The organism is Acutalibacter sp. 1XD8-36, assembly GCF_009917525.1.
Classification (GTDB): Bacteria; Bacillota; Clostridia; order Oscillospirales; family Acutalibacteraceae; genus Acutalibacter.
This window is the reverse complement of record NZ_QZDU01000009.1, coordinates 56401-113792: the sequence shown is the minus strand read 5'-3', so window position 1 is coordinate 113792 and position 57392 is coordinate 56401. Positions and strand designations below refer to the sequence as shown.

Annotated in this window: 52 protein-coding genes, 1 tRNA gene and 1 other RNA gene (2 of these 54 only partly in view); 16 read left to right on the top strand and 38 right to left on the bottom strand. The window is 59.0% G+C overall.

Translation table 11 applies throughout. The features are described 5' to 3' along the window. From alaS to D5270_RS13340, 5 genes are all read left to right on the top strand, one after another. A protein-coding gene (alaS, locus tag D5270_RS13360; protein ID WP_166544570.1) for an alanine--tRNA ligase crosses the window boundary here: on the top strand, positions 1-2425 show its 3' portion. 209 nt of this gene lie to the left of the window's left edge; 2425 of the gene's 2634 nt are visible here — the last part of the coding sequence; its start codon lies off the left edge, out of view; the stop codon is at positions 2423-2425. A gap of 3 nt (positions 2426-2428) precedes the next feature. Continuing rightward, positions 2429-2776 carry a histidine triad nucleotide-binding protein gene (locus D5270_RS13355; RefSeq protein ID WP_166544569.1) on the top strand — a complete coding sequence of 116 codons (348 nt, stop codon included), beginning with the start codon at positions 2429-2431 and terminating at the stop codon, positions 2774-2776. A gap of 278 nt (positions 2777-3054) precedes the next feature. Further along, entirely contained in the window at positions 3055-3591 is a 537-nt protein-coding gene (locus tag D5270_RS13350) for a phosphoribosyltransferase family protein (protein WP_166544568.1), read from the top strand. After that, a complete protein-coding gene (locus D5270_RS13345; RefSeq protein WP_166544567.1) occupies positions 3592-5784 on the top strand; it encodes a ComEC/Rec2 family competence protein in 2193 nt (730 codons plus the stop codon). It begins immediately after the preceding gene. A gap of 80 nt (positions 5785-5864) precedes the next feature. After that, a tRNA-Val gene (locus D5270_RS13340) sits at positions 5865-5941 on the top strand. 97 nt (positions 5942-6038) lie between these two features. Here D5270_RS13340 and D5270_RS13335 read toward each other — a convergent pair. The 3 genes from D5270_RS13335 to D5270_RS13325 form a co-directional block, all read right to left on the bottom strand. Further along, positions 6039-6854, bottom strand: a complete 816-nt coding sequence (locus tag D5270_RS13335) for a hypothetical protein (RefSeq protein ID WP_330587532.1) — start codon at positions 6852-6854, stop codon at positions 6039-6041. Positions 6855-7200: 346 nt separating this feature from the next. Further along, entirely contained in the window at positions 7201-7761 is a 561-nt protein-coding gene (locus D5270_RS13330) for a hypothetical protein (protein ID WP_166544565.1), read from the bottom strand. Positions 7762-7822: 61 nt separating this feature from the next. Beyond that, positions 7823-8455, bottom strand: a complete 633-nt coding sequence (locus tag D5270_RS13325) for a helix-turn-helix domain-containing protein (RefSeq protein WP_166544564.1) — start codon at positions 8453-8455, stop codon at positions 7823-7825. Between the two features lie 162 nt (positions 8456-8617). Here D5270_RS13325 and D5270_RS13320 point away from each other — a divergent pair, with 162 nt between their 5' ends. Then, positions 8618-9376, top strand: coding sequence for a hypothetical protein (locus D5270_RS13320; protein WP_166544563.1), 759 nt, complete (start codon positions 8618-8620; stop codon positions 9374-9376). After that, a complete protein-coding gene (locus D5270_RS13315; protein WP_166544562.1) occupies positions 9373-10200 on the top strand; it encodes an ATP-binding protein in 828 nt (275 codons plus the stop codon). Before D5270_RS13320 ends, D5270_RS13315 begins: the two co-directional genes overlap by 4 nt. A gap of 134 nt (positions 10201-10334) precedes the next feature. Here D5270_RS13315 and ssrA read toward each other — a convergent pair. Beyond that, positions 10335-10685, bottom strand: a transfer-messenger RNA (tmRNA) gene (ssrA, locus tag D5270_RS13310). Between the two features lie 97 nt (positions 10686-10782). Beyond that, a complete protein-coding gene (locus tag D5270_RS13305; RefSeq protein WP_166544561.1) occupies positions 10783-11793 on the bottom strand; it encodes a lactonase family protein in 1011 nt (336 codons plus the stop codon). A 170-nt stretch (positions 11794-11963) separates the two neighbouring features. On the opposite strand from D5270_RS13305, the gene D5270_RS13300 reads away from it, so the two are divergent. Then, positions 11964-12695, top strand: a complete 732-nt coding sequence (locus D5270_RS13300; RefSeq protein ID WP_166544560.1) for a MerR family transcriptional regulator — start codon at positions 11964-11966, stop codon at positions 12693-12695. Between the two features lie 37 nt (positions 12696-12732). On the opposite strand, the gene D5270_RS13295 is transcribed toward D5270_RS13300, so the two are convergent. The 7 genes from D5270_RS13295 to D5270_RS13265 form a co-directional block, all read right to left on the bottom strand. Then, positions 12733-13575, bottom strand: coding sequence for an SDR family oxidoreductase (locus D5270_RS13295; protein WP_166544559.1), 843 nt, complete (start codon positions 13573-13575; stop codon positions 12733-12735). 14 nt (positions 13576-13589) lie between these two features. Then, a complete protein-coding gene (uxaC, locus tag D5270_RS13290) occupies positions 13590-14984 on the bottom strand; it encodes a glucuronate isomerase (protein WP_166544558.1) in 1395 nt (464 codons plus the stop codon). Positions 14985-14986: 2 nt separating this feature from the next. Continuing rightward, positions 14987-16036 (bottom strand): mannonate dehydratase, encoded by a 1050-nt coding sequence (gene uxuA / locus D5270_RS13285; protein ID WP_161475001.1) that lies wholly within the window; start codon positions 16034-16036, stop codon positions 14987-14989. A gap of 232 nt (positions 16037-16268) precedes the next feature. Next, positions 16269-16517, bottom strand: a complete 249-nt coding sequence (gene rpsR / locus D5270_RS13280) for a 30S ribosomal protein S18 (RefSeq protein WP_161475002.1) — start codon at positions 16515-16517, stop codon at positions 16269-16271. A 47-nt stretch (positions 16518-16564) separates the two neighbouring features. Beyond that, a complete protein-coding gene (locus D5270_RS13275; RefSeq protein WP_166544557.1) occupies positions 16565-17068 on the bottom strand; it encodes a single-stranded DNA-binding protein in 504 nt (167 codons plus the stop codon). 34 nt (positions 17069-17102) lie between these two features. Then, positions 17103-17498 carry a 30S ribosomal protein S6 gene (rpsF, locus tag D5270_RS13270; RefSeq protein ID WP_166544556.1) on the bottom strand — a complete coding sequence of 132 codons (396 nt, stop codon included), beginning with the start codon at positions 17496-17498 and terminating at the stop codon, positions 17103-17105. A gap of 139 nt (positions 17499-17637) precedes the next feature. Then, on the bottom strand, positions 17638-18264 hold the full coding sequence (locus D5270_RS13265) for a hypothetical protein (RefSeq protein WP_166544555.1): 627 nt from the start codon (positions 18262-18264) through the stop codon (positions 17638-17640). A 106-nt stretch (positions 18265-18370) separates the two neighbouring features. On the opposite strand from D5270_RS13265, the gene D5270_RS13260 reads away from it, so the two are divergent. After that, on the top strand, positions 18371-19723 hold the full coding sequence (locus D5270_RS13260) for an MATE family efflux transporter (RefSeq protein WP_166544554.1): 1353 nt from the start codon (positions 18371-18373) through the stop codon (positions 19721-19723). A gap of 73 nt (positions 19724-19796) precedes the next feature. Here D5270_RS13260 and D5270_RS13255 read toward each other — a convergent pair whose 3' ends face one another. Then, entirely contained in the window at positions 19797-20786 is a 990-nt protein-coding gene (locus tag D5270_RS13255) for a DUF362 domain-containing protein (protein WP_166544553.1), read from the bottom strand. A 169-nt stretch (positions 20787-20955) separates the two neighbouring features. Here D5270_RS13255 and D5270_RS13250 point away from each other — a divergent pair, with 169 nt between their 5' ends. After that, positions 20956-22533, top strand: coding sequence for a carboxylesterase/lipase family protein (locus tag D5270_RS13250; protein WP_166544552.1), 1578 nt, complete (start codon positions 20956-20958; stop codon positions 22531-22533). 117 nt (positions 22534-22650) lie between these two features. Here D5270_RS13250 and D5270_RS16610 read toward each other — a convergent pair whose 3' ends face one another. The 9 genes from D5270_RS16610 to D5270_RS13205 form a co-directional block, all read right to left on the bottom strand. Continuing rightward, positions 22651-23127, bottom strand: coding sequence for a hypothetical protein (locus D5270_RS16610; RefSeq protein WP_207709382.1), 477 nt, complete (start codon positions 23125-23127; stop codon positions 22651-22653). Between the two features lie 145 nt (positions 23128-23272). Continuing rightward, entirely contained in the window at positions 23273-24232 is a 960-nt protein-coding gene (locus D5270_RS13240; RefSeq protein WP_166544551.1) for a uridine kinase family protein, read from the bottom strand. Then, positions 24204-25673, bottom strand: coding sequence for a coproporphyrinogen dehydrogenase HemZ (hemZ, locus tag D5270_RS13235; RefSeq protein WP_166544550.1), 1470 nt, complete (start codon positions 25671-25673; stop codon positions 24204-24206). The genes D5270_RS13240 and hemZ overlap by 29 nt, the downstream gene beginning before the upstream one ends. A 36-nt stretch (positions 25674-25709) precedes the next feature. After that, complete coding sequence (locus D5270_RS13230) at positions 25710-27911, bottom strand: RelA/SpoT family protein (protein WP_330587531.1); 2202 nt, start codon at positions 27909-27911, stop codon at positions 25710-25712. A gap of 6 nt (positions 27912-27917) precedes the next feature. Continuing rightward, a complete protein-coding gene (gene recJ, locus D5270_RS13225) occupies positions 27918-29966 on the bottom strand; it encodes a single-stranded-DNA-specific exonuclease RecJ (protein ID WP_166544549.1) in 2049 nt (682 codons plus the stop codon). 77 nt (positions 29967-30043) lie between these two features. Beyond that, complete coding sequence (locus D5270_RS13220) at positions 30044-31633, bottom strand: NAD(P)/FAD-dependent oxidoreductase (protein ID WP_166544548.1); 1590 nt, start codon at positions 31631-31633, stop codon at positions 30044-30046. Between the two features lie 24 nt (positions 31634-31657). Then, positions 31658-32851 carry an NAD(P)/FAD-dependent oxidoreductase gene (locus D5270_RS13215; RefSeq protein WP_166544547.1) on the bottom strand — a complete coding sequence of 398 codons (1194 nt, stop codon included), beginning with the start codon at positions 32849-32851 and terminating at the stop codon, positions 31658-31660. Further along, positions 32851-33345, bottom strand: a complete 495-nt coding sequence (locus tag D5270_RS13210; protein ID WP_166544546.1) for a COG2426 family protein — start codon at positions 33343-33345, stop codon at positions 32851-32853. The genes D5270_RS13215 and D5270_RS13210 overlap by 1 nt, the downstream gene beginning before the upstream one ends. 70 nt (positions 33346-33415) lie before the next feature. After that, entirely contained in the window at positions 33416-34219 is an 804-nt protein-coding gene (locus D5270_RS13205) for a polysaccharide deacetylase family protein (protein ID WP_166544545.1), read from the bottom strand. Positions 34220-34409: 190 nt separating this feature from the next. Between D5270_RS13205 and D5270_RS13200 the strand changes: the two genes are divergently transcribed. Together D5270_RS13200 and D5270_RS13195 are read left to right on the top strand one after the other, a co-directional pair. Continuing rightward, positions 34410-35114, top strand: a complete 705-nt coding sequence (locus D5270_RS13200) for a response regulator transcription factor (protein ID WP_161474423.1) — start codon at positions 34410-34412, stop codon at positions 35112-35114. Continuing rightward, a complete protein-coding gene (locus D5270_RS13195) occupies positions 35089-36768 on the top strand; it encodes a sensor histidine kinase (RefSeq protein ID WP_166544544.1) in 1680 nt (559 codons plus the stop codon). Before D5270_RS13200 ends, D5270_RS13195 begins: the two co-directional genes overlap by 26 nt. Before the next feature lie 19 nt (positions 36769-36787). On the opposite strand, the gene D5270_RS13190 is transcribed toward D5270_RS13195, so the two are convergent. The 8 genes from D5270_RS13190 to D5270_RS13155 all read right to left on the bottom strand — a co-directional run bounded on the left by D5270_RS13190 (position 36788) and on the right by D5270_RS13155 (position 45047). Further along, complete coding sequence (locus D5270_RS13190; RefSeq protein ID WP_166544543.1) at positions 36788-36931, bottom strand: hypothetical protein; 144 nt, start codon at positions 36929-36931, stop codon at positions 36788-36790. 66 nt (positions 36932-36997) lie between these two features. Further along, positions 36998-37741: an ATP-dependent sacrificial sulfur transferase LarE gene (gene larE, locus D5270_RS13185; protein ID WP_166544542.1), complete on the bottom strand. Its 744-nt coding sequence runs from the start codon at positions 37739-37741 to the stop codon at positions 36998-37000. An 11-nt stretch (positions 37742-37752) separates the two neighbouring features. Continuing rightward, positions 37753-38241 carry an NUDIX domain-containing protein gene (locus D5270_RS13180; protein WP_166544541.1) on the bottom strand — a complete coding sequence of 163 codons (489 nt, stop codon included), beginning with the start codon at positions 38239-38241 and terminating at the stop codon, positions 37753-37755. Further along, positions 38238-39632 carry an NADPH-dependent glutamate synthase gene (gene gltA / locus D5270_RS13175; RefSeq protein ID WP_166544540.1) on the bottom strand — a complete coding sequence of 465 codons (1395 nt, stop codon included), beginning with the start codon at positions 39630-39632 and terminating at the stop codon, positions 38238-38240. Before gltA ends, D5270_RS13180 begins: the two co-directional genes overlap by 4 nt. Continuing rightward, complete coding sequence (locus D5270_RS13170) at positions 39625-40485, bottom strand: sulfide/dihydroorotate dehydrogenase-like FAD/NAD-binding protein (RefSeq protein ID WP_166544539.1); 861 nt, start codon at positions 40483-40485, stop codon at positions 39625-39627. Before D5270_RS13170 ends, gltA begins: the two co-directional genes overlap by 8 nt. Before the next feature lie 107 nt (positions 40486-40592). Further along, complete coding sequence (gene sigE / locus D5270_RS13165) at positions 40593-41300, bottom strand: RNA polymerase sporulation sigma factor SigE (RefSeq protein ID WP_166544538.1); 708 nt, start codon at positions 41298-41300, stop codon at positions 40593-40595. 19 nt (positions 41301-41319) lie between these two features. After that, positions 41320-42111 carry a sigma-E processing peptidase SpoIIGA gene (locus tag D5270_RS13160; RefSeq protein ID WP_166544537.1) on the bottom strand — a complete coding sequence of 264 codons (792 nt, stop codon included), beginning with the start codon at positions 42109-42111 and terminating at the stop codon, positions 41320-41322. 209 nt (positions 42112-42320) lie between these two features. After that, positions 42321-45047: an alpha-L-rhamnosidase gene (locus D5270_RS13155; protein ID WP_166544536.1), complete on the bottom strand. Its 2727-nt coding sequence runs from the start codon at positions 45045-45047 to the stop codon at positions 42321-42323. A 99-nt stretch (positions 45048-45146) separates the two neighbouring features. Between D5270_RS13155 and D5270_RS13150 the strand changes: the two genes are divergently transcribed. From D5270_RS13150 to D5270_RS13135, 4 genes are all read left to right on the top strand, one after another. Then, a complete protein-coding gene (locus D5270_RS13150) occupies positions 45147-45509 on the top strand; it encodes an MmcQ/YjbR family DNA-binding protein (RefSeq protein WP_161474432.1) in 363 nt (120 codons plus the stop codon). 132 nt (positions 45510-45641) lie between these two features. Further along, on the top strand, positions 45642-46736 hold the full coding sequence (gene ychF, locus D5270_RS13145; protein ID WP_166544535.1) for a redox-regulated ATPase YchF: 1095 nt from the start codon (positions 45642-45644) through the stop codon (positions 46734-46736). A gap of 34 nt (positions 46737-46770) precedes the next feature. After that, a complete protein-coding gene (locus D5270_RS13140; protein ID WP_166544534.1) occupies positions 46771-47976 on the top strand; it encodes a GNAT family N-acetyltransferase in 1206 nt (401 codons plus the stop codon). 70 nt (positions 47977-48046) lie between these two features. Continuing rightward, complete coding sequence (locus tag D5270_RS13135; protein ID WP_166544533.1) at positions 48047-48964, top strand: alpha/beta hydrolase; 918 nt, start codon at positions 48047-48049, stop codon at positions 48962-48964. A 99-nt stretch (positions 48965-49063) separates the two neighbouring features. Here the strand turns inward: D5270_RS13135 and D5270_RS13130 are convergent, their stop codons facing one another. From D5270_RS13130 to D5270_RS13095, 8 genes are all read right to left on the bottom strand, one after another. Continuing rightward, positions 49064-49297, bottom strand: a complete 234-nt coding sequence (locus tag D5270_RS13130; RefSeq protein WP_166544532.1) for a DUF378 domain-containing protein — start codon at positions 49295-49297, stop codon at positions 49064-49066. A 195-nt stretch (positions 49298-49492) separates the two neighbouring features. Continuing rightward, complete coding sequence (gene secF, locus D5270_RS13125) at positions 49493-51838, bottom strand: protein translocase subunit SecF (protein WP_166544531.1); 2346 nt, start codon at positions 51836-51838, stop codon at positions 49493-49495. A gap of 146 nt (positions 51839-51984) precedes the next feature. Next, the gene (locus D5270_RS13120) at positions 51985-53988 is read right to left on the bottom strand and encodes a bifunctional 4-hydroxy-3-methylbut-2-enyl diphosphate reductase/30S ribosomal protein S1 (RefSeq protein ID WP_166544530.1); all 2004 of its coding nucleotides are present in this window, start codon (positions 53986-53988) and stop codon (positions 51985-51987) included. Next, positions 53985-54668: a lysophospholipid acyltransferase family protein gene (locus tag D5270_RS13115; RefSeq protein ID WP_166544529.1), complete on the bottom strand. Its 684-nt coding sequence runs from the start codon at positions 54666-54668 to the stop codon at positions 53985-53987. Before D5270_RS13115 ends, D5270_RS13120 begins: the two co-directional genes overlap by 4 nt. After that, on the bottom strand, positions 54669-55349 hold the full coding sequence (cmk, locus tag D5270_RS13110) for a (d)CMP kinase (RefSeq protein WP_166544528.1): 681 nt from the start codon (positions 55347-55349) through the stop codon (positions 54669-54671). Positions 55350-55372: 23 nt separating this feature from the next. Beyond that, entirely contained in the window at positions 55373-55933 is a 561-nt protein-coding gene (locus tag D5270_RS13105) for a GNAT family N-acetyltransferase (RefSeq protein ID WP_166544527.1), read from the bottom strand. Further along, positions 55930-56340: a hypothetical protein gene (locus D5270_RS13100; RefSeq protein ID WP_166544526.1), complete on the bottom strand. Its 411-nt coding sequence runs from the start codon at positions 56338-56340 to the stop codon at positions 55930-55932. Before D5270_RS13100 ends, D5270_RS13105 begins: the two co-directional genes overlap by 4 nt. Further along, positions 56333-57392, bottom strand: partial view of an NAD(P)/FAD-dependent oxidoreductase gene (locus D5270_RS13095; RefSeq protein WP_330587533.1) — the 3' portion only. The gene runs 164 nt beyond the window's last position; 1060 of the gene's 1224 nt are visible here — the last part of the coding sequence; its start codon lies beyond the right edge, outside the window; its stop codon occupies positions 56333-56335. The genes D5270_RS13100 and D5270_RS13095 overlap by 8 nt, the downstream gene beginning before the upstream one ends.

Below are 57392 nucleotides of genomic sequence, written 5' to 3'. Positions count from 1 at the left end.
ACGCACCCCGGACATAGAAAGCGTGGGCATCGACGACCGGCACGGCACCTTCTTCGAGATGCTGGGGAACTTCAGCTTTAACGACTACTTCAAGAAAGAGGCCATTCCCTGGGCCTGGGAGTTCTTTACCAAGGTACTGGAGATACCCGAGGAAAAGCTCTTTGTTACCGTATACCAGGAGGACGACGTCGCCTGGGATATCTGGACCAAGGATGTGGGCGTGCCTGAGAGCCATATGCGCCGCATGGGCAAGGAGGACAACTTCTGGGAGCACGGCAGCGGCCCCTGCGGCCCCTGCTCAGAGATATACTTTGACCGGGGCCCCGAGCACAGCTGCGGCAAACCCGACTGCGACGTGGGCTGCGAGTGCGACAGGTACGTGGAGGTGTGGAACCTGGTGTTCACCCAGTTCAACAACGACGGCAAGGGCAACTACACACCCCTTGGCCGGGAGAATATAGACACCGGCCTGGGTATGGAGCGCCTGGCCTGCGTTATGCAGGGGGTGGACAACCTGTTTTTGGTGGACACCATTCAGAACATCATGAGGAAGATAAGCGAGCTCACCGGTGTAGAGTATGGCGCGGACAAGAAGACGGACATCTCCCTGCGGATAATCACCGACCATATCCGTTCCACCGTGTTTATGATAGGCGACGGCGTGCTGCCCTCTAACGAGGGCCGGGGCTATGTGCTCAGAAGGCTCCTTCGCCGGGCCGCAAGGCACGGGCGGCTCCTGGGGGCCCGGGGGGCCTTCCTCTGTGAGCTCGTCGACACCGTGGTGCAGGAGAACGGCGGGGCCTATCCCGAGCTTCGGGAGAAGCAGGGCACCATTAAGAAGGTGATTGCCCACGAGGAGGAGAGCTTCAACCGCACCATCGACCAGGGCATGGCAATGCTCAGCGAGTTTATAGACAAGGCGGACTCGAAGGTATTCTCCGGGGAGAGCGCCTTCACCCTCAACGACACCTTCGGCTTCCCCCTGGACCTGACAAAGGAGATACTTGCCGAGCGGGGCATGGAGGTGGACGAGGCCCGCTTCCTGGAGCTTATGCGCCAGCAGAAGGAGCGCGCCCGCTCCGCCAGGAAGGACGCCGGGGCCGACGCCTGGAAGGGCGAGGGCGGCGCTGTGTCCGGCCTGCCCCAGACGGAGTTTCTGGGGTATAGGGAGCTCACCTCTACCGCGAAGGTGCTGGCTATAATCGAGAACGGCAGTCGGGTGGAGAGCGCCGGGAGCGGCGCCGAGGTGTCGGTGGTGCTGGACCGCACCCCCTTCTACGGGGAGAGCGGCGGGCAGGCCGCGGACGCGGGCACCCTTGAGGCCGAGGGCGTCACCGTGGACGTGGTGGACGTGACCCGGCACGAGGGGGTCTTCCTCCACAGGGCTGTGGTGGGCGAGGGGACCCTGAATGTTGGGGACAGCGTCAGCGCCGTGATAGACCCGGGGCTGAGGGCCGACATAATGCGCAACCACACCGCCGCCCACCTTTTACAGGCGGCCTTAAGAAAGGTCCTTGGGGAGCACGTGGAGCAGGCGGGACAGCTGGTAAACGGCGACAGGGTGCGCTTTGACTTCACCCACTTCTCAGCCGTGACCCCCGAGGAGCTCACAAAGGTGGAGCGCCTTGTAAACCTTGAGGTGCTGAAGGCCGTGCCCGTGGAGACCAGGGAAATGCCCATTGAGGAGGCCAGGAAGCTGGGGGCAATGGCCCTGTTCGGGGAGAAGTACGGGGACGTGGTAAGGGTGGTCTCCGTCACCGACGGCTTCTCAATGGAGCTCTGCGGCGGCACCCATATGGACAATACCGCAAAGCTGGGGCTCTTCAAGATAGTCTCCGAGTCCTCAGTCGCCGCGGGGGTGCGCCGTATTGAGGCCGTCACCGGCAGGAACGTGCTGGCTGAGCTCACTAAGGCCATAGACGCCATGAACGAGGCCTCAAGGCTTATGAAGGTGATGAACCCGGCAGAGCTCCCCGGGCGCGCCAGGCAGGTGATGGCTGAGCTCAAGGAGAAGGACAGGCAGATAGAGAGCCTCAACGCCAGGATAGCCTCCATGAACCTGGAGGGTGTGTTCCGGGACGCCCAGGACGTGGAGGGGATAAAGGTGGTCTTCGCCCTCCTCTCCGGCACCGGGCCGGACGCTTTGAGGGCCCTCTGTGACAAGGCAAAGGAGGCCAATGAGCCTGTGGCGGCGGTGTTCGCCGGGGTAAGCGGGGGCAAGGCCACCTTAGCCGCGGCCTGCAATAAGCCCGCCCAGGAGAAGGGCCTGAAGGCCGGGCTCCTGGTAAAGTCCGTGGCCCAGCTCACCGGCGGCAACGGCGGCGGCAAGCCGGACTTTGCAATGGCGGGGGCAAAGGACCAGACAAAGCTGGACGAGGCGCTGGCGGCAGTGCCGGGCCTTGTCCGTGAGCAGATAGGAGGATGAGCTATGGACTGCATATTCTGTAAGATAGCCGCCGGGGAGATACCCAGCACGAAGGTATACGAGGACGGCACCGTGCTGGCCTTCAGGGACCTGGACCCCCAGGCCCCCACCCATGTGCTGATAATACCGAAGGAGCATATCCCCTCGGCAGCCGACATCACCACTGAAAACAGCGCCGTTATCGCCCATATATTTGAGGTAGCCGCAAAGCTCTCAGTTGAGCTGGGCCTTGAGAAGGGCTTCCGCATAGTCAATAACTGCGGCGAGGACGGGATGCAGAGCGTACAGCACCTGCACTTCCACCTGCTTGGCGGGAAGAAGATGGGGTGGCCCCCTTATGCGGGGGAGTAAAAGAGGCTCTTGATATTTTTAAAAAAGTATGCTATAATTACCTCGTGAATTCGAGGTTCATACTAAGCTCGTCGAAAGCAGGGCCGGGGAAGAGGGCAACTTCCCCGGCCCCTTTCATTTTTCGGCTCACTTACCCCTTTTTCTGAGTGTTGAGCCGCCAAAATATATAGCCGGTAGCTATATCTGCCGGAAAAATTCTCTGTGAATGAAAAATCCTGTTGCACTCGCGCTGCTTTTATGGTATAATTTTTCCATAGCCAGGAAGGGATGTGTTTCCAGTGAGCGTATATAAAATGACCATTGCCGGGTGCCCCCGGGAGCTTCCCATCTGCCCTATAAACGAGCATATGGACATAGCAGGGTTTGTCATGTTCGGCGATGTGGAGGTGACGGAGGCCTCGGCCCGGGCGCTTATGGAGAAGTGCCCCGAGCACGATGTTATTGTCACAGCTGAGAGCAAGGGCATACCCCTTGCCTATGAGATGGCACGCATTGGCTGCAGGAGCTATGTTGTGGCCCGCAAGGGTATCAAGGCCTATATGGAGGACCCAATACACGTGGAGGTGAAGTCCATCACCACCGACCATGTGCAGAAGCTCTACCTTTCAAAGGCCGACTGCGAGAGCCTTCGGGGCAAGCGCATACTCATAGTGGACGACGTTATCTCCACCGGGGAGTCCCTTGCCGCCATAGAGGAGCTGCTGCACTCCATCGGCGGACAGGTGGTGGGCAGGGCCTGCGTGCTTGCCGAGGGGGACGCCAGGGACCGGGAGGACATAATCTATCTGGAGCCCCTGCCGCTTTTCTTCAAATAAATGTCATATCTGCCCTTTGCATGGATAGGCGCGGCTGTATTTGCCGCGGCAATATCCGCGCCTTTGCTGGCCCCCGGTGTGGCCGGGACTCTGTCCCTGGCCCTCGGGGGCCTTGCTTTTGGGGCGCTTATGGCCGGTATACTGTGCGGGCATATAGGTGACAGGGGCAGGCGGCGGGCCGCACGGTTCATCCTGTTCCACTGCTCCCTCCTGCTGATGTCGGCGGGGCTGTTCCTGGCCCTGTACTTCTATAAGTACGCCGTAAAGGTAGCCCCGGCCCTTAGCCTGGACCGGCTTGCCGCGGAGGTGCTTATGGAGCCGCTGGATTATCCGGCCCAGCGGCACGGAAAGCTCTACTACCCGGTAAGGATTCTTGAAATCAACGGCAGGGCCGTCGCGCCCTTCCAGGTGAGCCTCACCTGCTCCGAGGCCCTAAGCTGCGAGCCCATGGACCGGGTGCTCTTAGACCTACAGTTTTACTCCTTCGCCTCCGGCGGCCTGTTCTCCCCCAGCTCCTCACGGCTGGCAGAGGGCAGCGTGCTGGGGGCGTATCCTTTAGGTTACGAAGATTACAGTTATGTGCGCTCCCAGGATTCCATGCCCCTGGGCCGGGCACTGCCCGCCCTGCGCCGGTACTGCGCCCGGCTGCTGGACCGCTCCCTTCCCGGTGAGGAGGCGGGCTTTCTGCAGGCGGCCCTCCTGGGACAGCGCTGGCGGCTCCCTGAAAGCATTCGGACAGATTTCTGGCTCACAGGCAGCTCACATATGCTCTCCGTATCGGGCATGCACATGACTATGGTGGGCACGTTCCTCAGGATGTTCCTGGACCTGACGCCCCTCCCCCGCCGCCTGGGTACGGTATCAGCGGTGCTTATTTTAGCCGCCTATCTCACCCTCACCGGCTTCCCACTATCGGCCCTGCGGAGCTTTATAATGTTCACGGTCTGCTCCCTGGGGCAGATATCCCGCCAGATGCCTGAGGCCTTAAACTCCCTGGGCTTCTCGGTGGCTGCCATCTGCCTTTTTGACCCCTTCTCCGGGGGCAGCGTGGGCTTTACGCTCTCGGCGCTGGCCACCGCCGGTATCGTCCTCCTGTCCCGGCCCCTGGCGGACAGGCTCTGCCCTGTGTGCTGGGGCCCGGTGCTTCGCTGGGCGGCGGGCACGGCCTCTGCCTCAGTCTCAGCCGCAGTGTTCACCCTGCCGGTGCAGACAGCCCTGTTCCGGGGCCTGCCCCTTCTCTCCCTCCTCTGTAACCTGCTGCTCCTGCCCCTGTTCTCCGCGGCGCTGTACTCGGCCCTGCCATTATTGGTGCTCTCCATAATCTCCCCTTATGGCCCCCTTGTACAGCCCCTTGCGCTGCTATGCGGCCTCTTGTGCAGGCTGGTGCTGAAGCTCTCCCGCCTGCTGGCAGGCATACCGGGGATATACCTGAGCCTTACGAACCCGGCGGCGGGGCTCTCGCTTATGCTGCTGCTTACGGCCCTGGCCCTCTGCCTTTTAAAGCGCCTTTATTTCCGGACCTGTATTATTGTGCTCCTGCTGGCCCTGGCAGTATTTGTCCCCATATATGAGGCCGGGCACAGGCAGGGCAGAATCACCCTGGCGGTGTCCGGCGACGGTGAGTCCACCTGCCTTGTGCTGATACAGGGCAGGCGCGCCGCGGTTTTGAGCATGGGCACCTTTAACAGCGGCCTTGCCCGGCAGATTATAACCCGGGAAAATGTCCGGAGCCTTGAGAGCATCCTTGTCACCGGCGGGGGCTACAGCTCAAAATCCATGGCCCGGGACCTGCTGGAAAACTATACCCCAAACACCCTCTGGCTCAGCGGCCCCGCCGGGAAGGACCTGCGCTATCCCGGCGTTACCCTCAGGGAGCTGCCCCCGGACGGCACCTACCAGGCCCTTCCGGGCGCCTGGGTGCAGTACGCCGGGGACACCCTCCGCATATGGGCCAACGGCAAAAAGCTAATCCTCTCAGAGGACGGCACACTGAGCGAGTCCTGCAGCCTGCTCATAACCGGCTCCCCCATGCCCCGCATAGATACCGGCCTCACCCTGTTCATATGTGGCGAGGGCACCTCCCCCGGGGAGGCCGCCTATAGCGTATACTCGGACTTCGCCCTGGTAACCGGCCAGTCTGTGACCTATGCCGACATATCCCCCGGCGGCGATATAAGCCTGCGCGCCTTCTGAGGGCATGGGAGAAAAAGCTCCCGGTCTTTGCAAAAAGGTGTTGACTTTTTGGCGGTTACCTGATATAATAGTAGAGCCGTGGGGGTATAGCTCAGCTGGTTAGAGCGCCTGCTTCACACGTAGGAGGTCACAGGTTCGAGTCCTGTTATCCCCACCATTGGCTTTATGGACTGTAGGGCCGGGAACCGTCTGAACCTTTGGGTTTGGGCGGTTTTTTTATAATTTTTTGTATAATTTATATATTTATATAGAGTTTATTTACCTTTATCGAGCAGGAATTTCAGCTTAGTTTTCTCGTAATTTGTTTTTGAATTGCTTTTAAGGTCAGGCTCAATCAGGTCTGATCTCTCCAGGTACAGGCTGTTTTTATTATAAAACTTTTCTTTATCTTCCTCTTTCTTCCCCAAAGCGTGAATGGGTTCAACAAAGAACCCTTTGTCTCTTTTGCCTTTATACTTTTCTAAAGCACTGTACAGCCTCACCGACAAGGGGGTTTCATCAAATTTAAACATGTCCTTTGCATCTATATGCGGGGCCCTGATATTAAAATTTTTACTATGGTAAAACCCAAGAACCGCATGTACATAAAGATTGCGCCTGGTGGCGTCAGCCAGCTTTTCCAGGCACGCAACCTGATGCTCAAAATATTCCCCGCCGCAGCCGGCGTCACTTTGTAAAGCGCAGAAGGCCTCCTCATAAAGCCCCTTTACCGACACCAGCAGGTCAATTCTGATGTTATTAAACCGGCCTAGCTCCTCTATTTTGGCTAAATCTATTTCGCCGTTCCCGATTGTGACCCCGTTTGTAAATATCTTGACCTTAAATCTATTTTTTGAATCCAGCCTCAGACAGGACCTGCAGTATTCAAAGTCCTCGGCAAATAAATTATCTAATCTATTGATAAATTCAAAAATGAAATCTAACCTCTCTGGGCTTATAAAAGGCTCCCCGCCTATTATCTGTAAGCTCTGGATCTTAAAGAGGTCAGGCTTCCTCGGCTTAACCGTCTCATATATGTATTTATAATTTGCAGCCATACATATCATAAGGCTCTCAAAAACTTCATCCACCGAAAAGGGCCTGCTTAAATCGTTATTATTCGACCAGCACAGGCGGCAATGCAGATTGCACTGATTAAAATCCAGCCTCAACTCTCTCGCGCCCGGGTTAATCCTGTTAATCCCAAATACACACTTATCGGACAGATCGCATACAGTTTTTTCGCAAACTGTCGAGCACTGGTTATATTGGTTCGGGAACTTTATTTCCTGCCGCACAATGGCACCTCCTGAAATTAAATTATCAGCATACTATTTTATAAGTCATAGCCTATATATGGACACAAGCCCCGCGGGAAAATAGGGATCTCCCTTTAAGGAGTCTGCACTCCCGCAAGAACCCCGGCGGGGACGGCGGCTATTTCGCCGCCTTCAGCTTCGCAACCTCCACCGAGAGCCTCTCCGTTACAGGCTTGACAATAGCCATCTCCTCCTCCAGGGCGGCGACCCGGTCATTGGTGGCCCGGGTTTCCGCCAGCCCCACATGGCCCTCAAGCAATAGCTGTATTCTGGGGAGTATGACATTCTCCTGAGTGAGGGCAATCCGGGTAGAGGTCTCCTGCACGGCGTTGAGCTGCTGTTGCATGGTGCCCATTTGGTCCTGTATGGTGCCTATTTGGCCCTGCATGGTGCCTATTTGGCCCTGCATTTGGGCTTGAGAGGCCTCCACCTTGTCCAGACGGCCCTGTATGGTGCCTATCTGGCCCTGCATAGTGTCCATTTGGCCCTGCATTTGGGCTTGAGAGGCCTCCACCTTGTCCAGACGGTCATCCATCTTGTCCAAACGGCCCTGTATGGTGCCTATCTGACCCTGCATTTGGGCTTGAGAGGCCTCCATCCTATCCAGCCTCCCGTCCACCTTATCCAGACGGTCTACGACCTGACCCAGCATACCTATAATCTTTTCTTCGTTGTTCATGATGTGCGCTCCTTATACTTTTATTTTTTACCGAAACCGTCAATCCCTAATCAATCCCGCGTCAGTCCCCCGCCGCGCCCAGCACATCCTCATACCCCCGGCCCCTGGCATCCCTATAGCTCAGGGACTCCTCTGCGCCCTCCAGCAGCCTTGACAGCTCCTCCTTGGAGCTGTGCAGCACTGCCTCCAGGGCGTCTATATACCTGTCATAGCCTACAATAAAAACCTGCCCTGTCCGAGAGTTAAAGAGCGCCACGGTGTCCTCCTCTGTCTCTCCTGAGGCCGGGTGCATTTCGCTGAAGCCCAGCTCCCGGAAGCATTTCTGCACTGCCGAGAGGGCCTCAACGTCCCCCAGGAAGTCGAGCTCGCTGTCCGGCAGGCCCTTTTTGATGAGCTCGTGAAGGGTAGCCCCTGGCCCGGGGGATATTTGTAGCCCCAGCTCACTTGCAAGCCGCTCCCGCTCCCGGTATCTTTTCTCCAAAAGCTCCGGTGGCATTACGCCTATCCCCATCAGCTCCGAGGCGGAGGTATCAAGCGCGGCGGCTATCTTCCCCAGGGTGCCGTACTTGGGGTTCAGCTTCCCCAGCTCGTACCGCCGGATGGTGGGCTCGGCAATGCCGCAGGCCTCCCCCAGGGCCTTCTGGGTAAGGCCCCTTGCCCTGCGCGCCGCACGTATCCGCTCCCCAACTGTCATAAGCCTGTCACCTTCTTTTATATATAATAGAATACCATAAAAGGCTGTGTACAGCAAGAAAAATTTCTGTCCCCTCCAAATGCCTTGACAGAAACAAAACTTTCTGATATAATAAAAATAGTAGAACATAAGTTTCCCAATAAGGGCCGGGAGGTGAGGCCGTTGCCAAAGGGAGGCGAAAAGCCCAGTTACCTGGACTATCTGAATCAATTTAACCTATGGCTCGAAAGCAACGCTCTGCCAGTAAACTCACAGTTGATGTACTTCAGGCTGCTGAATGTCTTCAATAGAGCTGGATGGCCGGAAACCGTGCAAGTAGATAACCTGAGGCTGAGGATGATGCTGGATGGTCAGGCTGAAACCACCGTGATACGGGCTCGGGACAAGCTGGTAACAGCGGGGCTTTTACTGTATGAAAAGGGCAAAAAAGGGGCCCCCAACCGCTATGCCCTTTCCTGGAAACCCTTGGGAAATGCTAGTGTTTCCGCTAGTATAAGCGCTAGTAAATCCGCTAGTGTTTCCGATAGTACAACCGCGAGACATATAAAGACCTTAGAAGAAGACCAAGAAAAAGACAGTATCCCCCCTAAATCCCCCAGGGGGGATACAGCCCCTCCTGTGGACTTTGAGGGCGCGGGCTTTGGGGCTGGGCTTCAGGAGGCCTTTGGAGAGTGGCTGAGCTATAAGCGGGAGCGCCGGGAGGGCTATAGGCCCACAGGGCTCAAGTCCCTAGTTACCCAGATTAAGAACGCCGCCGGGGAGTACGGGGACAGCGCCGTTATCGGGGTGATACAGCTGAGCATGTCCAGCGGGTACAAGGGCATTGTGTTCGACAGGCTGAAGGGCCGGAGCCGGGCCCAGGGCAAGATGAAGGACCCTATACCCGACTATAAAAATACCAACAGGGAGTGGAGCTTATGACAGGGTATGAAAAGCTGATAGCGGGCCTTGGGGACAAGTGCCGGGGCCAAAGGGAGGAGGGGGACTATCAGGGCCCCGGTGGCCTTGTGTACTGCGGCAAATGCCATACCCCGAAGCAGCGCCGGGGGATACCCGGGGACCCGGGGCGGGTGATATGGTGCCTCTGTAGGTGCGAGAGCAGGCGCAGGCAGGAGGAAAGAGAAGCTATGGAGCAGGAGAACCTGGCCCGCCAGCGGCAGAAGCGCCGCCGGGAGAACATACCAAACCTGCTGCTTAGGGACTTCCGCTTTGAGGGGGCCCTTGAGACGGAGGTTATAAAAAGGTGCAGGCGCTACGCCGAGAGCCTCTGCCGGGGGGAGGCCGGGAACCTGGGGCTGCTGCTCTGGGGTGGCGTGGGCAGCGGGAAGACCTTCGCCGCCGCCTGTATCGCCGGATTTGCAGAGGAGCAGGGGGTAAGCACCCGGGTGACCTCCCTGCCGAGAATCAACGGCGCCTCCCTGGAGGAGCGGCGGGAGTTCCTCGATAAGCTCTCCGCCTGCGGCCTGCTGGTGCTGGACGACCTGGGCACCGAGCGGGACACCGCCACCGCAAACGAGACCACCTTCCAGGTGGTGAACACCCGCTACGAGAGCAAGAGGCCCATGATTATCACCACCAACCTGACCCCGGAGCAGCTCCACTCCCCCCAGACCCAGCACCAGGCCCGGATTTTCGACAGGGTGCTGGAGGTATGCGTGCCGGTGTTCTGCGGCACGGACTCAATGCGCGAGCGGGCCGGGCGGGAGAATATGGAGCGGATGAAGGGGATTCTGGGCGCGGGATAGAAATAGAAAAAGGCCCTCCCTTGGGATGTGGGAGGGGGGATTGTGGGTAAGAGATGATGTTTATTCGCGGGCAAAAAAACTCGCGCACCTGAGAGGGTAGGTGCGCGAATTGGGTCCAGCGTCACGCTGGCTGCTGGTGGAGATGGCGGGAATCGAACCCGCGTCCGAAAGAGTGTCGCCGGGGCTTTCTACGGGCGTAGCTTTTGCTTTGGGATTCCCCCCGCCCGGCGCGCAAAAGCACGCTCCGGACATCGGTAGCCCTCGGGGTCATGGCGAGGTCGAAGGCGGCCCCCTCGCTCACGTTCACCGCTAATCGACGCTCTTATCCCGGCCGCGGTGCTCCAGGTAAGAACGGCTGCTTATTTAAGCAGCAACAGCAACAAAGTCGTTGTCGTTTAATTTTAAGGTTTGCCGGTTTTAAAGCGGTCCGGCCCCGCTGCCCGCTTACCAGGGTTTCCCTCCCCCGTCGAAACCTTTACATCCCCATGGGAGGGTGATACACTAGTATTATACACCAAGCAGGCGGGTTATTCAAGGCTTTTTTGTCTTTTCCTAAAAAAGCCTGAAAAAGGCCTATGGCTTTCACCGGGCCCACTTTATACAGACGGCCCCGGCTATCTCGAGCCTTCCGGCAATTCCCCTTAGCTCCCCGGACCCCTGGTCCCTGTTAAAGACTACAACCCCGCCGGATTCCTGGTTCGCCGCCGCCAAATACTTTCCGTCGGGGCTGATATCAATGCTCCTGGGGCACTCCCCGCCGCAGGGGTAGCTCCCCACAGCCTCCAGCAAGTCCCCCATAACCCTATAGCAGAAAATCCTGTCCAGCCCCCGCACCGAGGCATAGACGAACCCGCCCTCCGGGCTGAGCTGCACATCCGCGGCGGTGTCCTCTTTAACCGGCGCGCCGTCATATAGGGGGTACTCACTCAGGAGCTCCAGGGTGGAGTCCCCGGCGTCATACCTGTAGCTTCTAAGGGTCTGCCCCATCTCCGTGGCTAAATACAAAAGCCCTCCCCCGGGATGGTACGCAAAATGCCTTGGCCCCTGGCCCGGCCCGGTCTGTATAAAGGGCTGTATATTGTGGGGCGCAAGCCTGCCGTCCGGGCCTATCCTGTATTGGAACAGCCTGTCAAGCCCAAGGTCGGCTATAAAGAGCCCCCCGCCGTCGGGGGTTGGCTGGGACGAATGGATATGGGCCCGCTCCTGCCGCTCTCTGTCCGGCCCGGAGCCCTCATGCTCAAAATACTCGCATACCCTCTCCTTTTTAAGGTCAAACCCTGTGAGGCACCCGCCGGAGTACCCCGAGGCATAGAGGAAATCCCCCCTTGCCGTAATATGGCAGTACCCGCTGCCGGGTATCTCCCAGCGCCTGTACTCCCGCCGCCCGGGCATGAGCTCTATAATGGCCCCGCCCTCCCTGCGCTCCTCCACGGCGAACACCTTGCCGCCCACCGGCTGCAGATAGGAGGGGTCCCTAAGGCCCCCCCAGCTCTCCAGCACCTGCAGCTCCCTGCCGTCAAAGCCCAGCCGGAATATGCCCTCCCGGCTCTCCCCCCATGTATAGGTCCCGGCCCATAGCTGGTAGCTCTCCATACTTTCCCCCCGCTCTCAAATTTTCATCTATTGTACCACGTGAAGGTTAATTTTTCAACCGGCGATTGAACTGTCCCGAAGAATATGCTAAAAATTTAAAATTCCCTCTTGACCTTTCCCCTGTGTAATAGTCTATACTATTGCCATACCCTTCAAAGGAGAGATGGAAAATGTGGACCGTGCACCGGCTCAGTGAAATATCCGGGGTGACCGCCCGCGCCCTCCGGCACTATGACTCCATCGGGCTTTTAAAGCCCACCGCCGTCTCTGAGGCGGGCTACAGGCTCTATGACGAGACGGCCCTTGAGCGCCTGCAGCATATACTGTTCTTCCGGGAGCTGGAGTTCCCCCTTCGGGAGATAAAGGCCATTCTGGAGAGCCCTGACTTTGACAGGAACAGGGCCCTGGAGCAGCAGATAGCCCTTTTGGAGCTTAAAAAGGAGCACCTTGAGAACCTGATACTCTTTGCAAAGGGAATAAAACTGTTAGGAGTGAAGTATATGGACTTTAAGGCGTTTGACACCGGCAAGATAGACCGGTACGCAAAAGAGGCCAGGGAGCTCTATTCCAATACCCCGGAGTACCGGGAGTTCCTGGAGAAGTCAAAGGACTGGACCCCCGAGCGGGACAGGGCAATGGAGGCCCGGATAATGGGCATATTCGCCCGGTTCGGGGAGATGAAGGGGACCTCCCCCGATTCCCCCGAGGCCGTTGCCCTTGCAAGGGAGCTGCAGGGGTTTATCACCGAAAACTTCTACGCCTGCTCGGACAAGGTGCTGATGGGCCTTGGGAAGATGTATTCGGGGGGCGGGGAGTTCACCGAGAATATCGACAGGGCCGGTGGGCCCGGCACCGCTGAGTTCGCGGCAAGGGCCATCGCCGCCGCCACAGGGCTGGAGTAAAGCTAAAGGGATTGCTTAAAGCAATCCCCTTAATCTTTTATACCCCCGAGTATGCAGAGAACCCGCCGTCTATAGGCAGCACCACCCCGGTGATGGCGCTGGCGGCCCTGTCGTCGCAGAGGAAGAACACCCCTCCCAGAAGCTCGGAGCTGTCCACAAACCGGCCCATAGGCGTGCCCGCCAGTATTTTACCCGACCGGGCCGTGGGGGTGCCGTCCGGGTTAAAGAGCAGCGCCCGGTTCTGGTCCGATACTAAGAAGCCCGGGGCTATGGCGTTGCAGCGTATGCCGGTCCCTGCAAAGTGCACCGCCAGCCACTGGGTGAAGTTGCTCACGGCGGCCTTCGCCCCGGAGTAGGCGGGTATCTTCGTAAGGGGGGTATAGGCGTTCATGGAGGAGATATTCAGCACGCACCCCGCCCTTTTCTCAGCCATATCCCTGGCAAACACCTGGGTGGGCAGCAGGGTCCCCTGGAAGTTGAGCCTGAACACCAGGTCCACCCCTCCGGCCTCCAAATCGAAAAAGGTCTTCTGCCCCTCCTTTGCCTCATGCTGGTACTCGTTATCAGTGGTGGCCCGGGGGTTATTGCCCCCCGCGCCGTTTATAAGGATATCGCAGGGGCCCAGGTCCCCCAGCACCCTCTCGTGCACACGCTCAAGGCTCTCCTTGTCCAGCACGTCCGCCTTATACGCAAGGCACTCCCAGCCCCCGGCATGGCACTCAAGGGCCAGCCTCTCCACGGCCTCAAAGTTAATGTCCAGGGCCGCGACCTTCGCCCCGGCCTCTGCAAAGGCCCTTGCCATGTCCCCGCAGAGCACGCCCCCGGCCCCGGTGACCACCACCACCTTGCCGGTGAAGTCCACATTATACGGCAGCTTCATATTTATACCACTCCTTAAAAGCCAAAATAATTCCTGGTGTTGTTATAGCTCAGGTCCGAGACAAGCTTCTCAAGGCCGGGCCTGTCGTCCGGGTACTGCCCGCTCTCCACCCATTCGCCTATGAGCTCGCAGAGCACCCGCCGGAAATACTCGTGCCGGGGGTAGCTTAAAAAGGACCTCGAGTCGGTGAGCATTCCCACAAACTGCCCAAATACGCCGTTGGCGGCAAGCTCCGTAAGCTGGGCCCTCATCCCCGGGCGGCTGTCGTTGAACCACCAGGCGCTTCCAAGCTGCAGCTTCCCCGGCACGCCTCCCCCCTGGAAGGTGCCCATTATGGAGGCTATGGCGGCATTGTCGTTGGGGTTCAGGGAGTATAGTATCAGCTTCGGCAGGCCCGGGCCCTCCTCAATGGCGTTTAAAAGCAGGCCCAGCCTCTCTGCCCCAGAGCTGCTGTTTATGGCGTCGCCGCCCACGTCCCGGCCCAGGCTCCTCAGCATGGGCTTGTTCACGTCCCTAAGGGCCCCGAAATGTATCTGCATTACCCAGCCCAGCTCCACGTACTTTTTCGCGCAGGCCAGAAGCAGCAGGGTGCGGTAGGCGTCGGCCTGGGCCGGGTCTATTGGGGCCCCTGCCATAGCCGCCCCGAAGGCGGCGTTTGCGGCGGCGGGCTCCGGCGGGGCGTACATCATGGAGTCGAGGCCGTGGTCGGCGCACAGGCACCCCGCCCGGGCGAAGTCCTCTATGCGCTCCGTAAGGGCCGAGGCCACGTCCTGGGCGGTCTGGAGCACCCGCCCCACCCGCAGGCCAAGCTTTTTTATGTACTCCCCGAAGCCGGGCTTTTCAATATTCACGGCGTTGTCCGGCCTGAATGCAGGCAGCACCCTTATCTCCATGTCCGGGTCCCCCGCTATCTGCTCATGCCAGCAGAGCTCGCCGGCGGGGTCGTCTGTGGTGCACACGGCCCGCACGTTAAACTGCCGCATAAGCCCCCTGGCCGAGGTCCTCCTCAGGACCTGATTGGCCCTGGTATAGATACTGTCGGCTGTGCCTGGGGTGAGGGGCTCGTATATGCCAAAGCCCCTCTGTAATTCAAGATGGCTCCAGTGGTACACAGGGCTGCCTATAAGCTGGGGCATTACCCGGGCAAAGGCCCTGAACTTCTCCCTGTCCGGGGCGCTGCCGGTAACCAGCTCCTCTGTAACGCCCGCCGCCCGCATGAGCCGCCACTTATAGTGGTCCCCGCCCAGCCAGACCTCTGTTATAGATGTAAACTTCCTGTCCTCTGCTATCTCCCTTGGGGAGAGGTGGCAGTGGTAGTCGATTATGGGCATACCCTCTGCAGTGCCGTGGAACAGCTCCCGGGCGGTTTTAGTGCTCAGAAGAAAGTCCCTGTCCATAAATTTTTCCATGCTTATCCCTCCAGTCTGCCGCCGTTGGCCTCTATGAGCCCGTTAATATAGGCCGTGCCCAGGGCCCGGTCAAACAGCCCGTAGCCCGGCCTGCCGCCCTCGCCCCAGATATCCCTGCCGTGGTCGGGCCGGAACCAGCCCTCAAATCCAGTGTCCACCAGGGCCTTAACTATGGCGTTCATGTCAAGGGACCCCTCCCCGGTCCAGTGGCCGCTCTCCTCAAAGCTTCCGTCCTCCAGTATCCTCACATTGCGCAGGTGCATGAAGCCGATACGGTTGAGGGCCGAATACTTGCGCACAAGATATGGTATATCGTTCCCCTTCCGGCAGCCCAGGGAGCCGGTGCACAGGCAGAGGCTGTTTGAGGGGCTGTCCACTATGGAGAGATACCTGTCCAGGTTTTCCTCGCAGGTGACGACCCTCGGCAGGCCGAATATGGGGTAGGGCGGGTCGTCGGGGTGCAGGGCCATTATAACCCCGCATTCCTCTGCCACAGGTATCACCCGCTTTAAGAAGAATGCTATATTCTCCCACAGGCCCTCCTCCCCCAGCTCTCCGTAGGCCCTTATCAGCTCCCGGACCTGGGCCTGGGTGTAGCTGGAGTCCCAGCCGGGGAGATGTATGTCCTCTGTCAGCGGGTCAAGGTCCCTGAGCTGGTCCCAGTACATCACAAGGCTCTTTGAGCCGTCCGGGGCCCTCCTGTCAAGCTGGGTGCGGGTCCAGTCGAAGACAGGCATAAAGTTATATGTAACACACCTGACCCCAACACCGGCGCAGCGGCGTATGTTCTCACAGTAGTTCTCTATATGCCTCTCCCTCTCGGGGCCCCCAAGCTTTATTTCCTCAGTGACAGGTATTGACTCCACAATGTCAAACACAAGGCCGTGCTCCCTGCACAGCCTCGCCATTCCCTCCAGCCTTTCAACAGGCCACACCTCCCCGGGTGGCACGTCGTATACTGCCGAGACTATGGAGCGCATGCCGGGTATCTGCCGGATATTCTCTAAGCTCACCGGGTCGCTCTCGCCGTACCAGCGGAAACTGCTTTTCATAATTTATCCTTCCTTTGCACATATAATGGGCTTTTGTGTGTATTATACAGTAAACTCCCGGAAATGGCAAGGAATTATTCAAAGATAGGACAATGGCGCCCGGATAATTCTTTACAGCATAATTACTTCTACTATAGCAAACAGGCAGCCGGAACATGAGTTCAGGCCGCCTGCTATAATACATCTTTGCCGTGCCCGGAACTTTCCAGCCCGGGCCCTTTTAACTAAAAAATCAGTCGCTGGTATAGGGCAGCAGCGCCAAATGCCTTGCGCGCTTGATTGCCACGGTCAGCTCCCTCTGGTGGCGGGCACATGTGCCGGTCACACGGCGGGGAAGTATCTTGCCGCGCTCGGAAATAAAGCGGCGCAGCTTGGCAACATCCTTATAATCGATAAACTCCGCGCGGTCAACGCAGAAGGTGCACACCTTCCTGCGCCCCTTGCGCCCGCGCCGTATCTCTCTCTCGGGCCTCTCTGGCATAGGATTGACCTCCTTCTCTACAATTTCTTCTGTCCTTCCCTGTCAGCTCAGAAGGGCAGGTCGTCAACGTCGTCTGCTGCAAAAACATCGCTCAGGTCGTCGCTGTCGCCGTTGGTAAAGGCCGGGGCAGGCTCCTTGGGCGCCGCGGGCTCCATGGCCCCCCTGGGCTCCGAGAAGCTCCCGCCATAGCTGCCGCCGTAGAACTCGCCGTCCCCTCCTCCGGCCTCCCTCTTGGAGCCGCAGAAATTGGCGTTATTGGCGACCACCTCAACAGCCGTGCGCTTATTGCCCTGCTTGTCCTCATAGTTCCGGGTCTGGATACTGCCGTCTATGGCTATCATCTGGCCCTTCTGGAAATATTTGCAGATAAACTCCGCAGTACCCCGCCAGGCCACCACATTGATGAAATCCGTCTGGCGCTCCCCTCCGCTGCGGGAGGAATAGGAGCGGTCAACCGCCACAGAAAAGCTGGTGACCGACACACCGTTTGGGGTGGTCCTGAGCTCCGGAGCGGCTGTAAGCCTTCCCATAATAACGGCTATATTCAGCATATTGCGACGACTCCTTTCAAATTAGGTTCGAGCTTTACTCCGCGGACTCCTCCACCGCCTCCACGGCGATAGCCTCCACGTCAATGCCGGCCTCCTCGGACTTCTGGGCCCGCTGCTGGGGCTTAGCCAAGTGCCTGGGGTCACGCTTGACAATGAGAGTGCGCATGATGCCGTCGGTAATATGGTACCGGCGGTCAAGCTCCGCTGTGAACTCGGGGCCGCTCTCAAAGTTTATCAGCGTGTAGTAGCCCTCGGTCTGCTTCTCGATGGGGTAGGCGAAGCGCCTCTTGCCCCAGTCGTCAACACTCTGGACAGTGCCGTGCTCCGCGATAAGAGCCTTGAAGCGCTCCACCAAAGCCGCGCTGCCCTCCTCGCCCAGCTTAGCGGACGTGACGATAACGGTCTCGTAGAGATTTTTGCCTTCTGCCATTTGTATTGCACCTCCTTTTGGCCTTATGGCCCCGGGCCTGCATATAAATTTGCCCGGGGCAAGGAAGTTTGAAACTCTGTCTCAAACAACCTAATTATTATAGCACAATTCGGCGGATTGTCAAGGGCCTTGGGAAAGCTTATTTCCCCTTTGCCACATATATCCCCCTGCCGGACCTTTTAAGCTTCCCCCTCCCGCAGAGGCCCCTCACCGCCCTTTGCAGCTGCCTTCGGCTGCAGTGGAGCTGGGCCATCCCCTCTGCCATGCCGTGAAGGGTGTGGTCGGGCTTTATATAGCGCAGGAACACCATCAGCTTCTCCTCAACAGTCTGCTGGGGCTGGCCTATAAGGGTATATGACAGCACCATGTCTGTGAGCCTTGCCAGCACGAACCTTAAAAACACCCTGTCGGCCTCCAAAGCCGCCCGGTTCTCCTCCAGGGGCAGGGCCACGCAGAGCAGGTCCGAGGTGGCCTCGGTAAAGAGCGCGGGCAGGCCCCGGCGGGCAAACTCCACCGTGCCAAGGACCGTCTGCCCAAGCCCCCTTGAGATTAGTATGCTGCTGCCGTCCTCCCGCAGTAAATAGACCTGCACCGTGCCCTCTAATACAAAGAGCAGGTCCCTCAATGGGCGCACCGGGCTTGAGAGCAGCTCCCCCTTTTCAAAGCTCACCAGCCTGAAATTAAGGCCCTCTGTCTCAAAATGCGCCGGGATACCCGCTGTCTGCAAGGCCCCTTCAAGCGCCGTTTTATCTCTTATATACTCCATATCCCCCTCCGGATTTTTCTTTTATTGTGCCATATGTCACAATAAAAAGTCAAGGCGCTATGCTAAAATAAACCCGAAAAAAAGCACTGAGAAGGAGCCGTTATTTATGAGTGAGACAAAGGAAAAAAGCCCGGTTTTCGACACCAATCATTTGGTGCGCACCTACTTCACCCAGGCCCTGCCTGTGGTGTTCAGTATGCTCATAGGCCTTGTGTATAACCTTGCCGACACCTACTTTATCGCCCAAACCGGCAGCACCCTTGTGGTGGCGGGGGTCTCCGTGTGCGCGCCGGTGTTCACGGTGCTTATGGCCTTTGGCAATGTGTACGCCCAGGGGGGCAGCTCCCTTATCTCCCGGCTGATGGGCAAAAGGGACCTTGGGAGCGTCCGGCGGGTGAGCTCCTTCTGCTTCTATCTGGCAATAGCCACCGGCGTTATTCTTGCCGTGCCCATGCTCGCCCTTCAGGGCCCCATACTCCGGCTGCTGGGGGCCAGCCCCGACGTAATGCCCTACGCCCGGGAATATTACCTGGTGCTGGCGGCCGGGGCCCCAGCTATTATCCTGCCCTTTATACACTCCAACCTGCTGCGCTGCGAGGGCTCCCCGGCCCTCTCAATGCTGGGGAACGTGGGGGGCTCTGTTATAAACATAATCCTGGACCCCATCTTTATCCAGGGATTAAATATGGGCGCGGCAGGTGCGGCTGCCGCCACGGTGATAGGGAACCTTGCAAGCGACCTGTTCTTCCTTGTGATAGTCCTGCGCAAAAGCCAGTACCTTTCCGTGGACCCCAGGAGCTGGCGGGTGAGCGGCGGGGAGCTTAGGCAGATATTCAGCGTGGGCATAACCGCCGCGGTGACGAATATCGCCTCCAGCATATGCGTGGTGGTGGTAAACCAGCTGCTGCGCGGCTACGGCGACGACAAAATAGCCGCCTGGGGCATTGCCGGCAAGGTGGCTATGATATCCCAGATGGTGCTCATCGGCCTTGCCTTCGGCGGGGTCCCCCTGTTCGGCTATCTCTACGGGGGCCGGGACTTTAAGAAGCTGAAAAGGCTCCTGCGCTTCTGCACGGCCTTTATAAGCGGCTACGGCCTTCTCATGGCGGCCCTTATCATCCTGCTGGCCCCCCAGCTTGTGGGTGTGTTCATGGACGACCCGGGCATTACCACCGACGGCGCCGCCATGCTCCGCTGGCAGGTGCTGGGCTCGGCCTTTGCGGGTATAGTCCTGCTCTTCACCTGCCTTTTCCAGGCCACCGGAAAGGCGGTCCCGGCGCTGGCCCTCTCCCTCTCCAGGCAGGGGCTTGTGTTCCTCATAGTGCTGGGGATAGGCGTGCTCACAGCCGGGTTTACCGGGCTGCTCACCGCCCAGCCCATAGCCGACGCCCTCAGCGCCGGTCTGGCGGTTATCATGTGGAAGGCCGCCTTCCGCAGGGAGAGCTCCGTTCAAGGGTGAGCAGTACAAAAGCCGGGCGAGCGCCCGGCCTTTATACTATAATTTATAATGAGCCTGCACCGTCCCAGAAGGGTCAGCCCTCAAAGGGGGTCACTCCCTCAACTGCCTTGGCGGGGGTTATCTCCTGGTCGCCGTTGTCGATGTCTATGAGCACGTAGCGGTCGTTGCCCATGCCCAGCTCCTTCATATAGGAGAGCTGGCGGTAGCCATGGCGGCTCTCTATCCGCTCGATAAGGTCGTGATGGTCCTCCTCGGTCATGGCGTGTATCAGGTCCACAGAGGCCTGGTCCGCCGCCAGGATATCGGTGGAGGCCAGAATGCCCACGTTGGGGGTAACTACAGGCGCGGCCCCCACCCCCTCGCAGTCGCAGGAGACGGACATGTTCCTGAGCACGTTCACATAGGTCACATGCCCCCCGAAGAAGTCTATAACCGATTTGGTGGACTCGGTTATCTTCTCCATAAGCTCCTCCTCGGTCACGTTCCAGGCCTCGCCGTCCTTGCCGTGTATCATGCCCTTACCCACTCTGCCGTCCGCGCAGCCAATGCCGATGTTCTTGTTTGAGCCGCCGAAGCCGCCCATGGTATGGCCCTTAAAGTGGGTGAGGGTCACAAGGGACTCATATTCTGTAATGGACTTGCCCACGCTCATCTCCTCAAACCACTTGCCGTTCTTCACCGGCAGCATGGCGGTGCCGTGCTCGTCTGTAATGTCAACGGTGGTAAAGTCCGACCAGCCGTTCACCCGCAGGGTCTCCCGGTGGCGCTCGGTGGTGTAGCGGTCGCCGTCGTAATAGGTGTTCGTCTCGATTATAGTTGCCTTTGGGAGCTCGGCCTCCATAAGCTCCTTCACCCAGGCCGCCGGGATTATATTCGGCCCATGGGGCTCGCCGGTGTGCAGCTTGATGGCAGTCTTTCCGCTTATGGGCCCCTTTACCCGCTCATAGATTTTCCTCAGGCCCTGGGGGGAGAGGTCCCGGGTAAAGTAGACTGTGGACTCCGGGCCGGTGCGCCTGTCATATGGGATATACTTCTGTCCGTCTGTACCTGCTTTTTTATTCATGATTGTCAGCTCCTGTTTAGATTTCTGCCAGGACTATTATAGCATAGGGAGATTAAAAATGCACGTCAAAAAAGATTTTTGTGTAATCAGGCCTTTTCAAACAGGTGGATTTGGTGTATACTATATAGCATAAGCAGTTTTGCACAAAAATATAAGGAGTTGACTCAAGATGGATTTCTGTTTTTCCAAGACCGCGCCCATTGTTGAGACCACAAAGGGCAAGCTTCGGGGCTTCCGCTTTAAGGGGGTGGACCACTTCTACGGCATCCGCTACGCCAAGGCCAGGCGTTTCCAAATGCCCGAGCCGGTGGACCCCTGGGAGGGCGTGAAGGACGCCGGCAGCTACGGCATGAACTGCCCGGTGCTCTCCGAGCCCCAGCCCATGGGGGAAATCATGATACCCCACCGCTTCTGGCCCAGCTCTGAGCACTGCCAGTACCTGAATATCTGGACCAGCAGCTGCGAGCCCTCAGCCAAAAAGCCGGTCATGTTCTGGATTCACGGCGGCGGCTACTCCGCTGGCTCCGGCATTGAGCAGATTTGCTACGACGGCTATAATCTGGCAAAGCTGGACGATGTGGTGGTCGTAACGGTAAACCACAGGCTCAACGCCTTCGGCTACCTTGACATGTCCTCCTTCGGGGATAAGTATAGGAACTCCGTAAACGTGGGCATGGCCGACCTGGTTGAGGCCCTGCGCTGGGTGCGGGACAATATCGCAGAGTTTGGCGGCGACCCCGGCAACGTGACTATCTTCGGCCAGTCCGGCGGCGGGGCAAAGGTCACCGTGCTGGGGCAGATTCCCGAGGCCGAGGGCCTGTTCCACAAGGCCATAGTCATGTCCGGCGTTATGGGCCCGGGCATGGGCATGGGCGGCGTGAGCGGCAGGGAGCTGGTGCTGGAAATACTCGGAAAGCTGAACATACCCGAGAGCGAGGCCGAGCGCCTTGAGAAGGTGCCGGTGCCCCAGTTTATCTGGGCCGTAAACAGGGCTGTAAAGTCCCTGTATAAGCAAGGCAAGCATGTAAACTGGGCCCCCAGCCCCAACGACTACTATGTCTGCGACCCCCTGGAGAAGGACTTCACCCCCAGCTCCCTGAAGGTGCCCACCATGGTGGGCTCGGTCATTGCAGAGTTTGCCTTCGGGCCCGGAAGGGATATAAAGAATATGGCTGAAGAGGACAGCGAGAAGCTGGTGAAGGAGGTCTACGGCCCCGAGGGAGGGGAGAAGGTGCTGGAGGAGTTCAGGAAAGCCTACCCCCATACAAACCCGGCCTTTGCCGTGGATGCGGACGATATGTTCCTGCCCGCAACTGTGGACTATGTTAAGAAAAAATCAAAGGAGGCCAGCGCCCCGGTCTATAACTACCTCTTTGCCAAGGTCTTCGACTACGACGGCGGCAAGGCAGCCTGGCACTGCTCGGATATCCCCTTCTTCTTCCATAACGCGGAGATGATACCCGTCTGCCACCAGGAGAACTGGGAGATGCTGGAGAGGGTGATGTGCGGGGCCTTCGTGAACTTTGCCCGCACCGGCGACCCCAACACCCAGGGCCTGCCCCAGTGGGAGAAGTGCACCGACGGCAATATGGTAACTATGGTGTTTGACGACCAGTGCCGCGCAGAGGTGAACATGCAGGACGAGCTGCTGCGGCTGATGGCCGAGTATAAGCCCAAGCTGAAGTTTGACTTCGGCGCCCCCGCCGACGACGAGGACGAGGAGGGCGGCAGCGCCTGGGTGTTCTAATGTGCCATAGCCTATTATATTAAGTATACTTAAGCTATAAAGACGCAAAGCGCCGGCCCCTCTGGTTTCCCGGAGGGGCCGGCGCTTTTACTGTTTCAGCCTAAAGCTGTTTAGGGCTTACGGAAAATCCCTGGGCGGGATATCGGTCACTGAGGGCGCGGGACCCTGGGCAGCAGCCTTTGCAGCCTCGTCATTGGGGCCGCCCTCCTGGGGGATGGGCTCCTCCTGGGGCTCATTCTGAAGCTTCGTGCCGCAGGTGCTGCAAAATGTATCGGCGTTGCCGCAGTGCTTCCCGCAGGTGGGGCAGACGGTCTTGTTCTGCTTGTCGCCCAGCTCCTTATTGATAACGGAGAGCTGTGTCTGCAGCTCGTCCAGCTCTGCCATCTGGCCCATGGCCTCGGGGTCGGCCCCCAGGGCCTCACGGCTGTTCTCATATACATACTGGCCCAGCGTCTGATAGCGCTTGGTGATTTCAGCGTTGACTTCTGCTGCGCTGACATGCAGCTTTGAGACATCCACCAGCTGGCCGGCCTTGCGGCCTACCGCTTCCGCAACGGATTTCGCGTTGATTACCACATCGTCTAAAATGCCCATAATAAAGTCCTCCTTTTATTCTGATTGGTCTTGCCTCTCGTGATGTATATATTATAGCAATTCCCGGAGTGAAAGTAAAGCGGGTTTTTCTTTCTAAATCATTAAAAATTCTTTAAGAAGTAGACTTAGAGACCAGGTATCGCGGTTATTCCAGCCCTTTTCGCCCTAAAAACTCCCTTAGCATGGAGTTTTCCGGCACAAGCCCCGGGTCCACCGGCTCAAAGCGCATGAGCCTTGACTCTATGTCCCGGGCCTTTTTATAATGGAGGCTGTCGGCGGCAATGGCCCTGAGCAGGGGTATCGCTACGGTGCGCAGCACACAGGGCTCGTAGATGTGTATGGAGTTGACGGTATAATCCGCGCTTATCCTGTAGGGGCCGATATACCTGTTCTCGCCCTCCACCACCTGGGGCCACATGGAAAGGGTGTTCTCCGCGGTGGAGTCCCGGAACTGGATGTCCCGGACTATCCTGCGCACGAGCCTGATGTCCCAGGGGGAGATGACCTCCCCGTTTGCGTCCTTAATCTGCTGCTTTACGCTGACGTAGAGCTTCATGCAGAGCTCCTCGGGGATGTCCTGGGTAAAGGAGGGGTTCAGGGCGTGGAGTCCCTCTACAATAGCCACGTCCCCCGGGGAGAGCTTATACTCCTCCTCTGGGCCGTCGGGGCGGCCCAGCTGGAAGCTGTACCTTGGCACGGTGAACTCCCCGGAGCCGATAACGTCCCTCAGGCACTGGCGTATGCGCCCCTCGTTGAGGGCGGCTACGGACTCATAGTCGAAGCTTCCGTCGGGCAGGCGGGGGGTCTTATCCCGACCCAAATAAAAATCGTCCAGGGAGATTATAAATGCCCGCACGCCGAACTCCGCAAGGTAGGCCTGGAGCAGATGGGCGGTGGTGGTCTTGCCGCTGGAGCTGGGGCCGGAGAGCATGACTATCCTTGTGGGGGTGTACTGCTCCGTAAGGTTGCGGGCGATATTCCTGAGGTGCTCCCTATAGCTGCCCTCCACCTCGTCTATCATCCTCTTGGGGTTGGCAAGGGCCGCGTCGTTTATCTGCTCCAGGTGATTTATATATTTAATATAGCCGCTGGCGAAATTGCTCATAGATTTCCTTTATGCCGTCCTTTCTCTCTAGGATTTCCCTGTGGCGGGAGATGTACTCAAAGGGGTATTTAAAGTTAAAAACCCGCTTCAGGTCTTGGGAGTACGGGTCCTTCAGCTTGGTGACGCCCCCGGCCCCGCAGGCTATCACCGTGCCGGATTCGTCCATTGTGTAGATATTGTACCGGCAGGCGCTGCCCGGCCTTGCCCAGCCGGTGTTCTCGAGGTTCCCTGCCATACGGGTCTGCCTGTAAAGATAATATGGCTCAAAGCCCGCTTTTGTGAGCCTGACTATCGCGTGGTCCATCATCCGCGCCGCCGCCTCAGGGCGCCTGTGAAGGCTCAGCGCCCCCTCGTCTGTCACAAGCTCCGCGCTGCGCTTTATAGCCAGGGAGTGCACCGTGATGTTCGTGGGGGACAGCCCCAGCACCTGCTCGAGGGTCTCCTCAAAGCCCTCGGGGCTGTCCCCGGGGAGGCCCACTATCAGGTCGGCGTTTATATCCGTAAACCCCGCCCTGCGCGCAAGGCCGAAGCCCTCCACAACGTCCCGGGCCGTGTGCCGCCGCCCTATATTCTCCAGCACCCTGTCGGACATGGTCTGGGGGTTTATGCTTATTCGCCCCACGCCGGCCCCCTTCAGGGCCAGAAGCTTCTCCATAGTCAGGGTGTCGGGCCGCCCGGCCTCAACGGTAAACTCCTGGCAGTGCTCCATGGGGAAGGTCGCGCGTATCCTGCCGCAGAGCCTCGAGAGCTGCTCCGCGCTGAGGGTGGTGGGTGTGCCGCCGCCAATATACACCGATATGAGCCGAAGCCCCAGCTCCCCGGCGATTTTGGCCGCCCGCTCAAGCTCAAGGTCCAGCAGCTCCAGATAGGGCCCCACGGCCTTTTTTGCGTGGGCCATGTCCTGGGAAATAAAGGAGCAGTAGGCACATCGGGTGGGGCAGAAGGGTATGCCCACATATAAGCTGTAGTCGTCGGGGCGAAGTTCCTCTACCGCCTGGCGCTGGGCCCTCAGCACCCGGCCCGCCAGCTCCGTCCGGGCTTCGCTCACAAGCCACTTCTCCCTGAAGTCCTCAGTCCCGGCCCCGGGCCCCAGGCGCTCCACGTGCTGGCGCAGCAGCTTTACAGGGTGCACCCCTGTGAGCATTCCCCAGGCAGGCCTTATGCCGGTGAGCTCCGACAGCGTGTCAAAAAGGAGCCTTGTCATATGGTACTCGTCCGGCTCCGGGGCCGTGAAGGTCCGGGAAAGCTCCCTCTCCCCGTCAGAGGCCCTAACGGCGTATGCCCAGCCCGCGCCGCCCTCCTCCATGGCGGCCTCGGCCCAGGGCTCCCCGGGGCCGGGCTCCGTGCCCTCCGCCACCCGGACAGGGCTGTATGGAAAGAACACCCGGCAGAGGTTCTCACACTCGAAGCGGTAGCTATGTCCGGTCATTTTAAGGAGCATATGCCCATCCCCTTTCTGTATCCTCCCTTATCCCCCTCAGGTCCTGTCAATGGATATTACCCCCTTGACCCTTGAGAGCCTGTCGATAATGCTCTGGAGCTGGGGCAGGCCGCTTATAGACACCGTTGCAGATATCACCGCGTTTGGCCCGCCCTTCTCCTGGCGGCAGTTGAGGGTATGGATAAAGATATTCAGCGCGCTGAGCTGCTGGGTCACGTCCAGCAGCAGCCCGCCCCGGTCCAGGGCCACTATGTGCAGGGTGGACTTGAAGTCGTCCCTCACCTCGCCCTCCCAGTAGGCGTTTACCCAGCGCTCGGGCTCCGGGCAGTCCGTAAGGTCCCGGGGGACGTTACGGCAGCTGCGCTTGTGTATGGACACCCCGAAGCCCCTGGTGATAAAGCCGATGATATCGTCCCCCGGCAGGGGGTTGCAGCAGCGGGAGAGCTTTGTAAGGCAGTTGTCCATCCCCTCCACCAGCACGCCCCCGGAGACCTTCTTTGCCTTTGCCGGGGCGCTTACCACAGCCGGGGGCTCCTGGGGCAGGCCGGACTTTGCAATGCGCTGGTATTCCTCCCGGATACGGGGCATGACCTTCCAGAGCTGCACCCCGCCGTAGCCTATGGCCGCGTACAGGTCGTCGGCGGTGGAGCAGTTGTGCCGCTTGCCCACGCTCTCCACCATATAGTTCATCAGCTCCGGGCTCATGGAGATACTGCTGCGCCTGAGCTCCCGCTCAAGCTCCGCCTTGCCCTCCACTATATTTTCCTCCCGGCGCTCCTTTTTAAACCAGGCCCTAATCTTGCTCCTGGCCTCGCTGGTGCGCACCATGGTGAGCCAGTCCCTGTTGGGGCCCCTGGTCTCCTTGCTTGTGAGCACCTCTATTATCTCCCCTGTCTTCACCTTATAGTCCAGAGGGACTATCCGCTTATCCACCTTCGCCCCTATCATCCTGTTGCCCACGGCGCTGTGTATGGCATAGGCGAAGTCTATAACGCTTGAGCCCTGGGGCAGGTTTATCACGTCCCCCTTGGGGGTAAACACGAATACCTCCTCGGGTATCAGGTCGGATTTAATGGAGTGCACCAGGTCCGTCACGTCCTCGGTGTCCGCCTGGTTCTCAAGCATCTGGCGTATCCAGGAGAGCCTCTCGTCCAGGGAGCGGCTGTCGGACTGCTTTCTGGACATGCCCAGCTTATACTTCCAGTGGGCCGCTATGCCGTACTCGGCGGTCTGGTGCATTTCCCAGGTGCGTATCTGCACCTCGAAGGGCACCCCGGCCTTGGTTATCACCGTGGTGTGCAGGGACTGGTACATATTGGGCTTTGGGGTGGAGATATAGTCCTTAAACCTGTTGGGCAGGGGGGTGAACATGTCGTGGACTATGCCTAATACATTATAGCAGTCCTCAATGGTGTCCACTATCACCCGCATGGCGAAGACGTCGTATATCTCCTCAAAGTCCTTGCCGCCTATGAACATCTTGCGGTAAATGCTGTATTTGCTCTTGACCCGGCCCTCAATATATATCTCATGGCCCAGGGCGGGCTCTATGCGCTCCCTGAGCTGGGAGCGCAGCCCCCCTATAAACTGGCCCCTGGTCTTGCTGCGGGACTCCAGGTGGCCGTCTATCTCATTATAGGCCGCCGGGTCCAGGTACATAAGGGACACGTCCTCCATGGTCTCCTTCACCATGCGCATACCCAGTCGGTGGGCTATGGGCGCGTACACCTCCAGGCACTCCCTGGCCTTGTCCCGCTGCTTCTGGGGGGACATGAACTCCAGGGTGGACAGGTTGTGCATACGGTCCGCAAACTTTATGATTATCACCCTGATATCCTGGGCCATTGCCATGAGCATTTTCCGAAGGTTCTCGGCCTGCTCCTCCTCCTTTGAGGAGAAGGGTATCCTATCAAGCTTTGTGACCCCGTCTATAAGCAGGGCGACCTCCCTGCCGAACTCCTGGGTTATGTCCTCCAGCGTGCAGTCCGTGTCCTCCACCACATCGTGGAGGAGCCCCGCCACCACAGACTGGGTGTCCATGCCCAGGTCAACTAAGATAGCCGCCACGGACAGGGGGTGTATGATATAGGGCTCCCCGGAGCTCCGCTTCTGTCCCCTATGCTTGCGGTCCGCCAGAAGGTACGCGTCCGCTATAAGCTCCCGGTCAAATTCCTTGCCGCTCTCCTTTACAATGGCCTGCAGCTCCTCATAGGCGCTTATCTGTCTAACATCCGGCACTTTTGCTCACTCCTTTTCTTGTCCGTCTTTTTCGGCAAGCCCCGAAAGCTCCCTGAAAAGGGGGGACAGGGTGATGTCCGACCTCCCCTTCACCGGCAGCCTCCAGGCCTCGAGCATATTTCCCCGCACCCTATAGTCTATGAGCCCCCGCTCCTTTAGCACCTCCAGGCCGAAGAGCAGCATACCCATATTGAGCCCGCTCTTTTCAAGGCGCAGCACCAGCTCCTCCAGCCCGAGCCCCGGCCCCTTGACCCTTGGCAGCAGCGTATACACCGCCGCCAGCCGGTCCCTGTCCGGGCGCAGGCGCTCCGCCTCCCGGGGGAGGAGGGGCTCACCGCGCTTAAATTTCTCATAGGTCCTGTAGTCCCTCAGGCACTCCAGGCGGTCCAGCCCGCTGAGGCGCATGTCCCTCACCTGGACTGACAGGCTTACACTGCCCCTATAGTAGTTCTCCTCCAGATTCACCGCCAGGTCAACCGCAGAGCCCAGGGGGTATGGTATCTCCTCGGGCCTCACCTTAAAGAGCTTGCACTTAAAGGAGGCGCTGCCGCTCCTGCAGGTGAGCTCGCAGTGGTTCCCCCTTCCAAAGCCCCTGATATCCGCCAGGGTGGCCCCCATCACCGCAAAGGCCGGGGTGGGGTTGCCCACCCCGAAGGGCTCCATGGGCGCGAAGGCCCGGCAGCTTTCCAGGGCAAGGGCCCTCCCCTGCAGGGTGCAGTCCAGGCCCAGGACCGGGAAGGGCATTTCGGGGGACTCCTCCCTTGCGTACCTGTTTATACGCCGCCTGAACTCCTCCAGGTTTTCCGGGGACAGGGTCAGCCCCGCCGCCATGGGGTGCCCCCCGTGGTGTATGAGCAGGTCCCCGCACTTTGTTACCGCCCGGAATATGTCGAAGCCCTCTATGCTCCTGCCGCTGCCCCGGGCCTCGCCGTCTATAACGGACAGCACTATCGCCGGCTTGCCGTACAGCTCCGAGAGCCTGCCCGCCACAAGGCCCACCAGGCCGTGGTGCCAGCCCTCTCCCCATACCACCAGCACCCGGTCATACATGAGCTCCGGGCGGCTTTCCAGCGCCTCCTGCGCCGCCTCTATGACCCTGTCCATCATTTCCTTCCTGGCAAGGTTCTCCTCCTGGATGTCCTCGGCAAGAATCCTGGCGCTCTCCCGGTCCTGGTGGGTCAGCAGTCGCACGGTGCTGTCCGGCGTGCCTATCCTGCCCGGGGAGTTCAGGCAGGGTATAACGCCGAAGGAGAGCTTTGTGGAGGTGACAGGGTCCTCCCCCAGCAGGGCCGCAAGCCCCGGGCGCTCCCTTTTCTCCATGCTTTCAAGGCCACGGCTCACTATCAGCCGGTTTTCCCCTATAAGCTCCACCGAATCCCCCACGGTGCCAAGGGCCGCCAGGTCAATATACCGCTTTGCCACCGCCTCTATGTCCCCCTCAAGGGCCATCAGGAGCTTTAGTACCACCCCAGCCCCGCAGAGATATGTGAGCCCGCTCTCATCGTCCTCCCTATGGGGGTTTACAAGGGGCGCGTCGGGCAGGGCGCCCTGGGGCTGGTGGTGGTCGGTGACGACCACATCCATCCCCAGGGACTTGGCGTAGGCTATCTCCTTATTGGCCGCAACGCCGTTGTCCACGGTGACTATCAGGTCCACCCCCTCCTTTGAGAGTGTGTCCACCGCGCCCATATTCATTCCATAGCCCTCAATGTCCCGCCGGGGGATATAGTACGACACATTCGCCCCCTTGTCCTGAAGGTAGGTATAGAGCATTGAGGTGGAGGAGAGGCCGTCCATATCATAGTCGCCGTATACGGCTATATGCTCAAAATTGTCCACAGCCAGGCGTATGCGGGAGGAGGCCCTGTCCATGTCCTTCATATTAAATGGGTCCGAAAACTCACCGGCGCCAAGAAAGCCCGAGACCTTCTCAGGCGTGTCCATCCCCCTTGCCCGCAGAAGGGCCGCTAAAAGCGGCTCTACGCCGCATTTCTTCGCCAGCTCCACAGTTTTCACCTTGTCCACCGCCGGAATATCCCATAGCTTCAGGTTCACGGTATCATCCCCACTCCCAGTGTTCTCGCCTGTCCTTAAAAGTATATTGTACCACGGAAGAGGGGAACTTGCAAGCTCTAACGTCCCTCTGCCGCAGCCTGGGCGCACCTGAGCCCGTCCACCGCCGCCGAGACGATACCCCCCGCGTACCCGGCCCCCTCCCCGCAGGGGAACAGTCCCCGAAGCCCCGGGGACTGCATGTCCTCCCCCCGCAGCACCCTCACCGGGGAGGAGCTTCTGGTCTCCGGCGCCGTGAGCACCGCGTCGCCGCTGTCAAAGCCCTTTAGCTGCCGCCCCAGTATGGGCAGGGCCTCCCTTAGGGGCCCGCATATATGCTCCGGCAGGCAGCAGGAGATATCCCCCGGCGCCACCCCGGGCCGGTAGGTCGGCAGCACGGAGCCAAAGCCAGTGCTCGCCCGCCTCTCCATAAAGTCCGCCACCCGCTGGGCCGGGGCCCGGTACCCCCCGGCATATCCATAGGCCAGCCGCTCAATCCTCCGCTGGTACTCCACCCCGGCAAGCGCCCCCTCAGACCCGAAGTCCCCGGGGCCGACGCCCACCAGCAGGGCCGCGTTGCTGTTCGCCCCGTCCCGGGCCCAGGGGCTCATGCCGTTTGTAACTATGCCCCCGGGCTCCGAGGCCGCGCCCGTGACCGTGCCTCCGGGGCACATACAGAAGGTATAGACCCCCCGCCCGCTGCCCAGGTGGCAGCTAAGCTTATAGTCCGCCGCCCCCAGCGCCGGGTGCCCCGCGAAGGAGCCGTACTGGGCCCGGTCTATAAGCTCCGCCGGGTGCTCTATGCGCACCCCCACGGAGAAAGGCTTTGCCGAGAGGGGCAGCCCCTTTTTATGGAGCAGCTCAAAGATGTCCCTGGCGCTGTGGCCCACAGCCAGTATGAGCTTTTCACAGGGTATCACCCGCTCCCCCTCCCGGGACTGCAGCTTCACCCCTGTGACCCTGCCGCCAGCCGTAATAATATCCGTAAGCCGGGTTTCAAACAGCACCTGACCGCCCAGGGAGATTATCCTCTCCCTGATGTTTTTCACAACCTCCGGTAGCCGGTCTGTGCCTATATGGGGCTTTGCGTCGGTGAGTATCTCCTCGGGCGCTCCGGCTGCAGCCAGCTCCTCCAGGACGTACCTTATGCGCCCGTCCCCGGTGCCGGTGGTGAGCTTGCCGTCGGAGAAGGCCCCGGCCCCGCCCTCGCCGAACTGGACGTTGCTCTCCGGGTCAAGCTCCCCCTTCTCCCAAAAGTTCTCCACAGCCCTTTGGCGCGCCTCTACCGGCTGGCCCCGCTCGATTATTATGGGCCTATGCCCGCACCGGGCCAACAGCAGCCCCGCGAACATCCCCCCGGGCCCGAAGCCCGCCACCACCGGCGGCAGCTCCGCCTTCGGCCCCGCCGGGAGCCGGAACTCATAGGGCCCGGCAATGCGCACCCCGCTGTCCTTCAGCCTGCGGACAAGCCTGCCCTCGTCCGTGTCCACCTCCGCCCGGACAGCGCAGACAAAATGCACCCTGTCCTTTTTCCGGGCGTCCACCGACTTTTTAGCAAGCTCGACCCTTATTACGGCGCCCTCCGGCAGCCGGAGCTTTTTTGCCGCCGCCCTCCTCAGCTCCTCCCCGGTGAAGCCCAGCCCCAGGTGCAGGTTTGCTATGTGAAGCATTTTACCCATCCCCTTTTAATAAGCTCAGCCCAGCTGCTCCCCGGCAGCGGCGCCGGTGCAGAAGGCCCAGTGCAGGTTATAGCCCCCGCAGCGCCCGTCGGCGTCCAGCAGCTCCCCGCAGATATAAAGCCCCGGGCATATCCTGGATTCCATAGTCCCAAGGTCTATCTCACATAAGGGCACGCCTCCTGCCGTTACCTGGGCCTGTTCCCAGCCCAGCGTGCCCTCCACCGGCAGGTCCAGCCCCTTCGCCATGCCCGCCGCCCTCTTTATATCCCCGGGGCCCAGCTCTCCCAGCGTGCCCCCAAAGCCCAGGAGCTTCGACAGCTCCCGCCCCAGCCGCAGGTTCAGCGCCCCGGAGAACAGCTCCTCCACAGGGCGCATGGGGTGGGCGAGGGCAAGGCTTTTAAGGTAATTTTCAAGCTCCCGGCTGTCCATATGCTCCAAAATGTCCAGGCGCAGCACGGTATTGTTTCGCCCGCGCATATGCGCCGAAAGGTCCATAACGCATATCCCCGACACGGAGCCGTCCCCGAATATTACTTCGCCGCTCTCCCCACAGAGCTCTCTGCCACCGGCCCGCAGGGACGCCCTTGCCTTACAGCGCACCCCCTTCAGGGCCCGGGTAAACCTGCCCTTCACCCTCAGGCCCACCAGGGAGGGCGAGAGCTCCGTTACCCTGTGCCCAAGGCCCTTTGCAAGGGAGTACCCCTCCCCCCTTGAGTGCCCGGGCGAGGCGAGGCCCCCGCAGGCCAGCACGCAGTATTTGGCCCTGACCGTGCCGCCATTGTCCCCGGTGATAATAAACCCCCGGCGCTCCCGGGCTATCTTCACGGCCCTGAAGCTATACTCTTCCCTTACGCCGGCCTCATGGCAGGCCGAGGCCAGGGCCCCTGCCACCGCCGCGGCCTGGAGGCTGTTGGGGTATACCCTCCCTTCGCTGTCGGCCCTGGTGAGAAGGCCCAGTTCCCGGAATATATCCGTCAGCCTTCCGGCGGGCCAGTGCCTGAGAAAGTCCCCCAGCAGCGGGTCGCCGCAGTAGTCATCAGGCGAGAGCCTGAGGTTTGTAATATTGCAGCGCCCGTTGCCAGTGGCTAAAAGCTTCCTTCCGGGCTTCTCATTGCCGTCCAGCAGGAGCACGCCGCCCCTGCCCGCCGCCTTATAGGCGCATAAGAGCCCTGCCGCCCCCGCGCCTATTACCGCCACGCGGCAGTCCATCAGAGCACCAGCCCCAAAAGGCCGTAGGAGAGCACGCACATAATCACGTCGGCAATAAGGGTCCCCAGGGCCACGGAGAGCATTGCGGACTTAAAGTCCATCTTCATCAGGGCCGCCGCCAGGGACCCTGTCCAGGCCCCGGTGCCGGGGAGTGGTATTGCCACGAATATCATCAGCCCCAGAGTCTTATAGCGGTTTATCTTGTCGAACTTGCTTCGGCCCTTCTCCTCCATGCGGTCCACCAGCTTTACAAGCCGGGTATTGCGCATCCAGCCGAATATCTTGTTTATAAAGAGGAGTATAAAGGGCGTTGGTATAAGCGTGCCCACAAGGCAGATGAAGAAGGCTGGCAGCATCTGCAGGTCAAGGAGCTTTGCCGCAAGTATCCCTCCCCGCAGCTCTATAATGGGCATAAGGGACAGCACGAACACGGTGAGCTCGGCGGGGATGGTCTGGCTGAAAAGCTGCACAAGGGCCTCTACAATATGTTCCATCTTTTAACTTCCTTTGTGTTTTTAGAATTTTTTCAAGCTGAGTTTCCCCTATTATATCCTAAAGAGGGGCTTATTGCAAGTCTTTCCAAAGGTCCCCGAAGCGATACCCCAGCTCCTCCCATTTTGTGAGCAGCTCGTCGAGGATTTCCCCGTTTGTTCTGGACGTGCTGTGCAGGAGCACCACGGCCCCCGGGTGCACCCTTGGTATCAGCTTGTCAAAGGCCTGCTGATGGGTGGGCTGGTCGTTTTCGTACCAGTCCACGTAGGCAAGGCTCCAGAACACCGTGCGGTACCCCAGCTCCTTCGCCATCTTCAGGTTGCTCTCGCAGAACTTCCCCTGGGGGGGCCTGTAGAGCTTGGGCATATCCTCCCCTGTTATCTTCTTATAGGCCTCCTCGTTCCTTTGAAGCTCCTGGCGGAAGCTCTCCTTATCCCCTATGGCGGACATATCCGGGTGGCTGTAGGTGTGGTTGCCAACGGTATGCCCCTCCGACACCATCCTCTGCACCAGCTCCGGCTCTGTCTCAAGGTAGTTGCCCACCAGGAAAAACGTGGCCTTGACGCCGTGCTTTTTCAGCGCCTCAAGTATCGCCTCCGTGTTGCCGTTTTCAAAGCCCGCGTCAAAGGTGATATAGATGGTCTTCCCCTCCGAGGGCATACAGTACACACTGTCGAACTGGCTTAAATACTCCCCGGTGGCGTTGGCTACAGGGGGCTCCCCCTTCTTCTGGAAGCTTAGCCCCCAGTTGGTTATCTCCCCGGCAGTGGGCACAGCCCCATGCTCCCTGTGGGTATAAAAAGCCGCCAGGAACAGCACGGCGGCTATAAGGATAACCGCAAGGGTTGACCAGTGGGGGAATTTCAGTCTTTTCATTACAGCACATCCTTTCAAAATAAAGCCTTCCAAAAGAAAAATATGTTGCCAAACCTGAAAAGATGATGTATACTTTCCGAAAGAAAGCGGCTTCGCCAGATTGCTTTCGGAAAGTATGATTTCTGTAAGAATTATGTACTCAAAAAACTAAGGTTTAATCTGTAGACTATATATAATTGGAGGGAGCTGCATGGACAACGAGAGCAAAAACATCCTGGTGGTGGACGACGACCGGGAGATAGTCAGGGCCATCGCCCTTACCCTTGAGAGCGAGGGGTACACGGTCCTGAAGGCCTACGACGGCATGGAGGCCCTGGATTTGGTCGCCACAAAAAATATACACCTGATAATTATCGACGTGATGATGCCAAGGCTCGACGGCCTTTCAGCCATCATGCGCATAAGGGAGGGGAAAAACCTGCCCATTATAGTCCTCTCGGCTAAAAGCGAGAACAGCGACAAGATACTGGGCCTGTCCATGGGCGCCGACGACTATGTGACAAAGCCCTTTAACCCCATGGAGCTTGCCGCCAGGGTAAAGTCCCAGCTGAGAAGATATACCAGCCTTGGGGACATCAACTCCCAGGGGGAGAACGTGATAATAAACGGGCGGCTCAGGTTCAACCTGGACGAGCACGTTCTATACGCCGATGACGAGCCCATCAAGCTCACCGCCACGGAGACCAAGATAGTGGAGCTCCTGATGCGCAACCCCGGCAGGATATTCCCCGCCGAGGAGATTTACTCGAAAATATGGAACGAGTCGGCCTATTCTACAGAGAACACCGTAATGGTGCATATACGGCGCATAAGGGAGAAGATAGAGATAAATCCCAGCGAGCCGGAATATCTGAAGGTGGTGTGGGGCATTGGTTACAAATTCGAGAAGCATTGACCCGGGGGAGCTCCTCCGCAGCAGGCCCACCAATACCTTTAAGGGGCTGATATCCTGGCTCTGCCTGCTGTTTATCCTCTGTGCGGTGAGCCTGCTGCTGGTGTTCGCGGTGATGGTGCTGGTGAGCCCCGGCATGACAGAGTACGCCACAGACAGCGTCCATGAGTTCGCCGGGAGCGTGCCCCGGCACCTGGAGGAGACCCCGGACGGCGGCTATGTGGAGATACAGGCCCCGGAGCTTGTCTATGAATACGGGGTCAAAATCGTGAGCGCCGTCGCCGTAATGCTGACAGCGCTTATACTGGTCTTTGCCTTCAGGCAGGACCGTCGGGCCTTCGAGGCCATAGTGGCCCGGTGGCTCGGGTGGGTCTGGATGGAGGCAAAGCTCATTATAATCGCCTGCTTCCTTGTGTTCCTGCTAAGTCTTATGGGCAACAGCAGCACCCCCCTCATCTTCACCGCCGGGGTGCTGGGTGTGCTGCTCCTATACTTCCTCTGCCTTGACGTGGGGCGCAACAGAAGGTTCTTCGGGCATAATATCATACATTCCGTGCTCCTGAGAATCAACGACTTCCACAAGATGACCACCTTCCAGCAGCGGGCCCTTAGGCGGGCCTACAGCGTCATAGGCGTGTGCGCGGCCCTGATAGCCTTCGGCCTTTTCGGCTACGGCATACTTATAAACCTCCTGCCCCCGCCCCACAGGGACAAGCTGGCCCTGACGGTGCCCTTTGTGTCCGTGGTGGGGGTGATAGGCGCCGTGTGGTGGTACATCCTCTCCCTAAAGCGGGACCTGCGGGACTGGAACCTTCTGATGGACCAGATAACCGAGATGTACGGCGGGAACCTGGACGCCGTAAACCATGTGCCCCCCACCTCAAACCTCTACGACTGCGCCATGCAGCTGAACATGATACGCACAGGCGTGCAGAAGGCCGTTGAGGAGGGGACCAAGGCGGACCGCACCAAGATAGAGCTTATCACCAACGTCTCCCACGACATCAAGACCCCACTGACCTCTGTGATAAGCTATGTGGAGCTTTTGAAGAAGGAGGAGCTCTCCCCGGCGGCAAAGGACTACGTGGACATACTCTCCCAGAAGACCCAGCGGCTGAGCGTCATAGTCCAGGACGTCTTTGAGGTCTCCAAGGCCGCCACAGGCAATATCAGCCTGAATCTTGACGACCTTGACATAGGGCGGCTCCTAAAGCAGACCTTCGTGGAGATGGAGGAGGTCATAGAGCACTCAAAGCTCCAGTTCAGGGTGGATATCCCGGATACCCCCATGCTGGTCCACGCAGACGGCCAGCGGCTCTACAGGGTGTTCCAGAACCTGATACGCAACTGCACCCAGTATTCCCTTGAGGGCTCAAGGGTATATGTGAGCCTCGTAGCCCAGTCCGGCCTTGCCAGCGCCAGCATACGCAACGTCTCCAAGACAGAGATAACCATGAAGGGCGAGGACCTTACCGCCCGCTTTGTCAGGGGCGACCAGAACCGCACCACCGAGGGCAGCGGCCTCGGGCTCAGCATAGCAAAGAGCTTTACAGAGGCCTGTGGGGGCAGGTTCTTTGTGCGCACAGACGGTGATTTGTTTGTGGCAACTGTACAGTTCCCCTTAGTCGGCGGGGAGACAATAAAAGGGATGGCTTAACGCCATCCCTTTTACTATATCAGTCGTTGCCCTGAACGTAGGCCACAAGCAGCTTTTCGATTTCCTCCAGGGTGTAGGTCTTGCCCGGCTCTGCCCTGAAAATTTGCATAAGGTCAAAGGCCATCGCCTTGCGCACATCCCTGCGTTCGTTTTCCGTAAACATAAAGCTGCCACCTTTTTATATTCTATCTATATCTTAGCAGGTTTGCCCCTGCCCGTCAAGTAAATCTTATCTTTCCCTTAGGTCCAGCATAACCGCCGGGAACAGCCCCTCAAGCCCGGCCAGTATCTCCCGCCGCCTCTCTACCGCTCGGGCAAGCTGGCCCTCCGGCACCTGCAGCCTGGCCCCGCCGCCGAAGACCCTCACGCGAAAATCCGTAAAGCCCAGGGAGAAAAGGCAGTCCTCGGCCTGCTCTATCCTCTCCAGCAGCCCCGCCTCCAGCGGCTCGCCGCCGGGCACCCTGGTGGCAAGGCAGGCATAGGCAGGCTTGTCCCAGGTGAACAGCCCCGCGGCCCTGGACCGCTCCCGGACCTCCTCCTTGCTTATGCCGCACTCCCGGAGGGGGGAGCGCACCGAAAGCTCGCCCAGGGCCCGCATTCCCGGCCTGTCCCCCGCGTCGTCGGAGGCGTTCGTGCCGTCTATGAGCACCGGGAAGCCCTCGGAGAGGGCCCTCTCCCGGAGGGCCCCGAAGATGGCCCGCTTGCAGTGGTAGCAGCGGTCAGGGGGATTTTCCCGGACCTTGGGGCTGCCGAGCACATCCAGCGGTATCACCGCCAGCTCCACCGAGAGCTCCTCACAGAGCCGCCTGGCGTCCCTGAGCTCAAATTCCGGCTGGAACTGCGAGTTTACATAGTAGGGCCTCACCTGGGCCCCGTTATTCACGGCCTCCCACAGCAGGTACGCCGAGTCCGCCCCGCCGGAAAAGCCCAGGGCCACCCGGGGATTCTCCCTGAAAAATTCCTGTAACGTCATAGTCTCCTCCCCTATACCAGCCCGTTTTCCATAAGCGCCTCCAGCACCATTACCTCCCGCTCCAGCCAGGGCTGTGCCTCCAGGTCAAGGGCCCTGTTTGCGGCAAGGGCCTTTCCGGGGCTCACCCATACCGGCGTAAAATCCTCCTCGGCCTCGTAGCCCTCCAGCTTCAGCGGCGCAGCGCTCTCGCCTACACGGCAGAGGAAATAGTGGGAGTCCATCTCAAGTATACCGGCGGTCTGCCCCTTCCGGCGCTCCCGGGCCACGGCGACCTGCTTCGGCTCCCCTATGAGCTCCCGCCCGGTCTCCTCCAAAAGCTCCCGCCGCAGGGCGGACTCCAGGCTCTCCCCGGGCTCTACTCCGCCGCCGGGGAATTTGTAGTCCCCCCGGCAGGTATGTATCATCAAAAGCCCGCCCTGCCCCAGGATGACGCCCCTGGCGGCAGTGCGCCTGTATACGCTGCCAAAAAGCCCGGGCTTTTCAAGGGCCAGCTCAATCATGCTTCCTCCCCGCTTAGCTGCCGGTGGATGGCCTTAGCCGCGGCCTTGCCCGCGCCCATGGCTAAAATCACCGTAGCCGCGCCTGTCACCGCGTCACCTCCGGCGTACACACCGGGCCTGCTGGTGAGGCCTGTCTCCTCGTTGACTATAATGCCCCCCCAGCTCTGGGTCTCAAGGCCCTCTGTGGTGGACTTTATCAGGGGGTTGGGGCTGGTGCCGATTGCCATTATAACGCAGTCCACGTCCAGCACAAACTCGCTTCCTGCCTTCTCCACAGGCCTTCTGCGGCCCGAGGCGTCCGGCTCGCCCAGCTCCATCTCAAGGCACTCCATGCCCCGGACACTGCCGGTCCCGTCCCCCAGAATCTCCTTAGGATTATTGAGCAGCCTGAAGACAATGCCCTCCTCCTTAGCGTGCTCCACCTCCTCGGCCCGGGCGGGCAGCTCCGCCTCAGAGCGCCGGTACACAATGTACACCTCCTCGGCCCCCAGGCGTTTCGCGCAGCGGGCGGCGTCCATAGCCACGTTGCCGCCGCCTACCACAGCCACCCTCTTTCCCCGCTGGATAGGCGTGTCCGAGCCGGGAAGGTAGGCCTTCATCAGGTTTACCCTGGTTAAAAACTCGTTTGCCGAGTACACCCCTTTAAGGTTCTCCCCGGGTATGTTCATAAATCTCGGCAGGCCTGCCCCCGAGCCGATGAACACCGCCTCAAAACCCTCCCCAAAGAGCTCGTCTATGGAGAGGGACCGGCCTATGACCATGTTTGTCTCAATCCTCACGCCCATGGCTTTCAGGCCCTCTATCTCCTTCTGCACGATAGCCTTAGGCAGGCGGAACTCCGGTATGCCGTATACAAGCACGCCTCCGGGGGTATGCAGGGCCTCGAAAACCGTCACCTCATAGCCAAGGCGCGCCAGGTCCCCGGCGCAGGTGAGCCCCGAGGGGCCCGAGCCTATCACCGCTATTTTATGGCCGTTGCTCCCGGGCCTTATAGGGGCCTCTGAAACGTGCTCATTGTGCCAGTCGGCGGCAAACCGCTCCAGCCTGCCGATACCCACCGGCTCCCCCTTTATCCCTCTTACACAGTATTTTTCACACTGGCTCTCCTGGGGGCAGACCCGCCCGCAGACCGCGGGCAGGGCGCTGCTCTTGGCGATAACCTGATAGGCCCCCTCAAAGTCCCCCTCAGCCATCTTAGCAATAAACTCCGGTATCATGATGTTCACCGGGCACCCGCCCACGCATGGCTTATTCTTGCAGTTCAGGCAGCGCCTGGCCTCGTCTATGGCCTGCTCCTCAGTGTACCCCAGGGCGACCTCCTCAAAGTTCCTGCTGCGCACCTGCGGCTCCTGGGAGGGCATTTCATTCTTCTTTAACGACATATTAGGCATGGTTTTCTACCCCCTTGAACAGATTGCACGTCTCCTCATGGGCGTGGCGCTCAAAGTCCCTGTACATGGAGCCCCTGGCCATGGCCTCGTCAAAGTCCACCTCAAAGCCGTCGAAGTCCGGGCCGTCAACACAGGCGAACTTTGTCACCCGCCTGCCGTCCCTTATAAGGCTGAGCCTGCACCCGCCGCACATGCCCGTGCCGTCTATCATAATGGGGTTCATGCTGACGGTGGTGGGTATGTCAAACTCCTTTGTGAGCTTACACACAAACTTCATCATGACAAGGGGCCCTATGGCTATCACCCGGTCATATTTCTCACCGCTCTCAATAAGCCCCCTCAAGGCGTCGGTCACAAGGCCCTTTTCACCGAAGGAGCCGTCGTCGCTCATCCTGCAGAGCCTGCTGCTCACAGCTTCAAACTCCCTCTCCAGTATCACCAGCTCCCGGCTCCTGAAGCCCACTATGGAGTGCACCTCGCACCCCTGCTCATAAAGCTTCTTTGCAACCGGATAGGCTATGGCACAGCCTACCCCGCCGCCCACCACCGCCGCCTTCTTCAGGCCCTCGGTATGGGTTGGCACGCCCAGGGGGCCCACAAAGTCCTGGATATAATCCCCCTCCTGCCTGTGGTTCAGCTTCTCGGTGGTGGCCCCCACTATCTGGAAGATAATGCTGACCGTGCCCCTCTCTCTGTCAAAGTCCGCTATAGTCAGGGGTATGCGCTCCCCCCCGGCGTCCACCCTCAGGATGATGAACTGCCCGGGCTGGGCCTTCCCCGCCACTGCCGGGGCCTCTACCTCCATCAGGGTGACCGTGGGGTTAAGCTCCCGCTTTTTTACTATCTTATACAAGTCTATCACAACCCTTATGCAAATTTGCCTGTTCTATTATACCATTTCTGCGGCAAAATGCAAGTTAAACCTCGCCCTCCGGCAAAATATACCTTCCGGGGGCGTTCCTATCCCGCCTTCTCCAGGTCCTTTCTGAGCCTTCCTATTATCCTTTTTTCAAGGCGGGAGATATAGGACTGGGATATGCCCAGCTGGTCCGCCACCTCCTTTTGGGTGTGCTCCTTCCCGGCCCCAAGGCCGAATCTCAGCTGCATGATGGTCTTCTCCCTGGGGGAGAGCCTGCTCACAGCCGAGAGAAGCATATCCCGCTCGGCCTCCAGCTCTATGTCCTCTGTGACCGCGTCCGGGTCGCTGCCCAGAAGGTCCGAGAGCAGGAGCTCGTTGCCGTCCCAGTCCACATTCAGCGGGTCGTCGATGGACACCTCGTTCCTCAGCTGTGAGCTCTTCCTCAGGTGCATTAGTATCTCGTTTTCAATGCACCTTGAGGCATATGTGGCGAGCTTTATATTCTTCTCGGGCCTAAAGGTGTTCACCGCCTTTATCAGCCCGATGGTCCCTATGGAGATAAGGTCCTCCACCCCCGCCCCGGGGCTCTCGAACTTCCTTGCTATGTACACCACCAGGCGCAGGTTATGGGTGATAAGGGGCTCCCTTGCCCCGGGCACATCGTTTTTAATATCCTCCATCACCTTCTGCTCCTGCTCCTTTGTGAGAGGGGGCGGCAGGGTGTCCGGGCCGTTTATATAGTGGCAGGGCTCCGGGCCCAGAAGCTTTACTATGGCATTTTTAACGCGTGAGATTAGCTGTATAAGCATGGGTATTACCTCCTTGGGATTATTGGAACATGTCAGGGTTGTACAGGGCGGCGTACTGCCCGGAGGAGAGCTTTAAATCCGTCAGGGCTATGTAGCAGCTGAGTTTTGCATTGCCGGGGCCCGTTACGCTGTCGGGCCTGAAGGCATACAGCAGGCCCTCCCCCCCAAGGCTTCCGAAGGGGACAAGGCGCATGGGCCCGCCTTCCTCAGGGGCCAGCCCCGAGAGGGCCCCCCGCTCCGAGACTATCACCGGCAGGCCGGAGAAGGGCTCCCTAAGCTCGCAGCCTGTGTCGGCCTTGGCCCAGAGCTCCCTTGACTCCCCCCTGTTTGTCACGGTGAGCCGCACCAGGGGCGCGGACTGTCCGGCGGGCAGGAGCTTTTCAGCCAGCTTAAATACTGTATAGGCCCCGCAGGTGGTGAAGAACAGCACAGGCAGCGACAAGTCGAAGTACACAGCACTGCCCACCACAGCCATATGCCCTGCAGGCACAAACTGCAGCACGAACAGTACCGCCCCCGCCAGCAGGAATGAGGCTCCCCACAGGCTTAGCCAGCACCTGAGCATAAGCTTCCTCCCCAGGGGCGCGAAGGCTGCAAGGGCCGTCAGCAGCGCTGAGGCCCCCGACGCCACTGGCCCGGCCCACCCCGGCAGGGGCAGCAGCCCCACTAGCGACAGCGCCCCTCCCGCCAGGGCCCCCAGCACCAGCCTGTACCCCGGGGGCGAGAGGCGCAGGAAGCCCTTCACCAGGCTCAGCAGGATATAGTCTACATAGAGATTGACTATCACCAGCACATCGGCGTAGACGGTCATGGGCTCACCTCCCGGACATATTATAGCGCCCCGGGGAGTGCTGAATCTGTCGGAAACGGGACAGGTGTTATATTTATAAAATATATTTATGCTTGATAATATTATCTTGTAAAAGATATTAAAAAGAAAAGCAGGTGCGGGCAGGACCATCCTATAGGCCTCACCCGCACTTGCTTTTATATAATATTAAATATAATTATTTATTCCCCTCAAAACTCATAGCTCCCTGCTCCAACCTTCTCCCTGCGCCCGTCCGGCAGGATGATATCGGCAGTACAGTCAAAGGGAACAGTCACATGGTAGCTCAGCTTATCACCGTCATACCGCCAGCAGACCCTGTAGAGCCCGGAGGCCGTGTCCAGCTCCATGTCCACGCTGCGCACCCTCGGGTCCGGCATGGGGCGAATCGTGGCCCTCTTATAGCCGGGACCATCCTCGCCGGGGCAGAGCCCCGCCATGTTCCTGTACATCCAGTCCACGATGGAGCCGTAGGCGTAGTGGTTCAGGCTGTTCATGCCTGTGCCGCTTATGGTGCCGTCGGGCAGCAGGGAGTTCCAGCGCTCCCAAACCGTGGTCGCCCCCAGCTTCACCTCATAGAGCCAGCTGGGATAGTCGTCGTTGAGCAGGAGGGTGTAGGCGATATCATTTGCCCCGCTGTCGGAGAGCGCCCTGCACAAAAAGGGCGTGCCGCAGAAGCCGGTGTCCAGGTGCCAGTTTTTGGCCTCGAGCCTTGCCTTCAGCTGGCCCAGCACCGCCTCTTTCTTGCCCTCGGGGTAAATGCCGAAGAACAGGCTCAGCACGCAGGCGGTCTGGGTGCCCTCGATTTTAAAGCTGCCGTCCGGGTTAAAATATTCCGCCGTCACCGCCGCCCTTATCTTCTCGGAGAGGGCCCTGTACTCCTCCTCGTCCTCAGTATAGCCCAGCGCCCCCGCGGCCCTCATGGTGAGTTCGGCGGAATAGCAGTAGAAGCAGCTTGCCGTATACTGTAAATCGGTGGCCCCGAAGGGGTTCTCCGAGTCTTTGGGGTCGGGCTTGTCGAGAGCAAGCCAGTCACCCAGCTGGTGTCCTCTAAGCCAAAGGCCCCTGCCGCCGTCGGCCATGTCGTCCTTCCTTATGCGCTCCACCCAGGTCTTCATCACCGGGTACTCGGCTAGCAGCAGGTTCAGGTCGCCGTAGTTCTCATACACCGCCCAGGGCATCATGGTGGCAACGTCGCTCCAGATAGCCACGCCGTTTTTGTTGCCGTGCTCAAAGCTGAAGTTCTCCGTTATCACCTTTACAGCAAAGTCCATGCGCTCGCTCTCCGGCAGGGCGTCCACGGCGGCCCGAAGCTCCGGGTACTTGTCTATGGCGGCCTCAAAGGCGGCCATATCCCCCTCGGGGATGGACATAAAGTCCCCGGGGTCCAGGTCTATGCCGGTAGAGCCGGGCTTGGCCTTTTTTGGGGCCGGCACATAGAAGGGCACGGCCCCGCCGTGGTACTCCTGCTCCATGCGCACGTTCTCTATGAAGTGGTGGAAGAAGGCGGGCATATAGATGTTTTTGCAGGCGGTGGAGCTGATTATAGCCGCGTCCCCTGTCCAGCCCAGGCGCTCGTCCCGCTGGGGGCAGTCTGTGGGCAGGTCCAGGAAGTTGTCAAACTGGCCCCACAGGGCGTTGTGGAACAGCTGGTTTACCCTTGGGTTATCCGTCCTGATACTGCCGGTCTGCTCAATGTCCGAGCGGATATGGCAGGCGGTGAAGTCCCCGGGGCGCACCCTCTCAACCCCCTCCACCTTCACATACCTGAAGCCGTAGAAGGTGAAGTGGGGCCGCACCCGGCGCTTTTCACCGTCGGAGGTGTAGATATACTCTGCCTTTGCCGTGCGCAGGTTGTCCCTGTAGAAGCAGCCGTCCTGCATGACCTCGCCGTAGCTGAGCTTCACAACAGCCCCCTTTGGGGCCTCTGTGTTAAACTCCACCCAGCCGGTCATATTCTGGCCGAAATCCAGAACCGTCTCGCCCTTTTTGGTATGTATAATCTCCACAGGGGCGAACTCCTGCTTCTTTACAATCTTCGGCCCCCGCCTTGGGACCAGGGGGGTCTTCTCCTCCACTATAACTGTCCCGAGGGCCTCTGCCTTGCACCCGGGCTCGCTCCACCCCGGAACCGTCAGGTTTGCGTCGAAGTGCTCGCCGTCGTAGATATTGCTGAAGGTGACAGGGGATTTATAGGCCCTGAAGCTGTCGTCCGTGCCGAACACCTCCTCGGAGCCGTCCTCATATGTGACCCGCAGCTCACAGATGGCGTGCATGGTGTCGCCGTACAGGTCGTGGTAGCGGTCGAATATCATGTCCCCCTTATACCAGCCCGGGCCCAGGGCCAGGCCCAGGGTGTTCTCCCCCTCCCGGAGCAGGTACGTCACGTCGAAGGTCTGGTACTCCAACGCAAAGTCATAGCAGTGGTAGCCCGGCAGAAGGTACTCGTCCCCGGCCTTCTGTCCGTTTATCCACAGCTCGTATATCCCAAGGCCGCAGGCGTAGGCCCGGGCGCTCTTTACCCTGCCCGAGAGCCTGATGTCCTTGGCCAGCAGGGCCTGGCGCTCCTTATCCTCAAGGCCTGCCGCTATCCAGCTTGCCTGAAAGGGCTCGTCCTGCTTGCCGGTCTCAAAGTACGAGCCCGCGGTGGCTGTGTCCCCGCCATCCCCCCAGACGGTAACTGTCCAGTCATACCTTTTCCTTGGCAGAAGCTCTACCGGGGCCTCGAAGCCCAGGGAGGAGATACCCTCCTGCCTGCCGCTGTCGAAGACGGTCTCCCCCTCAAGGCTCAGCTTTACCTGGGCGGCGGCCTGCTTTTTGTCCGGGGTATCATAGGCAGTCCAGGTGAATACCGGGCGGGCCATGGCAAGGCCCAGGGGCGTTTTTACATGGTTTGTGCGAAGATGGGACAGTTTCATTTAAGTTACCTTCTTTCATATGTAATACTGCCGCTACCGCCTTGACAGCCCCCGCTGTTTCCTGATATAATCATACAAAAACTATTGGGAGTGTGCTGTATGCGGTATGGATGGATAGACGAATACCTGCTGGGAAAGCCCGGGGTTACCAAGGACCTGCAGGAGAGCTGGAACTGGGTGCGCTATAATATCGGCGGGAAGATGTTCGCCGCCGTCTGCCTGGACGAGAACGATAAGCCCTATTATATCAACCTGAAGCTGGAGCCCATGGAGGGCGAGAGCTACCGCCAGCAGTATGAGGACGTAATACCCGGGTACTACTCCAATAAGGTCCACTGGAACTCCGTAAACCCCGACGGGGCCGTGCCCGACGACGTGCTCAAAAGTATGCTGGACAAGTCCTACGGGCTGGTGCTGGGGGGACTGCCCAAGTATAAGCAGCGGGAGATACTGGGGGAGTGAAGGCTTTCCCGGCCTATATAGCTTACCATGGTTTTGTGAGAAAAGCTAGGGGTATCTGTGCATTACCCATATGTTTTATAGATAATTTTTATATATTGGGGATTTTAAAAATATAAGGAGCCGTGAGTATAAATGAAATTAGGTATCGTAGGCCTACCGAACGTGGGCAAGAGCACACTGTTCAACGCCATTACAAACGCCGGGGCCCAGTCCGCAAACTATCCCTTCTGCACCATCGAGCCCAACGTGGGCATGGTCGCCGTCCCCGACAAGCGCCTGGATAAGCTTAACGAGATGTATCAGCCCAATAAGTTCACCCCCGCCACCATAGAGTTTGTGGACATAGCCGGGCTTGTGCGGGGGGCCTCAAAGGGAGAGGGCCTTGGGAACAAGTTCCTCTCCAATATCCGGGAGGTTGACGCGGTGGTGCATGTGGTGCGCTGCTTTGAAGACGGGGACATAGTCCACGTGGAGGGGAGTATAGACCCTCTCCGGGACATAGAGACCATCGACCTTGAGCTGATACTCTCCGATATAGAGGTGCTGGACCGGCGCATTGACAAGACCAGGAAGCTTCTCAAGGCCGACAAGAAGTACCAGGCTGAGCTCGACTTCTTCCTGCGGGTGCGGGAGGCCCTGGAGGGCGGGCAGTCCGCCCGGAGCGTTGAGTGCGACAGTGAGGAGGCCGAGCTGCTGGGCTCTGTATCGCTGCTCACGAATAAGCCCATAATCTTCGCGGCCAATCTCAGCGAGGAGGACTTTAAAAATGGCGTGGAGCAAAACCCCTTCTTCAGCGCCGTCCAGTCCGCCGCCGAGCGGGAGCACGCGGCTGTGCTGCCCATCTGCGCCCAGATAGAGGCGGAGATATCCGGCCTTGAGCCCGAGGAGAAGGAGCTTTTCCTCTCGGATATGGGCCTTTCAGAGTCCGGCCTGGACCGGCTGATAACCGCCTGCTACTCCCTTTTGGGGCTGATTTCCTTCCTCACCGCGGGCAAGGACGAGTGCCGGGCCTGGACCATCACAAAGGGCACAAAGGCTCCCCAGGCGGCGGGGAAGATTCACACCGACTTTGAGCGTGGCTTTATCCGTGCCGAGGTAATAGGCTTCGAGGAGCTGATGGAGTGCGGCAGCATGGCAGCCGCCAAGGAAAAGGGTCTTGTGCGTTCAGAGGGCAAGGAGTATGTTATGGGGGACGGGGATATCGTGCTGTTCCGCTTTAATGTGTAAATTTCTGTAAATAATACCGCAAAGGAGACATAATATGTTTGCAAGGAAATTAAATCCTGCCGAATACTGGCAGGCCCGCCGTGCCATGGCTGTGGCCTTTGAGGGGGTCTTCGAGCAGGAGAAGGAGCTGGAGAAATCCGCGTCCGATAAGGAGGACCCCAAGGAGGACCTGTACGGGGCGTCCATAACCCCGGAGGGGCCCCTGGCGGCCTCCATCGTCATAAACAATAAGCAGGTGCGCTTTGACGGCCATATACTGAAAATGGGCGGCGTGGGCGGGGTCGCCACCCTGCCTGCCCAGCGCCGGGGCGGGGCTATACGGGCCTGCATGGAGCTGGCCCTGCGGGAGATGTATGATAAGGGCTATGCCCTCTCTCACCTGTACCCCTTCAGCACCTCCTATTACCGGCAGTTTGGCTTTGCCCCCGCCTCCCAGTGGCTGCGCTGGAAGGTGAAGCTCCCCGACCTGAAGCGCCTGCCAAAGTTTGGGGGCTCTGTGGCCCAGCTCTTCCCCGGGGACGACTTATCGCCATTGTCCCGCCTATATAACAAAGTTTTTGAGGACACAAACTTCTCCTGCCTACGGGAGGTGTTCGACAAGGACCTGGAGGGTGATAAGCCCCTGGCCTCAAAGCGCTGGATATTCCTCTGGCAGGATGACATGGGCGAGGCCGGGGCCTTTATGGTGTGCAGCCGGGTGGGCAGCAGCCTTATCTGCTACCCCAACTTCGGCCTGCCCAACGCCCTGCTGTTTACAGACGCAAGGGGCCTTATAGGTCTTTTGAGCTTTGTGTACAGCTCCTTCATTGCCAACTTTGAGTCCATAGAGTTCTCTGTGCCCGGGCATATGGACCTGACGGCGCTGCTGCCGGAGCTCTCCTCCATGGAGTACATCCCGGTGCTCAACGGCATGGCAAGGGCGGTAAATGCGGAGACCCTCTTAAAGCTCTGCAAATGCAGGGGAGAGGGTGAACTGGTAATAAGGGTCACCGACGGCATTCTGCCCGAGAATAACGACACCTTTGCCCTTAGCTTTGCCCCGGGCAGGGACAACAGGGTGGAGCGCACCTCCTCGGCCCCCCAAATCACCATGGACGCCGGGGACCTTGCGGTCCTTCTCGGGGGCGCCAGGGAATCCCGCAGCATTGAGCTGAGCCCCGGTATAGCCCTGTCTGATTCGGGCGCTCCCCTGGAGCAGGTGTTCTACCGCAAGCCCTGCCAGGTCCTTGATTTATTCTAAATCGACTTATTCTAAGTTTATTATAAGCCCACTTAATCTAAATAAACTCATTCCAAAGGAGGGTCTAAATATGGAAATAAAGGAATGGTTTCGCCCTGCTTCCAGCGGCTGGGGACAGATTTTCTCCCGAAGCTGGGTTGAGGAGAGCTCCCGGCCCAGGGCGGTCATAGTCATAGCCCACGGCATGGCTGAGCATAGCGGGCGCTACAGTCATTTCGCCCGGTTCCTGGCTGAAAAGGGCTTTGCGGTCTATATGAACGACCATGCGGGCCACGGACGGTCGGCCCAGATAAAGGGGCACTTCGCTGATAATGACGGCTGGGAGTGTGTTGTAAAGGACCTCTGCGCCCTGATGGACCAGGCCGTTGAGCGGCACCCCGGCCTGCCGGTCTTCATGCTGGGCCACAGCATGGGCTCCTTCCTCACCCGCTCCTTTATCACCCGCTACGGCCAGCGCCTTGCCGGGTGTATTATCTGCGGCACCATGGGCAAAAATCCCGGGGTGCCCTTGGGCAAGGCCATCGCCTCAGCCCAGATAAAGCTCCTGGGCCCCCGCTCCACCGGCCGCCGTATCAGCAGGCTCTCCAGCGCCGGGTATAATAAGCGGATTGAAAACCCTGTGAACAGTTCGGCCTGGCTGTCTAGGGACGACGAGGTGTGCAGGGTCTTCGAGGCCGACCCCCTGAGCAATTTCCCCTTTACCGCCGCGGGCTACCGTGATTTGTTTATCGGCCTTGGTGAGATTAGCTCCCCCGACTGGGCCCGGAAGGTGCCTAAAGAGCTGCCTGTTTTCCTTATTGCCGGGAACCAGGACCCTGTGGGGAGCTACGGAGCCGGGCCGCGGCAGGTTGCCGACTGGCTCCAGGCCGCCGGGGTGCATAGTGTGCAGCTGAAGCTCTATCCCGGTATGAGGCATGAGGTGCTCAATGAGATTGGCAGGGAAGAGGTTTACGGAGATGTGCTTGAGTGGCTGGAGGGCAGGTTATGACAGAGAGCTCTGCCCTTTCCCTCCCCTGGGACGGCTGAGAACCGCTGCCCCGGAGCTCCTGGATTTTATGTAAGGCCAGCTTTTATGCCGGCCTTTTTGTTACCGTGCGCTATGGGCCACGCTCATGTCCTTCTCGTCGTCCCAGTCTCTGAACAGCAGCGCGATACACCAAAGGGCAGAGATTCCGACCACCGTATAGATGATTCTGGAAATAACCGACTCAGGCCCGCCGCATATCCAGGCCACCAGGTCAAACCGGAACACACCCACCAGGCCCCAGTTCACGCCGCCGATAACCGTCAGCGCCAGGGCTATCCTGTCGATAATGTTCATGCTTCCCTCCTCCTTTCATAAGCCGGAATTATAGTCATAGCAAACGCACTTAAAAGCCGGTAAATGCCGGTTTTTAAACCGCGTTGACTATTTCAGGCTCTGTCATATTTTTCGCCCCCGCCGAAGGATTTATACAGCAAAAAGCCGCCGGAGCTTTTGACTCCGGCGGCAATTTTTGTTATGGATTTTTTTGCTTTACCTGCTCTCAGCCTTGCGCACCTGCCAGGCGGCAAAGAGGTTGGGGGCAATGAACTGTGAGGAGAAGCACCCGGCTACAACGCCCACCATCATCGGCAGTGAGAAGGACACCACCGTGCTGATGGAGAAGATGCCCGCCACCGCCAGCACCACCACCAGCGCAAGGAAGGTGGTAAGGGAGGTGAGCACCGTGCGGCCCAGGGTCTGGTTCAGGCTCAGGTTCATTGTGTTCACAAACTCGGCGCGGGGCCCAAGCTTGCGCTTATTCTCACGCACCCGGTCGTAGATAACAATTGTGCTGTTCAGCGAATAGCCCAGCAGCGTCAGCACCACCGCGATAAAGATATCGTTGATGGGCATACCGAATATCACGAACACACAGAATGCGATGATTACGTCGTGGAGCAGCGCCACTATAGCGGTAAGGCCTGCGGACAGGCCGCCAATCTTCTTAAAGCGCAGGGCGATATACACCAGCAGCAGTATTGCGGTCAGCACAAAGCATACCATACACTTCTGGAAGAACTTGGCGCCCATTGTGGCGTCAACAGAGTTGGACTCCAGCAGGGTGAAGGTAGCCTCGTCGAAGGCGCTGCTGAGGACCTCGGCAACCTGGGACTGCTGGTCGGGGGTCAGGCTCTTGTTCCCGGCGAAGGAGACGGTCACACTGTCCTGGCCTGAGGTTATATCCTTATTGATAGACACGGAGCTGTCAAGGCCCATCTCGCCGGAGATAGTGCTGGCAATGGACTCGCTGTCATATCCCGTGCCCTCAACGGTATAGCGTATCATAGCGCCGCCGGCAAACTGGATATCCAGCTTCGGGCCCATTACAAGACTTGCGATAAGCCCTACCACAATGACAACTGCGGAGATGGTGTAATAGGTCTTGCGGCTGCTGAAGAACTTAAAGCTCCTTGTCCTGGCCTCCCGGCCTTCCCTGGAAGCGCCGAATAGCCAGTGGTTCCTAAAGGGCTTGAAGGCGGCAAGGGACAGGGTCATGAGCCTGGTTGCAAACACGCCCATGATGAAGTTGGCAATAATGCCCACCAGCAGCGTGAAGCCGAAGGAGAAGATGGAGCCTGTGGTGGACTGCCCGAATATCATTGAGAGGATATTGCTGGGGCCGAAGACCATCATCAGCATAATAGCAACTATGGCAGTGGTGATATTGCCGTCGAAGATGGCCCAGAAGCTGCTCTGGAAGCCGTTCTTTAGGGCACCGTCCAGGGTCTTGCCGTTGTTCAGCTCCTCGCGCACGCGGCTGGCGGTGATAACATTCGCGTCAACGCCGATACCGATGGAGAGGATAAGGCCGGCAATACCGGGCAGGGTCATTGTAAAGGAATTCATATTGGGGAAGAAGCCGGACACTGCCGCAAAGCATATGCCCATCTGCCCCGCCAGGCTGATAACGGCCACAACGCCTGGGAGCCTGAAGCACACTATCATCAGCACGGCTATCACAATAAAGGCTATAACCCCCGCCATGAGCATGGCTGAAAGCGCCTGGCTGCCAAGGGTTGGGGCCAGGGAGTTGAAGTTTGAGGTCTCCAGCGCAAAGGGCAGCGCGCCCGCCTGTATCTGGGCGGCCAGGGTGGTGGCCTCCTCGCTGGTGAAGGTGCCGGAGATAACTGCGTTGCCGTCGGTTATCTGGGACTGGACATTGGGATAGGAAATCATCACATCGTCCATCCAGATGGATATGACCGACCCTATCAGCCTTCCGGTGGCCTCGGAGAACTTCTCCTTGCCCTCCTCGCTCAGCTCCAGCTGGACCACGTACTGGGCCGCGCCGGTCTCCTGGTCCTGCTGCACGCCGGGCTGGGCGGTGACAACGTCCGCGCCCTCAAGTATGATGGTATCGGCTGTAGTGCCCTTGGGGGTCTTGTAAATCTCCCTGCCGCCCTCGCCATACTCCATGGTCTCGTACTCCATGCCCTCTCTGAACGTGAGCATGGCGGTTGCGGACAGCTCGTTTATTGCCTTCTCCGGGTCAAAATCCGCCTCGTCCGACTTCCAGGGGAAACGCACGATTATGCGGTTATTAGCCTCGTCGGTATACAGCTCATAGTCCGTAATATTCTGTGATACCATTCTGGTCTCGATTATCTGCTTGGCACTCTCCAGCTCGCTGCTGGTGGCGGTTATCCCCCCCGCAGGGCTGAAGGTGGCCTCCACGCCGCCGCGTATGTCAATGCCCCAGCGTATATCCCCCGCCCCTTTCAGGTAGGTGACCTTGAAGTCGCCGTTCTGGCCGTACACACCGAAAAGGGATGTGTACACCAGGGCAGCTATCAGGACCAGGACCACAAAGAATACCGGTTTTTTTACTCGCCTCATGTTTGTTTTCCTCCAGTAGCCCGCCCCTGCTATATTACCTAAATTTCAGGGCCGGGCCGTAAACTTTATAGTAACTGGGCCGAAGCCCTATATTACGCACAAAACAGGGCAGCTTTAACTACCCTGTTATTTGCTCATGCGCTAGATTACTCCTCAGTGGGCTCCTCAGCCACGGCAGCGTCCTCTGTGCTGAAAACTACCGCCTCGGCGGGAGCGTTCTCAGCTGCGGCGTCAGCCTCCGCCTGCTCGTCCTCCAGCACCGCGCGGATGGAGAGGGACACCCTATGGCGCTCCAAATCCACGTCGGTGATTTTCACCTTCACCGTATCGCCCACCTTTAAGACGTCCTGGGGCTTGTCAATGCGGTGGTCGGCTATCTGTGAAATATGGATAAGGCCGTCGATACCGGGTATCACGCTGGCAAAAGCGCCGAATTCGGTCATGCCGACAACCTTCGCCTCGCAGACGGTGCCCGTGGGGAACTCCCGCTCCAGCTTCACCCATGGGTTGTCCTCGGCGCGCTTATAGCCAAGGGAAATCTTGCCGTTCTCGCGGTCGAGGCCCTTTACGTACACTGTTACGGTGTCGCCTACATTCACGACCTCGCTGGGGTGCTTGACCCTGTTCCAGCTGAGCTCGGAGATATGGACCATGCCGTCTACGCCACCCAGGTCCACAAAGGCCCCAAAGCTTGTGAGGGACTTCACCTTGCCGGTGAACTCCTGGCCCTCCTCCACCTGCTCCCAGAACTTCTGCTGGGCAGCCCTGCGCTCCTCACGGAGAACGCTGCGGATGGAGCCCACGGCCCTGCGGCGCTTGCGGTCCACCTCGATGACCCTGAACCTTACTTCCTGGCCCTGCATTTCATTAAGGTCGTCGCCCCGGTTTACGGTAGCCTGGGAGGCAGGCACAAACACCCTCATGCTCTCCCAGAGGACGATAACGCCGCCCTTTACCACCTCGATGACCTTGCCGTCCAGAATCTCGCTGTTGTCGAGGGCTGTCTGGATAATATCCCAGCCCTTCATGGCGTCTACGCGGCGCTTGGAGAGCATGATGGTGCCCTCCTGGTCGTTGGTCTTCATAATGAGCAGCTCCAGCTCGTCGCCCATCTTCACGATGTCCTCAGGCTTTGCCGCCGGGTCATTGGAGAGCTCTGCCACGGGGATAAAGCCCGCCTGCTTGCGCCCTACGTCCACATAGACCTCTGTGGGGGAGATGCCCACAACTACGCCATGTACCTTCTCATCTGTATTCATGCTTTTGAGGGATTCCTCAAGCATCTCCTCAAAATTCTGTTCCGTACTGTTGACTTCAGCCATGGTAACTAGTACCTCCTTTATTATGCTTGCCGGGGTCGAGGCCCCGGCGGTTATGCCAACGCTCAGGCCGGCGGAAAAGGTGGGCAGTTCGCTCGCCTTCTCGATGAGATACGTTCTACACTGCCCCGCGCATATATCGCGGAGCTTGGCCGTATTCGAGCTGTCCCTGCCTCCCACGACCACCATGCAGTCGCAGCTTTTGGCAAGGTCCAGCGCCTCTTTCTGCCGTTTCGCTGTTGCATTACATATTGTATCAAAAACCGAGGCATTTGTACATACCTTTTTGAGAGTTTCCAAACATTTTTCCCATTCACCCATATGGAAGGTGGTCTGGGCCGCCGCCGCAATGGGGGTATTTGTGAGCTCTGTATGGCTCTTTAGCAGATTTTGCAGTTCTTTATGGTCCCTGCACACAAAATATGGGCCCTTGCAGTGGCTTAGAGTCCCCTTTACCTCGGGATGGCCCGGGTCCCCGAAGAGGATAAACGTCCTGTTTTCCTTAGAGGAACACCCGGCCAAGTGGTGGATTTTTTTAACAAACGGGCAGGTAGCGTCCAAAAATTCCAGCCCCAACCGGCCTATTTCCTCCTCGGTCTCAGCGGTCACTCCGTGGGAGCGCAGCACCAGCACGTGGCCCTCCGGCGTGTCCTTCGGGGAGTCCACTACCCTTACCCCCCTGGACTCCAGCTCCTCCACAAGCTGTGGGTTATGGAGCAGCGCCCCCAAAGTCGCCGCCTTCCTCCCCTCTTTCAGGAGGCCGTACACCATATCCACCGCCCGCTTTGCCCCGAAGCAAAAGCCGGCGGTCTTGGCAACTTTTATTTTCACCGGGCCGCCTCCCTGTCTTCACCTGCCTGGGAGGGCAGCCCCAGCTCCTTTAGGGTCTCCTCCCTCAGTCCCGCTATCTCCTTCATAATAGTCCTGCTGGCCCGCCTCAGCTCAAGGCTGGAGTCGTCTTTTATATTAAGGTCCTTTGCAGGTATGGGCTTGCCAATATTTATAATATGCCGCTTGAACATCTTCGGCAGCCCGCCGTCCCCGGTGGTGATACACACCGGCACTACCGGGGCCTTGGTGCGGTAGGCCAGCAGCGCGGCGCCGGTCTTTGGCCTTTGCAGCAGGCCGTCCTTTGACCGTGTGCCCTCGATAAATATGCCCACCATGCCGTTTTCGTCAAGAAGCTTATAGGCGTTCTCAAGAGCGTCCGTGCCGCCGCTGCCCCTTATCACCGGGAACGCCCCCAGCAGCCTCAGAAGCCCCCCCAGGAACTTCCCCCGGAAGAGCTCCTCCTTGGCCATATACAGCACCTGACGCCACTGGGCCACCCCCAGCATAACCGGGTCCCGCTTTGCCATATGGTTGCTGCACAGGAGCACCGGCCCGGCCTTCGGTATATTCTCCCTGCCCCGGACGCTTATCCTGAATACCGGATAGTAGAACAGTGCCAGCAGCGACTGGCCTATAAGGTACAGTAAATCCTTCCGTCTTGCCCCGCGCTTTTCTGCCATTTACTCGCTACCCCCCGCCTTATTCTCCATGCGCCCCCGGGCCATGGAGGTGAGCTCCTGCACCACCTGCCGGAAGCTAAGGCCAGTGGTGTCAAGTATCACGCCGTCCTCAGGGCGCAAATCCAGCTGGGCCGAGTCCTGCCTATCCCTCTGGACTACCTCCCTGAGCACCTCCCGGAAGTCCGCCTGCTCCCCTGCCTCCTCAAGCTGCAGCGTGCGCCTTCTGGCCCGCTCCTCAGCCGAGGCCGTGAGGAACACCTTTAGCTGGGCCCCGGGCAATATGACCGTGCCGATATCCCTGCCGTCCATTACCACGTTGTGCTTTTTGGCCAGCTCCCGCTGGACCTCCACAAGAAAAGCCCTGACCTCCGGGATATGGGCCACCCATTTGGAGGTCGCCATAGATACCTTCTGGGTGCGTATCTCCCCGGACACGTCGCGCCCTCCCAAAAGGGTACGCTGCCCGGACTCCCCGTATTCCAGGGAGACCTCCACCCCCGGCAGGGCCTTAGTCACCGCCGCCGGGTCCTCAATATCCACGCCGTTTTCCAGCATGTACAGGGCTATGGTCCTGTATATGGCCCCGGTGTCCACATAGGTAAAGCCCAGCTCCTTTGCCGCGGCCTTTGCCACACTGGATTTCCCCGCCCCTGCCGGGCCGTCTATCGCTATAGCAAACATAGTTCCTCTCTCCCTTGCTTCATTTATCCCTTCAGCTGCCGGTATTCCTGCTTCAGCAGCCTGTACTCAAGCCTTGTCTTCATCCTGTCCTGGTGCCATTGCCAGTCCACGTGCTCGGCCTCTTTTATAAGCCCGCATTTCTGCATTATCCGCTCCGAGCCCCTGTTCTCCTGAAGGCACCCGGTAGTGACCCTGTACACGCCGTCCTCCTCAAAGGCGAAGCGCAGGACCTCCCCAAAGGCCTCGGTGCCGTACCCCTGCCCCCAGAACTCCGGGAAGTAGAAGTACCCGGCGTGGACAAGCTTGCCCACCGGTGTGCGTTCCCCAACGGTATAGCCCACAGAGCCCAGCTGCCTGCCGCTTTCCTTCAGCTCCACCCGGAAAAAATAGAACTTCCTGTCAGGCTTCAAAGCGTCCTCAAGAATGCCCGCGAACTCCCTGTCGGATTCCTCCCGGCTGTGTACCATGATATCCCACTGGTACTTGAGCATCGCCCCCTCGTCGGACTTGAGCTGATAATATTCTTCCTCGTCACAGGGCATATAGTCACGGATAACCAGCCTGGGCGTTTCAAGCCTAATCATAGCTTCCCCTCCTTCTCCCTTATGAAGCCGTCTATCAAGGCGATATCCCTCAGGTCTTTCTCCCGGCCCAAAGCCTCCTTCTGCTTCCTTATGCTCAGAAGGCTTGCCGACCGCAGCCCCTCTATCTCAACGACCTCCTCGGTCTCCCAGTCCTCCAAGACCTCCACATACTCGTTTATAGAGAAAATCCTGGTATTGTCCAGCCCGTCCCGGCGGAAGGGGTACCCCTCTGCCTCAAGCCGGTCTGCAAGCTCCTTTGTGCAAACAAGGTCCACGTCGCGGGTGTTCTCCCTTACTCCGAACAGCACCAGTGCCGCCCCTGAGGTCAGCCAGCATTCCGGCCCCATAAACTCTATCCCCCGGGCAATGCTCAGCACATCCTCCCGGCCCAAAAGCCCCTTATCCATTTGCTCCCTCCGGTTTTCCCATGCTCACCCCTGCAAGCCTTCCGGTGGCAAAGGCTATCTGTAAATTGTACCCCCCTGTAGGCGCGTCCACGTCCAGCATTTCCCCGGCAAAGTACAGCCCCTCTATAAGCTTCGAGCCCATGGTCCTGGGGTCAACCTCCTTAAGGCTCACGCCCCCGGCGGTAACTATCGCTTCCGCAATGGGCCTGAAGCCCTCTATCTCTACCGTGAAGTCCTTTAGTATCCCAAGCAGGCTCCTTCGCTGCTCCCTGGTTATAGAGTTGCACCTTGTCTCCCCGGGCACGCCCGAGCGCTCAACCGCCACAGGTATCAGCTTCTGGGGCAGGAGCCTGTCAAGGGAATTTATCAGCTGCCGGTTCCTGTTCTCCTCCAGGTCCCTCAGGAGCCTTGCGTCCAGCTGCCCCTCGTCCAGGGCGGGCTTTAAGTCTATATGCACCGTATAGGCCCCGGGCTCCATAGGGCGCATAAACGCGGAGGCGCTCAAAATAGTGGGCCCTGAAAGCCCGAAGTGCGTAAAGAGCAGCTCCCCGAAGTCCTCATATACCGGCTTCCTTTTCCCAGCAGCATTGACCCTGACCCCTACGTTTCGCAGGGACAGGCCCATAAGCCTTTGGCAAAGCTCTCCCGCCTCAACAAGCGGCACCAGGGACGGCCCTATGGGGGCTATGGTATGCCCAAGCCTCTCACAGAGCCTGTAGCCCGACCCGTCCGAGCCGGTTGCCGGATATGAGGCCCCGCCGCAGGCCAGCAGCACATTTCTCCCCTTATAATATCCTTTATTCGTCCTTACCCCGGTAATATGCCCATTCTCCGCAAGCACCTCGGTTACCGTCTCCCGGCGAAGCTCCGCGCCCCCTGCAAAGCGCGCAAGGGCCCCGGCTATATCAGCCGCCCTGTCCGATTGGGGAAAGACCCTGCGTCCCCGCTCAGTTTTCAGCGGAACGCCAAGGCCCTCGAAAAAGGCCATAGTATCCCCGGGGGTGAAGCCCGAAAGCGCGCTGTAGAGGAACCTGCCTCCCCTGGCGGCGGAG

Coding starts and splice junctions, on each gene's coding strand:
- D5270_RS13355 (WP_166544569.1), top strand. CDS start 2,429: ATGGACTGCATATTCTGTAAGATAGCCGCCGGGGAGATACCCAGCACG.
- D5270_RS13345 (WP_166544567.1), top strand. CDS start 3,592: ATGTCATATCTGCCCTTTGCATGGATAGGCGCGGCTGTATTTGCCGCG.
- D5270_RS13330 (WP_166544565.1), bottom strand. CDS start 7,761: ATGAACAACGAAGAAAAGATTATAGGTATGCTGGGTCAGGTCGTAGAC.
- D5270_RS13325 (WP_166544564.1), bottom strand. CDS start 8,455: ATGACAGTTGGGGAGCGGATACGTGCGGCGCGCAGGGCAAGGGGCCTT.
- D5270_RS13315 (WP_166544562.1), top strand. CDS start 9,373: ATGACAGGGTATGAAAAGCTGATAGCGGGCCTTGGGGACAAGTGCCGG.
- D5270_RS13305 (WP_166544561.1), bottom strand. CDS start 11,793: ATGGAGAGCTACCAGCTATGGGCCGGGACCTATACATGGGGGGAGAGC.
- D5270_RS13300 (WP_166544560.1), top strand. CDS start 11,964: ATGTGGACCGTGCACCGGCTCAGTGAAATATCCGGGGTGACCGCCCGC.
- D5270_RS13295 (WP_166544559.1), bottom strand. CDS start 13,575: ATGAAGCTGCCGTATAATGTGGACTTCACCGGCAAGGTGGTGGTGGTC.
- uxaC (WP_166544558.1), bottom strand. CDS start 14,984: ATGGAAAAATTTATGGACAGGGACTTTCTTCTGAGCACTAAAACCGCC.
- uxuA (WP_161475001.1), bottom strand. CDS start 16,036: ATGAAAAGCAGTTTCCGCTGGTACGGCGAGAGCGACCCGGTGAGCTTA.
- rpsR (WP_161475002.1), bottom strand. CDS start 16,517: ATGCCAGAGAGGCCCGAGAGAGAGATACGGCGCGGGCGCAAGGGGCGC.
- D5270_RS13275 (WP_166544557.1), bottom strand. CDS start 17,068: ATGCTGAATATAGCCGTTATTATGGGAAGGCTTACAGCCGCTCCGGAG.
- rpsF (WP_166544556.1), bottom strand. CDS start 17,498: ATGGCAGAAGGCAAAAATCTCTACGAGACCGTTATCGTCACGTCCGCT.
- D5270_RS13265 (WP_166544555.1), bottom strand. CDS start 18,264: ATGGAGTATATAAGAGATAAAACGGCGCTTGAAGGGGCCTTGCAGACA.
- D5270_RS13260 (WP_166544554.1), top strand. CDS start 18,371: ATGAGTGAGACAAAGGAAAAAAGCCCGGTTTTCGACACCAATCATTTG.
- D5270_RS13255 (WP_166544553.1), bottom strand. CDS start 20,786: ATGAATAAAAAAGCAGGTACAGACGGACAGAAGTATATCCCATATGAC.
- D5270_RS13250 (WP_166544552.1), top strand. CDS start 20,956: ATGGATTTCTGTTTTTCCAAGACCGCGCCCATTGTTGAGACCACAAAG.
- D5270_RS16610 (WP_207709382.1), bottom strand. CDS start 23,127: ATGGGCATTTTAGACGATGTGGTAATCAACGCGAAATCCGTTGCGGAA.
- D5270_RS13240 (WP_166544551.1), bottom strand. CDS start 24,232: ATGAGCAATTTCGCCAGCGGCTATATTAAATATATAAATCACCTGGAG.
- hemZ (WP_166544550.1), bottom strand. CDS start 25,673: ATGCTCCTTAAAATGACCGGACATAGCTACCGCTTCGAGTGTGAGAAC.
- D5270_RS13220 (WP_166544548.1), bottom strand. CDS start 31,633: ATGCTTCACATAGCAAACCTGCACCTGGGGCTGGGCTTCACCGGGGAG.
- D5270_RS13215 (WP_166544547.1), bottom strand. CDS start 32,851: ATGGACTGCCGCGTGGCGGTAATAGGCGCGGGGGCGGCAGGGCTCTTA.
- D5270_RS13210 (WP_166544546.1), bottom strand. CDS start 33,345: ATGGAACATATTGTAGAGGCCCTTGTGCAGCTTTTCAGCCAGACCATC.
- D5270_RS13205 (WP_166544545.1), bottom strand. CDS start 34,219: ATGAAAAGACTGAAATTCCCCCACTGGTCAACCCTTGCGGTTATCCTT.
- D5270_RS13200 (WP_161474423.1), top strand. CDS start 34,410: ATGGACAACGAGAGCAAAAACATCCTGGTGGTGGACGACGACCGGGAG.
- D5270_RS13190 (WP_166544543.1), bottom strand. CDS start 36,931: ATGTTTACGGAAAACGAACGCAGGGATGTGCGCAAGGCGATGGCCTTT.
- larE (WP_166544542.1), bottom strand. CDS start 37,741: ATGACGTTACAGGAATTTTTCAGGGAGAATCCCCGGGTGGCCCTGGGC.
- D5270_RS13180 (WP_166544541.1), bottom strand. CDS start 38,241: ATGATTGAGCTGGCCCTTGAAAAGCCCGGGCTTTTTGGCAGCGTATAC.
- gltA (WP_166544540.1), bottom strand. CDS start 39,632: ATGCCTAATATGTCGTTAAAGAAGAATGAAATGCCCTCCCAGGAGCCG.
- sigE (WP_166544538.1), bottom strand. CDS start 41,300: ATGCTTATACAGCTAATCTCACGCGTTAAAAATGCCATAGTAAAGCTT.
- D5270_RS13160 (WP_166544537.1), bottom strand. CDS start 42,111: ATGACCGTCTACGCCGATGTGCTGGTGATAGTCAATCTCTATGTAGAC.
- D5270_RS13155 (WP_166544536.1), bottom strand. CDS start 45,047: ATGAAACTGTCCCATCTTCGCACAAACCATGTAAAAACGCCCCTGGGC.
- D5270_RS13150 (WP_161474432.1), top strand. CDS start 45,147: ATGCGGTATGGATGGATAGACGAATACCTGCTGGGAAAGCCCGGGGTT.
- ychF (WP_166544535.1), top strand. CDS start 45,642: ATGAAATTAGGTATCGTAGGCCTACCGAACGTGGGCAAGAGCACACTG.
- D5270_RS13140 (WP_166544534.1), top strand. CDS start 46,771: ATGTTTGCAAGGAAATTAAATCCTGCCGAATACTGGCAGGCCCGCCGT.
- D5270_RS13135 (WP_166544533.1), top strand. CDS start 48,047: ATGGAAATAAAGGAATGGTTTCGCCCTGCTTCCAGCGGCTGGGGACAG.
- D5270_RS13130 (WP_166544532.1), bottom strand. CDS start 49,297: ATGAACATTATCGACAGGATAGCCCTGGCGCTGACGGTTATCGGCGGC.
- secF (WP_166544531.1), bottom strand. CDS start 51,838: ATGAGGCGAGTAAAAAAACCGGTATTCTTTGTGGTCCTGGTCCTGATA.
- D5270_RS13115 (WP_166544529.1), bottom strand. CDS start 54,668: ATGGCAGAAAAGCGCGGGGCAAGACGGAAGGATTTACTGTACCTTATA.
- cmk (WP_166544528.1), bottom strand. CDS start 55,349: ATGTTTGCTATAGCGATAGACGGCCCGGCAGGGGCGGGGAAATCCAGT.
- D5270_RS13105 (WP_166544527.1), bottom strand. CDS start 55,933: ATGATTAGGCTTGAAACGCCCAGGCTGGTTATCCGTGACTATATGCCC.
- D5270_RS13100 (WP_166544526.1), bottom strand. CDS start 56,340: ATGGATAAGGGGCTTTTGGGCCGGGAGGATGTGCTGAGCATTGCCCGG.